This is a genomic window from Streptomyces sp. NBC_00289, assembly GCF_041435115.1.
Lineage (GTDB): Bacteria > Actinomycetota > Actinomycetes > Streptomycetales > Streptomycetaceae > Streptomyces.
In genome coordinates this window covers 6,092,036-6,149,706 of record NZ_CP108046.1, presented here as the reverse complement: position 1 = coordinate 6,149,706, position 57,671 = coordinate 6,092,036, and the positions used below count along the sequence as shown (strand labels likewise).

Sequence of the window (57,671 nt, the reverse complement as noted above, 5' to 3'; positions counted from 1 at the left end):
CCGGAACCCCCGCGGATACGTCAGTGCCGCGAGCCTCCCCACCGACGGCAGGAAGAGCACCGGATCGCCGGGGCGGACCCGGCGGGCGGCGAGGTCGGCGACGGCGGCGAGGTTGTCGGGACGGTGGTCCGGTGAACGGTCGTCCAGGTGCAGGGCAAAGCTCTGGAGGAAGGCGAACGCGACGGCCAGGACGCCGGCGAGAACGACGACCGGTCGGCGGTACGGCAGACGGCGGCAGGGCGGACGACGGCGTGGCGGACGGCGAGCGCCCGGCCGGAGCTCGCGCAGGCGCCCCACGCCCGCGACCACCCGCTCGGCACCGGCGGCCACCAGCAGCGGCGCCCCCGCCAGCGCGTACAGCACATACCGGTCGTGGTAGAGGGGCCGGACCTGGGACACGCCCATCAGGATCACCGGCGGCAGCACCAGGAGCGGACACGCCACCACCGCCACGCGCCGCGCCCCGAGTCCCCCCACCAGCAGCAGGACGGACACCCAGAAGACCGCTCCCGTCGGACCGGCGAAGAGACTTCGCACCAGCCTCTCGACCCGGTCCCAACCCGGCGCCACCAGCCACCCCACCTGCCCCGACTGTCCCTGCGACACCCACACCAGCGGCAGCAGGACCACCCCGGCCACGCCCACGGCACGCGCCCAGCCGGACCACACGGCCCGCGGCACCCGGGCCAGCGCCAGGGTCGCCGCGTGCGCGCAGACCGCCAGCACCGCCAGTTCGTGCAGCAGACAGGTCACGGCGAGGACGCACCCGTACGGCCACCACACCGCGCCGGGCCGCCCCGGCCCGCCGTCCATCGCCCGCACCAGCAGCAGCGTCGCCCCCGCCACTCCGGCCGCGACGAGCGCGTACGACCGCCCCTCCTGCGCGTAATGGCCGGTCAGCGGCGTCACCGCGTAGAGCAGGCCGGCCCACAGACCGACCCGTGGCCGGGCCAGCCGCACCCCGAGGGCCGCGACCAGGGCGGCCGTCGCGGCGGCCGCGCACACCGACGGGAGCCGGAGGACGACCTCGCCGGGGTGGACGGGCAGGACGGCGTGCATGAACAGGTAGTACAGACCGTGCACCGCGTCCACCTCGTGCACCAGCCGCCAGATCTGCGGCACCGTGCGCCAGGCGACCAGGAAGGTGACGCTCTCGTCCCCCCACATGCCGCCGCGGTCCAGACCCCACAGCCCGGCCGCGAGCATCACGACCGCGGGAACCACCACGGCCACCACGCCGGCCGTCGTACGACTGGGCTGCCCGCTCGTCACGAGCCCGATTGTGTGTCGCCGACCGACCTTTGGTGATGATTGGCGGCGTATGAACACTTTTACGTCATACGCCCGGATTACGATCTCCCGGATGAACCTCGCGCCGCACACCCTCATGACCACCGCGGTGAACGCCGTGAGACGCCCGCGCCACCTCTTCCTCGCCGCCGCCTGGCTCGCCGGCCGCGCCCTGATGCTGTGGCTGCTCGCCCACAACTCACTCGACGTACTGGGCGGGGGCCGCGTCGCCGGCGAGGTGTGGCGGCTCTACCACCGCTGGTACGGCGGGCTCGCGCACGGCGCCCTCCCCGCCCACGATCCGCTGTGGCAGTACCCGCCGGGCGCCGGCCCGGTGCTGCTGTCACCCGCCCTGCTGCCGGGCCTGACGTACTTTCAGGCGTTCGTCGTCCTCACCCTCGCCACCGACGCGGCCGTCACGGCGGCACTGGTGCGCGCGGGCGGACGACCCGGCCGCAGTCTGCTCGGCGCGGCGGTGTGGGTGGGCGGGCTCCCCCTGCTGCTGCACCTGCCGCTCGCGCGCTACGACGTGCAGGTCACCGCGCTCGCCGTCCTCGCCCTGTTGACGTTGTCGCGGTCCCCGCGCGCGTGCGGGGCGCTGGCGGCCGCGGGGGCACTGGTCAAGGTGTGGCCGGTGCTGGTGCTGGTGGGGCTGGCGAAGGGGCGCACCGCACGTTCGGCATGGGCGTGGGCGGGGATGACGGCGGCCGTGGCGCTCGCGCTGTTCACGGTCGTGTTCAGCGATCCCTTCGCCTTCCTCCTCCAGCAGAGCGGCCGGGGTGTGCAGATCGAGTCGTTCGGCGGCACGGTGCTCGGCCTCGCCACCCACGCCGGCTGGCCGGGCACGGTTCGGTACCGGTACGGCGCGATGGAGTTCACCGGCCCGTACGTCTCGTCCGTGGCCGACGCCTCGCTGGCACTCACGGCCGTCGCCTTCGGGCTGCTGCTGCTGTGGCGGATCCGGGCCCGGCACCGGGCACCGGCGACGCCGTACGACGCCGCGCTCAGCGCCGTACTGCTGTTCACCGTCACCAGCCGGGTCATCAGCCCGCAGTACATGGTCTGGCTGCTGGGCCTGGCCGCCGTCTGCCTGACCTCACGGCACACCGCACAACGCCCGGTGGCCGCGCTGATCGTGGCGGCGACCGCCGTCAGCTCGGTCGTGTACCCCGTCCTCTACCACGAGGTCGTCACCAGCACCTGGACGGGCTGCGCGCTGATGCTCGTACGCAACGGCCTGCTGGCCGCGGCCGCCGCGCTCTCCTTCACCCGCCTGTGGCGCTCCACGGGCCCGTCCCCGTCCTCGCACGCGGCGGGACCGCTCGAGTCCCTCCTCCCGGTGCCGTCCCGGCACCTTGCCACCCGCGACACGTCACCGTCCTCGTGACGGGGGACCCCGTCTGTGCGGTCGTCGTTCAGCCGGCTCACGGCAGGCGCCGCCGCCTGCTTCACTGAAAAGCGACGGCACACGAGGCGCCACCACGGGCCGACTGACGAGGGGAGGCCGCACATGACCTGGCTGATCACCGGCGGCGCCGGCTACATCGGGGCGCACGTCGTGGAGGCGATGACCGAGGCGGGCGAGCCGACGGTCGTCTACGACGACCTGTCCACGGGTATCGCCGAGCGCGTGCCCGACGGAGTACCGCTGGTGACGGGCTCGACGCTGGACGCCGGTCTGCTGCGGCGCACCCTCGCCGGACACAAGATCACCGGCGTCGTCCATCTGGCGGCGAAGAAACAGGTGGGCGAGTCGGTGGAGCTGCCCCTGCACTACTACCGGGAGAACGTCGAGGGTCTGCGCGTCCTGCTGGAGGCCGTGACAGCCGCCGGTGTGCCCACCTTCGTGTTCTCGTCCTCGGCCGCGGTGTACGGCATGCCGGACGTCGACCTGGTGACGGAGGAGACGCCGTGCGAGCCGATGAGCCCCTACGGCGAGACGAAGTTGGCCGGCGAGTGGCTGGTCAGAGCCACCGGCCGGGCCACCGGTCTGTCCACGGCCTGTCTGCGCTACTTCAACGTGGCGGGCGCGGCCCGTCCGGAGCTCGCGGACGTGGGCGTCTTCAACCTGATCCCGATGGTGTTCGAGAGGCTGACCGACAACGCGCCCCCGCGGATCTTCGGCGACGACTACGCGACCCCGGACGGCACCTGCGTCCGGGACTACATCCACGTGGTGGACCTGGCCGAGGCCCATGTGGCGGCCGCCCGCGCACTGCGCGCCGACCCCGGCCGCGACCTCACCCTCAACATCGGCCGCGGGGAGGGCGTCTCCGTCCGCGAGATGATCGACAGCGTCAACGCCCTCACCGGCTACGACCGTCACCCGACGGTCACCCCGCGCCGCCCGGGCGACCCGGCCCGCGTCGTGGCGTCGGCCGACCGCGCCGCCACCGAACTGGGCTGGAAGGCGAAGCACGACGTCCAGGACATGATCACGTCGGCCTGGGAGGGCTGGGTACGACGGCACCCCGGGGCGGCGCGCCACTAGCCTCACTTCGAGGCACCTTCGAGGCACCTTCGAGCGCCTCAGCGGGCCTCCCGGCGCCTCACCGGCCTCCCGGCACATCACAGTGCCTTGAGCGCCTCCGCCGTCGCCCGGGCCAGCGCGCCCAGGTAGCCCTTCGGCAGCTTCGGGCTGCGGATCACCACCGAACGCCAGTACAGAGGCCCCGAGATCAGGTCGAGGGCCAGATCCTCGTCTGCGTCGGGGCTGATCTCGCCGCGTCGCGCGGCCGCCACCACGATCCTGCTGGCGACGCCCTCCTGCCCCTCGCGGAGGGCCTTCTGCATGGCCTCGGCGATGTCGGGATTGCGGGCCGCCTCGGCCTGGAGGTCCGGGATGATCTGCGAGGCCACGGGGTGGCGCAGCGCACGGGAGGTCACCTCGTACAGCAGCCGCAGATCGCCCTCCAGCGAGCCGGTGTCCGGCGCCGGCAGGCCCTGCACCGCGATCGCCGAGACCAGGTCGAGGACCAAGTGCTGCTTGGAGCGCCAGCGGCGGTACACCGCGGTCTTGCCGACGCCCGCGCGGCGCGCGATCCCCTCGATCGACATCCGCGCGTAGCCGACGGACGCGAGCTCCTCGAAGACGGCCGCCCGGATGGCTTCCGTCACATCCTTCCGGAGCACGGCGGCTCCCGCGGGGGTCCGGCGGCGCGGACGCGCCTGGGGCTCCTCTGGGTTCGTCGTCATACGTCCAGCATAGAGCGTTGCGACGAAACGGTTGCGTCCCGACGCCGGAGACGTCGCGACGAACCGATGCCGTCGCCGCGACGGTACCGGTTCCGCGTCACGACCGCGTCACGACGAAACGGTTGCGTTCCGACGCCCACTCGGCCTACGCTCACGTCACGACGATACGGTCCCGTCCCGACGTAAGAAAACGTGAAGAGAAGCGTAAGGAAACTCCGGGTGACCAGCCCGGCGGCAGCCGAACGCGCGCCACCCCTCCCCCCGAGTGAAAGCAGCGGATGTGAGCCAGGTCCTCCACACACCGCCCCCGACGCCGGCCCCGGCCGACGACGATCTCGCGGCCCTCGCCGCCCGCCACGGCCTCTCGGTCAGCGGCGCCCGCCCCTCCCTGCCGGAGTACGTCCGCCAGTTGTGGGACCGGCGCCACTTCATCGCGGCCTTCTCCACCGCCAAGCTCACCTCGCAGTACAGCCAGGCGAAGCTGGGCCAGGTCTGGCAGGTGATGACCCCCCTGCTGAACGCGGCGGTCTACTACTTCATCTTCGGCGTGCTGCTGCAGACCAAGAAGGGCGTGCCGGACTACATCCCGTTCCTGGTCACGGGCGTGTTCATCTGGACGTTCACGCAGAGCTCGATCATGTCGGGCACCCGGGCCATCGCGGGCAACCTCGGTCTCGTCCGGGCACTGCACTTCCCGCGGGCCGCGCTGCCCATCTCGTTCGTCCTCCAGCAGCTCCAGCAGCTGCTGTTCTCGATGGCCGCCCTGGTCGTCATCCTGCTCTGCTTCGGCGTGCCGGTCGCCGCCTCCTGGGTGCTGGCGATCCCGGCCCTGGTCCTCCAGTTCACCTTCAACGCGGGCGTCTCGATGATCGTGGCCCGGCTGGGGGCCAAGACGCCGGACATCGCGCAGCTGATGCCGTTCGTGCTGCGCACCTGGATGTACATCTCCGGCGTGATGTGGAGCATCGACCACCTGCTCCAGCGGCACACCGGCCTGCCGTCCTGGGTGGCGCCCACGCTGCAGGCCAACCCGCCCGCCGTCTACATCGACCTCATGCGGTACGCGCTGATCGACAGCTTCCACTCGAGCCAGCTGCCGGCCCACGTGTGGCTGCTCGCCGCGGGCTGGGCGCTGCTCGCCGGAGTCGGCGGCTTCATCTACTTCTGGAAGGCTGAGGAGACGTACGGCCGTGGCTGAGCACACCGAGTACCCCTGCGAGAGCGACGGCGAGCGCGTCCCCACCGTCGTCGTCGACAAGGTCGACATCGTCTACCGGGTCAACGGCACCGGAGCCGGCCGCGGTTCCGCCACCGCCGCCCTCAACCGCATGCTGCGCCGCGAGAAGGCGGAGCGGGCCGCGGGCGTGCGCACGGTGCACGCCGTCAGGAACGTGTCCTTCGCCGCGTACCGGGGCGAGGCGATCGGTCTGATCGGCAGCAACGGCTCGGGCAAGTCGACGCTGCTCAAGGCGGTCGCGGGCCTGCTGCCGGTGGAGAACGGCCGTATCCACACCGACGGGCAGCCCTCCCTGCTCGGCGTCAACGCGGCCCTGATGAACGACCTCACCGGCGAGCGCAACGTCTACCTCGGCGGCCTGGCCATGGGGATGTCCCGCGAGCAGGTCAAGGAGCGCTACCAGGAGATCGTCGACTTCTCCGGCATCAACGAGAAGGGCGACTTCATCACCCTGCCGATGCGCACCTACTCCTCCGGCATGGCGGCCCGGCTGCGCTTCTCCATCGCCGCCGCCAAGGACCACGACGTCCTGCTCGTCGACGAGGCGCTGGCCACCGGTGACGCCTCCTTCCGGAAGCGGTCCGAGGCCCGTATCCGCGAACTGCGCGAACACGCCGGCACCGTCTTCCTGGTCAGCCACAACAACAAGTCGATCCGCGACACCTGCGACCGCGTGCTGTGGCTGGAGCGCGGCGAACTGCGCATGGACGGACCCACCGAGGAGGTCCTGGAGGCGTACGAGGCGTTCTCCGGCGGCCCGGAGAAGCCCAGGCCGAAGCCCCGGCCGAAGAAAGCTCCCCCGAAGGCCCCCGAGCAGGTCCGGGACACGATCGAGGACACGAAGGTGCCGCTCTCGTCGTGAGGCGTGAGGCGTGAAGCGTGAAGTGCGCCGTCGTGGGGCGTGACGCACGCGTGTCGGGTACGGCCCCGGGTGAGTCCGGGGCCGTACCCGACACGGCTTCGAGCCGGATCAGCGCAGGTCAGTTGGTGAAGGCCATGTACTTCCAGGGCCCGTACGTCGTGGAGTTGACCGTGTCGCCGGAGGAGCCGTTGATGTACGACGAGCGCATCCGGGCGCGGATGCCGGACTCGCCCGGGGCCTCCAGGCGTACGGCCGACTTGCCGCTGGTGCCGAGGGCGAAGTACTCCGACCCGGAGTCGTACCAGCGGCCCTGGTAGTAGACCTCGAGCTCGAACCGCTGCTTGCGGCCCGCGTAGTAGTTCATGGTGGTGGTGAACACCGGGTCGGTGTTCTTGCGGAAGTAGTAGTACTTCGTGGAGCCGATCCTGCCCGTCCTGTAGTGCTTGGAGACGGAGGTGGAGATCCTCGCCCGGGCGTAGGCGGTCGACTTCGTGGTCTTGCCGGCGTAGCGGGCGTCCCCGGCGAAGACGGCGGTGACGGTGGTGTCACGCGTCATGTCGACGGTCGCCGACAGGTTGCCGTGCGAGTTGACCCTGGCCTTCTTCAGCAGCTTCTTCGGCTTGTCGGTACCGAAGGGGTCCGCGTAGATCTCGACCGTGCGGTTCTTGTACGTGGTGCCGAGGTGCGCCGTGAAGGAGACGTCCTTGCCGTACGAGTACAGCTTGCCGTTGTTGGTCAGGCTCAGCGCGGTCGCCTTGCGGGAGACCTGCACGCTGTCGGAGCCCACGGCGGTGGCGTGCGTGGCGTCGCCCGCGTAGGACACCTTGTAGGTGACCTTGCCGCCGGCGGGCGGGGTGTCCGTGAAGGAGAAGCTGCCGTCGGCCTTCGTCGTGGCGGCGGGCAGGGTCTTGCCGTTCGGCGACTCGATGTCCGTACGGGTCACCGTCAGACCGGTGCCCGCGGCGAGCGGCACCTTCGAGGTGAGCTTGCCGGTGACGGTGAGCTTCTTGGCCCGGGCCGACGTCGCGGGCGCCGACACCTTGAGGGTCGGCAGCTCCTTGGTGGGGTCGGTCATGGCACGCAGGGTGTACGTGCCGGCGGTGTTCACGGAGACGGCGAGCACCCGGCCGGCGTCCGGCGCCCAGGCCAGCGCGCCGTCCACGAGGGTGTCGGCGCCGCTGCTGTCGCCGGTGTTGGGGAAGTCGTACTCCCGTACCGACGTCAGGTCACCGGGACGGTGGATGTGGACGTCGGGCTCGTACCAGGAGAAGCTGCCGCCCGCGACACTGCCGTCGGGCGCGACGGCCACGGCGTTCGGGTAGGCGTCGATCGGGTAACTCGCCACCTCCGTCAGGTCGGTGGTCGAGTAGGCGGGGAGGCCGTACCCGTTGCCGGTGCCGTCCCAGGAGGTGATGACCTGGCCGCCGTCGGGCGTCAGGTCCAGCTGCTTCACGGAGGTGTCCATGCTGCCCTTGACCCGCAGCACGGCACCGTCGGCCGAGACGTCGTACACCGCGAGCGTGCCGCCGCTGCCGGCCACCAGGACGCCCGGCGCGGCCGGATCGGAGCCCAGCAGCATCGGGCCGGTGAAGAAGCCGGCGTCCGCCTTCTGGTCCAGGTGCACGACCGGTTCGGCGGTGGAGAGGTCGAGCGAGCCGAGGTTCGAGCCGTAGCCGAACCAGACGCGGCCGTCGACGACCTCCAGGTCGGACGGAGCGTCGGCGCCCAGTTCGTAGCTCGCGGTCTGGGTGTACGTCTGCGTCTCCACCGAGACGATCCGGTCGCTGCCCTTGACGGCCGCGTACACCTGGCCGGAGTCGGCTGACAGCGCCAGGCCCGTCACACCGGGCAGTCCGGTGAGGGTCGCCTTGACCGCGCCCGCGTAGTCGGTGACCACGATCTTGCCGCCGGTCGGATCGGACAGGTACACGCGCCGGTGGACCCCGTCCACGACGATGTCGCCCACGGACTTCACCGGAAGAACCCTGGCGGAGTCGGCCGCCGCCACCCCCGCCGTACCCGCGGCGAGCGCCGCGGAGCTGAAGAGAACCGCGAGTGCCGTCGCGGTAGAAGTGCTGCGCCTGCGCACAGTGATGTGAACCCCCACAGAGAATGCCCGGTGGTCCCCGAGCAGATGAGTAGGCCACGCGTCCCCCCTCACGCCGGTACCGACGTGCGGACGCTGCCGAGTACGCAGCGTATGACATGCCAGTGACAGTTGAGGACTGGATTACAGCGCGAACGGGAGCACACGAGCGTCGACGTGAGCGGCATGCGCTCCGGGCGGCTCGATGCACCGACGCCTCGGACGGTCCGACGGACCGAGCGGCCGGCGGCCCGATCTGACGATCCGGGCGGCCGGCGGCCCGGCGGCCCGGCGGCCCGGCGGCTCGGCGGCCCGGCGGCTCGGTCTTCCGGGCGGCCGGCGGCTCGATGCACCGACGACTCAGACGGACCGAGCGGCCGGCGGCTCGATCTGACGATCCCGGCGGCCCGGCGGCTCGATGCACCGACGCCTCGGACGGTCTGACGATCCCGGCGCCCGGCGCTTCGGACGGTCCGCGGCTCGGGCAGCTCGCGCGCTCGGGCGCTCGGGCAGCTCGGGGCCGCCTCGGGCCCGGACGCTCCCCGCGGCCCCGACGGCCCAGGCGCTCCAGCCCTCCGCCGCAGTCCCCGAACCAAAGGCGCCCCCGGCCTTCACGGCCAGGGGCGCCCTCGTGCGCGTATCGGCTAGGAATGCGTGCGCAGCAGTGTCCGCATCGTCCGCATCGCCACCGACAGGTTCGCCAGGTCGAAGGCATCCGAGCCCTGGATCTCCTCAAGGGTCGTGCGCGCCCGGCCCAGAATCGGCGCGTTCCTCTCCTCCCACGCCTTGAAGCGCTGCTCGGGGGTCGAGGTGCCGTTGCCCACGGCGAGCACGTCGGCGGTCAGGGACGCGTGGGCCGCGTACAGGTCCTCGCGGATCGAGGCGCGGGCCATGGACTGCCAGCGGTCGGCGCGGGGCAGCTCGATGATGCGGTCCATGAGCTGGGTGATGTGGAGCCGGTCGGCGAGGTCGTAGTAGACGTCGGCGACGTCCAGCGGCTCCTTGCCCATGCGGTCGGCCACCGAGACGATGTCGAGCGTCGGGAAGGCGGACGAGAACCCGGCCACCCGCGTGGCCAGTTCGTCCGGGACACCCACGCCCGTCAGCTCGTCGTAGATCTGCTGGTACCACTCCAGGTCCGCGCCGCGCAGCAGCTTCGGCAGCTGCGCCCAGACCAGCTCGACGCGCTCGGAGAAGAACTCCACCGTCTCGGCGAGCTGCAGCGGCTGCGGCCGGTTGTTGAGCAGCCAGCGTGTGCCGCGCTCCACCAGGCGGCGCGAGTGCAGCCGGATACGGGTCTGGACGGCGGCCTCGACCGTGTTGTCCAGCGCCTCCACCCCGTCCCACACCGCGCCCGAACGGAAGATCGTGCGGGCCACGGTCTGGGCGCGGACGATCTCCTCAAGCGAGGCGCCGGTCTCCTCGCGCAGGCGGTGCAGATAGGTCGTACCGCCCGTGTTGACCGTGTCGTTGACCAGGACGGTCGTGGTGATCTCACGGTTCAGCGGGTGGCCGTCGATCCGGTCGGCGAACTTCTCGCGCAGCGCGGCCGGGAAGTAGGTGTGCAGCAGACCGCGCAGATACGGGTCGTCCGGCAGTGAGGTGTGCAGCAGCTCCTCGGCGACCGTGATCTTCGTGTACGCCAGCAGCACGGCCGTCTCGGGGCTGGTCAGGCCCTGCCCGGCGCCGAGGCGTTCGCGGATCTGGCGGTCGGTGGGCAGGAACTCCAGCGCCCGGTCCAGCAGTCCCTCCCGCACCAGGTGGCGCATGTACCGCTGCTGCGCGTGGAGCATGTCCTTGGACTGGGCGAGGGCGTTGGCGATCGCCGTGTTCTGCGCGTAGTTGTTGCGCAGGACCAGTCCGCCGACCTCGTCGGTCATCTCGGCGAGCTGCTTGTTGCGCTGCTTGACCGTCATGTCGCCGTCCGCGACCAGACCGTTGAGCAGGATCTTGATGTTCACCTCGTGGTCGGACGTGTCCACGCCCGCGCTGTTGTCGATGGCATCGGTGTTGATCTTGCCGCCGTGCAGCGCGAACTCGATCCGGCCGAGCTGGGTCAGACCGAGGTTGCCGCCCTCTCCGACGACCTTGACCCGCAGGTCGGCGCCGTCGACCCGGATCGGGTCGTTGGCCTTGTCGCCGACGTCCGCGTGGGACTCCGTCGACGCCTTGACGTACGTACCGATGCCGCCGTTCCACAGCAGGTCGACCGGCGCCCTGAGGATCGCCTTCATCAGGTCGGCCGGGGTCATCTTGGACACCTTGTCCTCGATGCCCAGCGCCTGGCGGATGTGCGCGTTGACCGGGATGGCCTTGGCGCTGCGGGGGAAGACGCCGCCGCCCGCGGAGATCAGCTCGCTGTTGTAGTCGGCCCAGCTGGAGCGCGGCAGCTCGAAGACGCGGCGGCGCTCGGCGTAGGAGGCGGCCGCGTCCGGGGTCGGGTCGAGGAAGATGTGCCGGTGGTCGAAGGCGGCGACCAGGCGGATGTGCTCGGACAGCAGCATGCCGTTGCCGAACACGTCACCCGACATGTCCCCGATGCCGACGACGGTGAAGTCCTCGGTCTGGGTGTCCACGCCCAGCTCCCGGAAGTGCCGCTTGACGGACTCCCAGGCACCGCGGGCGGTGATGCCCATGCCCTTGTGGTCGTAGCCGGCGGAGCCGCCGGAGGCGAAGGCGTCGCCGAGCCAGAAGTTGTACTGCTCCGCGACGCCGTTGGCGATGTCGGAGAAGGTCGCGGTGCCCTTGTCGGCGGCGACCACGAGGTAGGTGTCGTCCTCGTCGTGCCGGACGACGTCCGCCGGGGGCACGACCTCGCCGGCCACCATGTTGTCGGTGATGTCGAGCAGCGCTGAGATGAACGTCTTGTAGCTGGCGATGCCCTCGGCCAGCCAGGCGTCCCGGTCCACGCTCGGGTCGGGCAGCTGCTTGGCGACGAAGCCGCCCTTGGCGCCCACCGGCACGATGACGGTGTTCTTCACCATCTGCGCCTTCACCAGGCCGAGGATCTCCGTCCGGAAATCCTCCTTGCGGTCGGACCAGCGCAGTCCGCCTCGGGCGACCTTCCCGAACCTCAGGTGCACGCCCTCCACCTGCGGCGAGTACACCCAGATCTCGAAGGCCGGGCGCGGCGCGGGCAGATCGGGGATCGCCTGCGGGTCGAACTTCATGGAGACGTACGCGTGCGGCTTGCCGCCCGCCGCCTCCTGGAAGAAGTTCGTCCGCAGGGTCGCCTTGATGACGGTGAGGAAGGACCGCAGGATCCGGTCCTCGTCGAGACTCGCCACCTGGTCGAGCGCCGCCTCGAGCTCTTCCAGCAGGGCGTCGACGAGTTCGTGTCCGGCGCGCTGCCGGTCCGGCGACATCCGTGCCTCGAACAGCGACACCAGCAGCCGGGTGGTGTGCACGTTGTTGCGGAGGGTGTCCTCCATGTAGTCCTGGCTGAAGGTGGAACCCGCCTGGCGCAGGTACTTCGCGTACGCCCGCAGCACCATCGCCTGCCGCCAGCCCAGCCCGGCGCTGAGCACCAGGGCGTTGAAGCCGTCGTTCTCGGCCTTGCCGGTCCAGGTGGCGGCGAACGCCTCCTGGAAACGCTCGCGGGCGTCGTCGCCGAGGTAGTCACCGCCGCCGTTCTGCGTCTGGGGCATGCGCAGGCCGAAGTCGTAGACCCAGGCGACACTGCGGTCCGAGCAGCGCAGTTCGTACGGCCGCTCGTCCGTCACCTCGACGCCGAGCCGGCTGAGGACCGGCAGCACCGCGGACAGGGAGACCGCGTCGCCCTTGCGGTAGATCTTGAACCGGCGCTCCTCGGGCGCGGCGCCCACCGGCTCGTAGAGGCTCAGCGCGAAGTCCTTGCCGCTGTGCTCCTGGGCTTCGGTGAGCCGCTCGATGTGCACCAGGTCGGCGACCGCGGCACGCGGGTTGTGGTCGGCCTTGTAGCCCTCCGGGAAGGCGTTGCCGTAGCGGCGCAGCAGCTCGGCCGCGCGCTCCTCGCCCAGCTCGGCGTTGAGCGCCTCGGCGAAACCGTCGGCCCACGAGCGGGCGGCCTCCACCAGCCGGGCCTCGATGCGCTCCTTGTCGGCGTCGGACAGCTGCGCCAGCTCGGTGCCCTGCGGGACCCGGACCACGAAGTGCAGCCGGGACAGGATCGACTCGGTGTTCCACGCCGTGAAGTCGACGCTGGTGCCGCCGAGTTCCTCCTTCAGGAGGTCGATGATCCGCAGCCGCACACCGGTGGTGTAGCGGTCGCGGGGAAGGTAGACGAGGGCGGAGTAGTAGCGCCCGTACTCGTCCTGGCGGAGGTAGAGGCGCAGCCGCCTGCGCTCCTGGAGGTACAGCACCGAGGTGACGATGGACTGCAGTTCGTCGGCCGGGGTCTGGAAGAGCTCGTCGCGCGGGTAGGTCTCCAGGATCTGCAGCAGATCGCGCCCGTCATGGCTGTTGGGCGAGAACCCGGCGCGCTCCAGCACCTCCTCGACCTTGCGCCGGATGACCGGCACCCGGCGCACGGACTCGGTGTAGGCGGCGGAGGAGAACAGTCCGAGGAAGCGCCGCTCGCCGACGACGTTGCCCTGCTCGTCGAACTTCTTGACGCCGATGTAGTCGAGGTACGACGGCCGGTGCACGGTGGCACGGCTGTTGGCCTTGGTCAGCACGAGGAGCTTGTGCTCGCGGGCCTTGGCGCGGGCGTCGGCGGGCAGCCGCTCGAAGGAGGGGCTGACGGGGTGGCTCTCGTCGCTCGCGTGGTGCGGGTCCGAGCGCAGTATGCCGAGACCGGTGCCGGGCACCGCGGCGAGCGAGTCGTCGTCGCGCAGCTGGTACTCGCGGTAGCCGAGGAAGGTGAAGTGGTCGGCGGCCAGCCAGCGCAGCAGCTCGCGGGCCTCCTCGATGTCCTGGCCGCGCAGGTCGGACGCGACGGGCTCCTTGGGCAGCTCGTCGGCCATGCGCATCGCCGCGTCCCGCATCTTGTCCCAGTCCTCGACGGTCTCGCGAACGTCGGACAGGACACGCAACAGTTCGGCGGTGATCTGCTTCAGGTCGGCACGGTCGGTCTCGCGGTCGATCTCGACGTGGATCCAGGACTCGGTGTGCGCGTCGTGCGGAAGACCGTCGGTGACGGGCGCGGTGAGCACCTCGATGAGCTTGCCGGTGACATCGCGGCGCACGAACATCTGCGGGTGGATGACGACGTGGATGCCGCGGCCCTGACGGGTCAGCTCGTTCGTCACGGAGTCCACGAGGAAGGGCATGTCGTCGGTGACGACCTCGACGACGGAGTGGCTGCAGGTCCAGCCGTTCTCCTCGACGGTCGGGGTGTGGACCCGCACGCTGGCCGTGCCCTGCGGGCGGTTCTCGGCCAGTCGGTAGTGCGAGAAAGCGGCTCCGAAGACGTCGACCGGGTCGCGGTCGGTGAGGTCCTCCGGGGCGGTGTGCAGGTAGTAGCGCTGGAGGAACGCGAGCACGGTGTCCGGGTCCGGAGTGCCCTCGTCCGCCGTCCCGGTCGGTAGGTGCCCACCGACCGGGCTGTTCTCAGCAACCCGGGCGGCCCTTTCGAGCAGCTCGGCCTTGGCTTCGTCCAGCTTGGTCTGCATTGTCCTCTGGCTCCTGTCGCGCGCCATTGCGTGACGTAGAAGGAAGTACGGTCTCTTCCCCTCCGACGCAACGTCCAGACGCGGGGTGTCCGGTCTGCTCCGACGCTATGCCGCAAGGTGAGATGAGCGGGGGGTTATCAGCCATTCTCGACGCGCCCGCACGGTGTGACGCTGATCTCTGCGCCGCCTGCGTCGGGTGTGTGTACGGCGTCCTGGGAGCCCTTGCGGCCCCGTCCCGCCCGCGAAGACCAGCGACCGCCGCCCGGTCACGGAGATGGTCCGTGCTCGCCGGGCGCAGGGCAGGGGCGGCAGTGCCCCCGCGAACTATCGCGCTGATCACGCCACCAGGCTATCGCTCTCGGGAGGGGGGCCGTCATGAGCCGTATGTGTACAAAACCAGGGGGGGAACTTTGACATTCTGCACAGGGGCGGGGACGGCCGATCCGGCGTATCGCGCCTGCCGCGCCGCGCACCGACGGGTGAGTTCGGAACCGGCTCGCCGGGCGGTCCGGTAGGCCGACGGGGACTCCGTCGCCGCGCGCCCCCTTGGCAAGGCCGCTTCCGGGAGGCACGTTGCCGACATGACAGCAAAAATCCTCATCGTCACCGGAGACGCGGCGGAGTCGCTGGAGGTCCTGTACCCCTACCAGCGCCTCCGCGAGGAGGGCTACGAGGTCCACATCGCGGCCCCCACCCGCAAGAAGCTCCAGTTCGTCGTCCACGACTTCGAACCCGGCTTCGACACCTACACCGAGAAGCCCGGCTACACCTGGCCCGCCGACCTCGCCTTCGCCGAGGTGGATCCCGGCCAGTACGTAGCCGTGGTCATCCCCGGCGGCCGCGCGCCGGAGTACCTGCGCAACGACCCCGAACTCCGCAAGATCCTGAAGTCCTTCTTCGACGCGGACAAGCCCGTGGCCCAGATCTGCCACGGCCCCCTGCTCACCGCCGCGATCGACGGTCTGCGCGGTCGCCGGGTCACGGCCTACCCGGCGCTGGAACCGGACATGCAGGCCGCGGGAGCCACCTTCCAGGACGCCGAGGCGGTCGTCGACGGCACCCTGGTCTCCTCCCGCGCCTGGCCGGACCACTCCGCCTGGATGCGGGAGTTCCTGACGGTGCTGCGCGCCAAGGCACCGGTGACCTGACCGCACCTCCCACCGGCAGGCGTCCGCCGCCCGACACGGCCGGGCGCCTGCCGAACCCACCCGTGTCCGGGCGGCGGGCACGCGCCTCAGGCCGCCAGTCTCGCCGCCTCCTCGACCGCCTCCGCCAGGGTGTCCACGACCGGGACGCCCACTTCCTCCAGGCTGGCCCGGCCGTGCGAACCGCCGGTGTACAGCACGGCGCGCGCCCCGACGTGCAGCGCGGCCACCGCGTCGTCGGCGGCGTCCCCGATCACCACCGTACGAGCGGGGTCCACGCCGGCCGCCCCGGTCAGCGCCGCGAGATGCCGCACCATGTGCTCGGCCTTGCTGCCGCCGGAGGGACCGGTCCGCCCGTCCACCCGCAGGAAGTGCGGCTCGATCCCGAACCCGCGCACCAGCGGCACGAGTTCGTCGTGCCCGTACATGCTCAGGAGGGACTGGCTGCGTCCCGCCGACTGCCATCCCGTGAGCAGCTCCACCGCGCCGTCGGTGAGCCCGCAGCTGATCCGGTGCTGCGTGTAGTACCGGTGGAAGACCTCGTCCATGACCTCCCACTCGGCGTCGGTCGGCAACCGCCCCAGCAACCGCTCGTAGAACTTCGGCACCGGCACGCAGTACAGCGTCCGGTACCGCTCCAGGGTGATCGCCTCGAGCCCCAGCTCGGCGAACGCCGCGTTCGTCGCCCCGATGATCGCGTCGTTGTCGTGGAACAGCGTCCCGTTCCAGTCCCAGACAATGTGCGCGCCTGTCTGCTTCCCCATGCCGGAAACGTACCCGCCGCCACTGACAATCAAGAGACCGGCAGGTGACGAGTCCCGCGCGGCAGGCCGCGCCTACTCACCCAGTCCCACCAGGTTCGGGATCTCCTGCCGCGCGAACCACAGCAGCTCGTGGTCCTCGGCGCCGTCCACCACGAACTGGGCGTCGTCGTCCCCCGCGTCCGCCGCCGGCAGTGCCTCCGCCGCGGCCGTCACATCCGCCTCCGCGTCATCCGAGTCGACGTGCACCGAGGCCGCCTTGGCCAGCGGCACGGCAGCGGCGATCCGCACCTCGCCGAGCGCCGCCGGGTCGAGTGCCCGGTCCGGGTCGGCGACCGCCGCGCCGTCGGCCACGTCGACGGCGACCACGACCCGCCGCCGCACCGCCCCCGAGTCCGCCGCCAGCAGCCGGAGCGAGGCCAGCGCGGCCCGGTTCAGCGCCGCGTACTCCAGTTCCTCGATGTCGTCGGAGAGGTACCACTCGCGCAACGCCGGCGTGACGGCGTACGCGACGAGCGGCCCGGCCCCCAGCTCTCCCGCCTTGTACGCCTCGGCGAGACCGGAGAGGGTCAGGGGGACGTAGACGCGCATGACAGTCCGCTTTCCTGGTCGGTGTGGTTCGCGGTGCTCGGGCGTGGTGCCTGGGCGTGGATCGTGGTCGGTTACGTGGGCGGGAGAGACCCTCCCCGGCGCACCCGGACGGCTCTCAGGATACGTGCGGGAGTCCCCTTTCGAGTTCCTGCCCACCCCCCGGCAGGCGTCCACTCCCCGCCCCGGCGTTCACCCGGTCCGTCCCTGTCAGCACGGGCTTTCCGGACCTCCCGGTCACTCGGATAAGTGAACCTCCCGGGCCCCGGCCCGAGGGCCTCGGCCGCCTTGCCGCCGCGGCCCACATCCCCGTACAAGATCCCCAACCACAAAGTTACCGCCCGGTACTTTCCGGGCCCGTCGAGCGGGGACACCATGCACAAGGTCATGAACAGGGCGAAGCAGCAGCCCGGCAGCCGCCCGCCCGGCCGCCGCGACGCCCGCCACCCCGGCGGTGCCCCGCCCCGCACACCGGGCGGCGGTACGGCCCGCACGACGGCGCCGGGCGGCCGGCCCCCGGGCTCACCAGGGGGCAACGGGACCCGCACCCGTACGAGGCCCACCGACGGCCGCCCACCGGCAGCCCCCGGCTCCCCCACCAGCGCCACAGGCACAAACGCCGGTGCCACCGGCACAGCCGCACACACCGGCACCGCCTCCCACGGCACGACCGGCACGCTCACGGCACCCGCACGGCCATCGGCGCCCGCTCCCGCCGCCCCAGGCACCACGCAGGCCTCCGACGCCCCCACCCAGACCCCGCGCAGGCCGCTCTGCCCACCGCCCGCCACCACCGACGTCTTCGCGGATCGTCTGCTCGCCGTCCTGAGCGGTCAGCGCCCCGTCCACTGGATGCTCCGCCACACCGCCGGCCGCGCCTACGACGAACTGGCCCACCTCGCCGAACGCGGCCCGCTGCGCACCCGCGGCACCCGCCCCGTGGTCCGCGACATCGGCTACTACGTGCCCCGCCCCGGCGCCATCGAGGTCTTCGCGCGCATCGGCGCCGGCGACCAGCTGCGTGCCATGGCCTTCCGCCTGGAACAGGGACCGGACCTGCGCTGGCGCTGCACAGCGGTGGAGCTGGGCGGCCCGCGCACGGCAGGTCCGGACCACGACTGACCCCGCCGGACACGCCGAAGGGCCGGCCCACCCTGGAGTGACCCGGCCCTTCGAACCTCTACGGCGCCACAGGCACCGTCACTTCCCGCCCGGCACCGTCACTTCTTGCGACGGCGCCCACCACGCGACTGCTTGCGCCGCTCCGCGCGCGTGAGACCGTCCGCCTCCGAGCGCACGGGCTCCTCGTCGTCGGCGAACTCGCCCTCGACGACACCACCCTCACCGTCGACGGTCGGCGCCGAGAAGTGCAGGTCCCGCCGCTGCGGGGCGTCGAGCCCCTTGGCGCGGATCTCGGGACGGGAGCCGGCCTGGGCCGGAACCGCGTCGCGCTTCTCGAGCGACGGCTCGGTGTCCTCCACCGGGACCTCCTCGACCTGCTGCTCGACCTGGACCTCCAGGTTGAACAGGTAGCCGACGGACTCCTCCTTGATGCCCTCCATCATGGCGGTGAACATGTCGAAGCCCTCGCGCTGGTACTCGACCAGGGGGTCCTTCTGCGCCATGGCGCGCAGGCCGATGCCCTCCTGGAGGTAGTCCATCTCGTAGAGGTGCTCGCGCCACTTGCGGTCCAGGACCGACAGCACGACACGGCGCTCCAGCTCACGCATGATCTCGGAGCCGAGCTGCGTCTCACGCGACTCGTACTGCTCGGTGATGTCGTCCTTGATCGACTCGGCGATGAACTCGGCGGTCAGTCCGGCGCGGTCACCGGCCGCCTCCTCCAGCTCCTCGACGGTGATCTTCACCGGGTAGAGCTGCTTGAAGGCACCCCACAGACGGTCGAGGTCCCAGTCCTCCGGGAAGCCCTCGGCGGTCTCCGCACCGACGTACGCGTCGATGGTGTCGTTCATGAAGTGCTGGATCTGCTCCTGCAGGTCCTCACCCTCCAGGACGCGGCGCCGCTCGCCGTAGATGACCTCGCGCTGACGGTTGAGGACCTCGTCGTACTTGAGGACGTTCTTGCGGGTCTCGAAGTTCTGCTGCTCGACCTGCGACTGGGCGGACGCGATCGCGCGCGTGACCATCTTGTTCTCGATCGGCACGTCGTCGGGGACGTTCGCCATCGACATGACGCGCTCGACCATCTGGGCCTTGAACAGGCGCATCAGGTCGTCGCCCAGCGAGAGGTAGAAGCGGGACTCGCCCGGGTCGCCCTGACGGCCGCTACGGCCGCGCAGCTGGTTGTCGATGCGACGCGACTCGTGCCGCTCGGTGCCGAGGACGTAGAGCCCACCGAGGTCCTTGACCTCCTCGAACTCCGCCTCGACCGCTTTCTCGGCCTTCTTCAGGGCCGCGGGCAGGGCGTGCGCCCACTCCTCGATGTGCTCCTCGGGGTCGAGGCCGCGCTGGCGCAGCTCCGCCTCGGCGAGGTCGTCGGGGTTGCCGCCGAGCTTGATGTCCGTACCACGGCCGGCCATGTTGGTGGCCACGGTCACGGCGCCCTTGCGGCCGGCCTGGGCGATGATCGGCGCCTCACGGTCGTGCTGCTTGGCGTTGAGCACCTCGTGCTGGATGCCGCGCTTGCTCAGCTGCTGCGAGAGGTACTCGGACTTCTCGACCGACGTCGTGCCGACGAGGATCGGCTGGCCCTTCTCGTGCTTCTCGGCGATGTCGTCGACGACCGCCTCGAACTTCGCGACCTCCGTGCGGTAGATCAGGTCCGACTGGTCCTTGCGGACCATCGGCCTGTTCGTCGGGATCGGGACCACGCCGAGCTTGTAGATCTGGTGGAACTCGGCGGCCTCGGTCATCGCCGTACCGGTCATGCCGGAGAGCTTGTTGTAGAGGCGGAAGAAGTTCTGCAGGGTGATCGTGGCGAGCGTCTGGTTCTCGTCCTTGATGTCCACCCCTTCCTTCGCCTCGATCGCCTGGTGCATGCCCTCGTTGTAGCGGCGGCCGGCGAGGATACGGCCGGTGTGCTCGTCGACGATCATGACCTCGCCGTCGATGACGACGTAGTCCTTGTCCTTCTTGAAGAGCTCCTTGGCCTTGATGGCGTTGTTCAGGTAGCCCACCAGAGGCGTGTTCACCGACTCGTAGAGGTTGTCGATGCCCAGCCAGTCCTCGACCTTGCTGACGCCGGACTCGTGGATGGCGACGGTGCGCTTCTTCTCGTCGACGTCGTAGTCGCCGGTCTCCTCCATGCCCTTGAGCGGGTTGCCGGCCTCGCCCTTCTTCAGGCGCGTGACCAGCTTGGCGAAGTCGCCGTACCACTTGGTGGCCTGGTCGGCCGGGCCGGAGATGATCAGCGGCGTACGGGCCTCGTCGACGAGGATGGAGTCGACCTCGTCGACGATGGCGAAGTTGTGGCCGCGCTGGACGAGTTCGTCCTGGGACCACGCCATGTTGTCGCGCAGGTAGTCGAAGCCGAACTCGTTGTTCGTGCCGTAGGTGATGTCGCACGCGTACTGCTCGCGGCGCTGGGCCGGCGTCATGTTGGCGAGGATGCAGCCGACGCTCAGGCCCAGGAACTTATGGACGCGACCCATCATCTCGGAGTCGCGCTCGGCCAGGTAGTCGTTGACCGTGATGAGGTGGACGCCTTCTCCGGAGAGGGCGTTGAGATAAGCGGGGAGCGTGCCGACGAGGGTCTTGCCCTCACCGGTCTTCATCTCGGCGACGTAGCCGAGGTGGAGGGCGGCGCCGCCCATCATCTGCACGTCGTAGTGACGCTGGCCGAGCACGCGCTTGGCAGCCTCACGCACGGTGGCGAAAGCTTCGGGGAGCAGGTCGTCCAGAGTCTCACCGTCGGCGTACCGCTGCTTGTACTCATCGGTGAGGGCCCGCAGCTCGGCGTCGGAGAGGTCGACGAAGTCCTCTTCGATGGACTTGACCTGGTCCGCGATGCGGTGCAGCTTGCGCAGGATCTTGCCTTCGCCTGCACGCATGATCTTCGAGAGGACGGACACGGGGCTTGGTCTCCTTGCCGGTCGGGCCGGGACGGTCGGTTCCATGTGACTTACTGAGCAACGGCCATCGTATGCGAGGACCCCGCCACGCCGGGAGGCCTGCCGGGTCGACGACGGTCCGCCATTTCAAATCTGTTTCAAAGGGGACAACGGCCGGGGGTCGCGGATGGTGCCGCGTCCCGCCGAGGATTTGCGCGAATTGTGATCGCGCGCTCACACACGGCTAAAAAAGTGGCGGCCCCGTCGGACCGCCGAGCAGAATCGGCCGATGGATCCCGTCACGCTCTCCACCGCCCGCCTCCACCTGCGCCCGGTCGGCCCGGACGACACCGACTCCGTGTACGCCGCCGCCCAGGACCCGGACATCCAGCGCTGGACCTCCATCCCCTCGCCCTACCTCCACGAGCACGCGCGGGGCTTCACGGAACAACTGGTCCCGCTCGGCTGGGCGAAGGATTCGATGTTCACCTTCGGCGTCTTCCTCCCCGGGCCGGGAGACCTCGTGGGCATGCTCTCCCTCACCACGCGCTCCCCGGGCACGTCCGAGATCGGCTTCTGGGCCACCAAGGAGCACCGCGGCAACGGCTACACCACCGAGGCCGTCGCCGCCGCCTCCCGCTGGGCCTTCACCGACCTGCGGGCGGACCGCGTGGAGTGGCGCGCGGAGGTCGGCAACGAGCCGTCCCGCGCGGTGGCGGAGCGCGCCGGCTTCGCTTTCGAGGGCACGCTGCGCTCCGCGATCGTCCACGCAGGCGTACGCCGGGACTGCTGGGTGGGTTCGCTGCTGCCCTCCGACCTGGGCCTGCCGCCGTCGGCGCCCTACCTGCCGGCCGACGCGTAGCCGCCCCACCGCCGGCTCCCCCGGGGCCGGTCGTCCGGGCCGCGGACCGCTCCCGGCGGGAACGGCGCAGGTCAGCCCCCACTGTCAGCGCCACCCCCTATCGTGCGGGGCATGACGACCCCGCACCCCACCACCCTCTCGGCAGCCGAAGCCCGCCGCATCGCCCTGCGGGCACAGGGCTTCCTCGGCGCCCCCGACCGCCGTGCGGGCGTCCGCGGCGCCCTCCGCCATCTGGGCGCGGTCCAGCTCGACACCATCTCGGTCCTCGCCCGCTCCCACGAACTCGTTCCGTACGCCCGCCTGGGCGCCGTGGGCCGCGGCACGGTCGAGGCCGCCTACTGGGGCACCGCGTCCGCCGATGCCGCGCGGGCACAGCCCCACGCCTTCGAGTACTGGTCGCACGCCGCCTGCATCCTCCCCATCGAGGAATGGCCCCACTTCGCCTTCCGGCGCCGCGCCTACCGCTCCCGTCCGCACTGGAGTCACGCCCTCCCGGACGGCGCCTACGATCAGGTGATCAAGCAGCTGCGCGCCGAAGGGCCGCTCACGGCGACCGAGTTGGGCGGCGCGAAGCGCACCAGCGAGTGGTGGGACTGGTCCGGCGCGAAGGTCGCCGTGGAGCGCGCCCTGATGTACGGGGAGGTGGTGTGCGTCGAGCGCCGCGGCTGGAAGCGCGTGTACGACCTCGCCGAGCGCGCCGTACCCGAAGCACTGCTGCACGACGACCTGGACGACGCCGAGTGCCTGCGCCGCCTGGTCCGACTGGCGGCCCAGTCCCTGGGGGTCGGCACGCGCGCGGACATCGCGGACTACCACCGCCTCAAGGGAGAACAGTTCGACGCGGTGATCGCCGACACCGGGCTGGTCCCGGTCACCGTGGAGGGCTGGGACAAGCCGGCCTGGGCCGACCCCGTGGCCCTGGAGACCTCACCGCGCGGCCGCCACCGGACCACGCTCCTGTCCCCCTTCGACTCCCTGGTCTGGGAGCGGGCGCGCACGGAACGGATCTTCGGCTTCACCCACCGCCTGGAGGCCTACGTCCCCAAGCCGAAGCGGGTGCACGGCTACTTCGCGATGCCGGTGCTGGCCGGCGGTCACCTGGTCGGCCGCGTGGACCCCGCCCGTGAGGGCGGCACCCTGGTGGCCAGGCAGGTCACCCTGGACGGCCCGAAGGCGGTCCCGGCGGTGGCCCAGGCCCTGATGGAGGCCGCGAGCTGGGTGGACTGCACGAACGTACGCGTGGAACGGGTGGACAGCCCGGAACTCCGCGCTCCCCTTGCCGCGGAACTCGCCCGCGCTCTCGCCTGACGCCCCCGGCGCCCTTACCTGATCTCGAGGATTTTCTCCCGCATCGCGTACACCACGGCCTCCATCCTGGAGTGCAGCTGCAGTTTCTCCAGGATGTTGCGCACGTGGTTCTTCACGGTGTTCTCGGAGATGAACAACTCCTTGGCGATGTCCCGGTTGTTCATTCCGGTGGCCACGAGTTTGAGTACTTCCAGCTCACGGTCGGTGAGCCGGGGCGCGGGCACCAGCCGGCGCTCGTCCGTGCGCTGGATCATCGACTTGAACTCGGTGAGCAGTTTCGACGCCATGGACGGGCTGATCTGCGACTGCCCGTCGGCCACCGCGCGAATGGCGGTGGCGACCTCGTCGGTGGAGATCTCCTTGAGGAGATATCCGGTCGCGCCCGCTTTGATCGCGTCGTAGAGGTCGGCCTCCTCGTCGCTGATCGTCAGCATGATGATCTTGGCGCTGGGGGCGACTTCCTTGATGGACGTGCACGCCTCGATACCGCCCCGCTTGGGCATCCGCACATCCATCAGAATGATGTCCGGCAGCAGGTCGGCGGCCTTGTCGACGGCCTCCGCGCCGTCGCCCGCCTCACCGACGACCTGGATGTCCTCCTCGGCCGCGAGCACGATCTCCAGGCCTCGGCGGAAGAGCGCGTGATCGTCCACGACCAGGACACGGATCGGTTCCTTGCGTGGGGAGCCCGCGTCGGGGCCCGTGCCCGCGTCGCCGTCGGTGACCTGGTCGTGCATCGGTCCGAAGCTGTCCGCCATCGTTCCTCCCCCTGAAGGCTGTGGCCTGTGGTCCTGTGCCATCGCCAACCCAAGGCAACGACCCGCCGGTTGGGCCGGTGCGGCCATGATTCCATGCCTGGACGACAGTGAGGTGACAGAGCGGGGCGTGAAGTGGTCGCACACCGGTGCCCCTGGGGGGCGCGCACGCGCTCCAGGGGCACCGGCTCAGCTGCCGGCCACGGGGGCGTCAGCCGCCCAGGGTGCCACCCGCCGCGGGAGCGTTCACCTGCGTGACCATCGGGTCCGTGTTGAGGTGGATGACTCCGTAGTCGTAGGCGTGGCGCCGGTAGACGACGCTCGGCTCCTTCGTCTCGGAGTCGACGAACAGGTAGAAGTCGTGGCCGACCAGCTCCATCTCGTAGAGAGCCTGGTCGAGGGTCATGGGTGAGGCTACGTGCGTCTTCTCGCGAACGACGAGGGGGCCTTCGCCCTTCACCTCGAGCGAGCCGATCTTCTTCGTGGGCACGGCGTCCGGCTCTTCGTCGTGGACGACGTGGCCGTTGCCGTTGAGTGTCGCCGCGTCCGGGACGTGGTCGGCGACCTCGGCCGCCGTGAGCCGGCGGGCGCCTCGGCGCGAGTACCGCTTGTCGTGCTGCTTGCGAAGCCGGGCTTCCAGCTTCTCCGCCGCCAAATCGAGTGCCGCGTACGGGTCGTTGGCCGCCGCCTCCGCCCGGATCACGGGACCGCGGGAGCGGAGCGTGATCTCCACTCGGTCACAACGGTCGGCCTGTCGGGGGTTGGGCTCCTTGGACACCTCGACGTCGAGGCTGATCACCTTGCCGTCGAGCTTCTGGATCTTCTCCAGCTTCAGCTTCTCGGCCACGTGCTTGCGGAACCGCTCGGGCACCTCGGTTTTGCGGCCCTTGACGACGATGTCCACGCAGAACTCCGTTCCCGGATCGCTCCGCTTCCGTGGCGGAGCGTCTCCCTTTTGCACCAGGTTCCGGTGAGCCCCGGAACCTCGGACTCGGTGACTTCCACCTCCTCCTCCCCCATGGGCAAGATCTCCACCCCATCGTCGCGGGTGATTGTGCAAAACCCGCAGCGGCGGCATTCGTATAGGAGAGGGACGGCCTGGGCCTTTCTCTCACAACCGAACATATCTCGCCCGGACGGATGTCGTCACCCTCTACTGCGGCGTACCTCCGTTCAAGTGAATTGGCCCTCTCATTAGCTGCAACGATGCAAGTTCACAGTCAGTTCCGGTTTGTTCCGAAGGAACCCGGCGTGGCGGCGACCACGGCGGCGCAGACCAGGTGGTCGCGGCCGGTCCGGCGCGCATCACCGTCGTCCGTCTTTCCCGCCTCACCGCGCCCCCGTCCTCGCTCTCCCTCGGCTGCCTCTTCGATACGTCCGACCAGGCCCGACCGTCTCATCCGTTGCGCCGATCGGGTCCGTCCCTCTCTGCCTTCCCGGGTTCCCGCCGCGTACACGATCGTTTCCAGGTCGTCGTCCGCGTACCTGAGCCCCGTCAGCGCCAGACGCACGGCGCGTGCCGCCTCCGTCAGGGACGCACCCGTCGTCATCAGGTCGTCGACGAGCACCACCGGACCGCCCGACAGCAACCGGGCAGCATCGGGAGCGACCGCCAGCGCGCCCGCCAGGTTGGCCAGCCGCTGGCGGGAGTTGAGGCCCGACTGGTCGGCCACGGCCCGCCCCTGCCGCAGCACGGCGACCACCCGCGCCGGGGTCCCGGTCCGCCGCAGTTCCCCGGCCGCCGCGAGAGCGATCCGCCGCGCAGGATCATGCCCGCGCGCCCGCACCACTCCGCGGGACGACGGCACGGGAACGAGCCGCACCGCCCGGTCGGCCGACAGCCCGGCTTCCCGTGACCTCGCAACTCCCGGTCGGCGCGTGTCCGACCGCGGGCCCGTAGCCGCCGCTGAGCCCGCCCCTACGCCTCTGTCGGCCCTCATCCCGGCCTCCAGCACCCCCGTCCGCACAGCGCCCGCCAGCGCCGCGCCCAGCGGCGCCGCGAGCGCCAGCGCACCCCGCTCCTTGTGGGCCAGCAGCACCGCGCGCACCGCGTCCCCGTACCGCGCCGCCGCGTGCACCACCGGCAGCCCGGCCGGCTCCGGCACCGGTGTCACCCGGCGCGGCGCGGCACCGGTCAGAGCCGCACGGCACTCCGGGCAGAGCACTGCGCGAGACCTACCGCAACCCGCGCAGTCGGCAGGCAGCACCAGGTCGGTGAGGTCCTGCCACCACCCCCGCATGTCCACCACTGTGCCAAGGCCTGCCCGGACCGGCCACCCCTGTGGACAACCGCCTGTGGACAACTCCCGCGGCAGCGGGCGGCCGCGCCGGCTCACCCCGGGTAGACCGGGCCCGTGCCCTTCGCGACGACCTTCTGCCACTGCGCCCCGGACGGCAACCGCACAATCCCGTCCGCCGAGTACGCCACCAGCGGCATCTCGTCGTCCTCGGTCGCGGCGATCTCGTTGACTCCGGTCAGGGCCGCGGGCGCGGGCGCCTCCGGTGTGGAGCCGTCCACCTGGACGTACCGCATCTGCTGCACGCCCCCCTGTTCCTGCCCGACCACCACGAGTTTGCTGTCACCGGCCCATGACATCGCCGCGACCTCTTCCGACGCCGGTGTCACGGAACGCAGTTCCTGGACCGACACGGCGGGTCGCTCCCCGGCCTTCTCGTCCCGCTCGATCCGCCCGACGAACAGGGACCCCTTCCCGTCCTTCTCGACGACGAGCGCGATCCGCACCCCGTCGGCGGCCACCCGGACGGCCTTGACGCGTCCGTCGAGGTTCGGAGTCCGCACCTCCAGCGGTTCGCCCTTGGCCTGTTCCAGCAGCAGCAGTCGCGGGTCGCCGGGGTTTCGGTCGGCCACCCACAGGTCGCCCCGTGTGTCCCAACTGGGCGCGGTGAGCCGGTCGTTCTCCGTCTTGCCCTTGCTGAGCAGCACGGGATCGCCGAGCGAACTCCCTGCCACCATCGCCCCGACGTACAGCGCCTTGCCGTCGATGCCGACGCCGGCCGCGGTCTGCTCGTCACGCGACACCGCCACCGACCGCAACGCCTTGTCGCCCTCGCCCAGCGGCCCGGGCACCGGCTCGGGCTGCGTGCCCGGGGTCTGGGCCGAGATCCGTACCAGCCGGTGCTCGTTGTCCAGGAAGTACAGGTAGGTGGGCTGCTTCACCGAGCCGCGCACGGCGGCGGCGTCGGCTCCGGCCCCGTCCACCGAGCACAGCTGCGCGCCGCCCGCCCGCAGATCGACCTCCGCCAGCGCGGGCGTGAGGTTCTGCAGGGTGAACAGGATCTGGGCCGCCATCTCGCCGCACTTGGCCGAGCCGACCTTGGCGGCCTTCGCGTTCAGCGGCACCGTGAGCTTGTTCTGGTCGTCGGGCGTCAGCGAGCTGACGCCCTTCTCCAGTGCTGTTCCGGAGGGGAAGCTGGACCTGACGACCGGCCCGAGCAGGCTCGTGGGCCCGTTGAGCAGGGAACGCACCATCTGCGTCATGGGATCCACCATCCGGCGGATGTACACCGGATCGGCGACCGCCGACTCCACATCGGGCCCGGCGGTCGCGTTGGACGCGAAGTAGTACTTGTTGACGGACGTGTAGGTGCGCTGGAAGTCCGACTGCCCCATGACGACTCCGGGCGGCAGGCCGTCGATGCGCCACTGCTCGGTCTTCCGGTCCCGGGTGAGGTGCACCGGCTGGCTGTAGGCCCCGGCGGCGGGCGAGTACGACTGCTGCGCGTCCACCGTCGCGACGCTGGTGCCCGTCAACGCGAACGACACGTCGTTCCTCTCCTCCCGGCCACCCGACCGCGCGGGCTCGGCACCCGGCCCGTCCTCGAGCACCGTGGTGGACCACTCCGGGCGCCACTTCGCGGCCGCGCCGGGGGTCAGGTACTTACGGGCTGTCTCGTAGTGCGGATCGTCGCTGGTCAGGGCCTCCAGGAAGCCCTGCACGATCTCCGCGGCCGGGGCGTCCTCCCGGGGCGGCATCGCGAAGACCCGCACCTGCGTGTCCTGGCGCGGCGTGGACTCGACGCCCCTCAGATCCCCGCTGTCGGGCATCGAGGCACAACCAGCCAGCACTACGACCCCACAGGCGGCGTACGCCACCGCGCGCGCCGGTCTCCGCCGAGCGCCCCCCTCGCGGTCAGCGCCCACGGAATGCCTCCCCTTGCCTCTTCGAGTCCTCCGGCCCGGCATCCGCACGGCCCGCCCCGCCCCCGACGGGCGTGTCGTCCTGTCGTAGCGCGCCCGAGGCGGGCCGGGGCACGACCCGCGCGCCGTTGCCGGGCAGCGCGGTGGGATCAGCCGTGGGGACCACGGTCGACCGCGGTGTTATCGGGTCCCGCGGCGACTGCGACGGCCCCGGCTCGCCCGTCGGCTGCAACGGCACGGTGGCGGCCTTGTCCCCGCCCCCGCGCGGCAGCCCGGCGTCGTCGAGTCCGCGGTGACGGCGCGAGTCCCTGGGCTCCAGCGGTATCGGCGAGCCCCGCAACGGTTCGTCCGCGGTGCGCGGCAGGGTGAGCCGGAACTGCGAGCCGCCGCCCGGCTCGCCCCAGGCCTGCAGCCAGCCGCCGTGCAACCGCGCGTCCTCCAGGGCGATGGACAGCCCCAGACCCGTACCACCGGTCGTACGCGCGCGTGCCGGGTCGGCCCGCCAGAAGCGGCTGAAGACGCGCGTCGCCTCGCCGGGCTTGAGCCCGACCCCGTAGTCACGTACCGCGACCGCGACCGCCCCGCCGGCCGAGGCGAGCTTGACCACGACGTCCTTGCCCTCGCCGTGCTCCACGGCGTTGACGACGAGGTTGCGCAGCACCCGCTCCACGCGCCGGGCGTCCGCCTCGGCCACGACGGGCTGCTGGTCGCCTACCACCCGTATGTGCGTGCCCTTGCGCTCGGCGAGTGGCGCCGCCCCGCTGACCACCCGCCGTACGACCTCCCTGAAGTCGATGGGCTCGGCCTCCAGTGCCGCCGCGCCCGCGTCGAAGCGGCTGATCTCCAGCAGATCCGCGAGCAGCGACTCGAACCGGTCCAGCTGGTCGGCGAGCAGCTCCGCCGACCGCGCGGTCACCGGGTCGAAGTCCTCCCGCGCGTCGTGGATGACGTCCGCGGCCATCCGTACGGTCGTCAGCGGCGTACGCAGCTCGTGCGACACGTCCGACACGAACCGGCGCTGCATCCGCGACAGGTCCTCCAGCTGCTGGATCTTCAGCTGCAGGCTCTGCGCCATCTTGTTGAAGGCCTCGCCGAGCCGCGCGATGTCGTCCTCGCCGGTGACCTTCATGCGTTCCTGCAGCCGCCCCGCGGACAGCCGCTCGGCGATCCCGGCCGCCATCCGCACCGGGGTGACGACCTGCCGCACCACGAGCCAGGCGATGGCCCCGAGGAGTACGACGACGAACAGTCCGGCCGTCGCGAGCGTCCCCTTGACCAGGCTGAGCGACTTCTCCTCCTGGGTGAGCGGGAAGAGGTAGTAGAGCTGGTACGGGTCGCGGTTCGGGTCGTTGACCTGCTTGCCGATGACCAGGGCCGGCTGGGAGTCCTGGTGGGCGTCGGCGTTGTAGACGATGCGGGTGTAGCTCTGGGCCGCCGCCATCTTGCCGTCCACCCGCGCGCGCAGGTCCTGGGGCACGCTGGCGGTGGGGTTGACCCGGCCGGAGGCACGCGGCCCGCGTCCGGCGCTGCTCTCGTCGCCCACGGGCAGGCTCACGACGTCGAAGGCGCCCTGGCCGCCGCTGGAGAGGGACGCCACGAGACTGCTCATCCACTCGATGACGTTCGGCGCGGGACGGCCGTCCACCGTGGAACCCGCGTCACCGGTCCCGCTCGCCGCCTCTTCCGCCTTCTGCTTGGCCACCGCGAATCCGCCGGTGGCCTGGCTCTGCGAGGCCTTGACCTTGGCGTCCAGCAGGCCGTTGCGCACCTGTCCGATAACGACGAAGCCCAGCAGCAGGACGACGCCGAGCGACATCAGCAGGGTCGTGACGACGACCTTGAGCTGGATGTTGCGACGCCACAGCCGCATGACGGGCAGCGCGGGCCGGCGCGCCCACCGCAGCAGCAGACGGAGGACCGGGCTGCCCTGCACTCCGCCCTGCAGCAGCCCGCCCTCGAACAGACGTCCCCAGCGGGAGCCTGCCGTCTTCCGGCCGACAGGCCGCCCCGCGCGGGCCCCGGACCGGCCGGGCGCCGAAGCGGCACTGTCCTTCGTCATGTCAGCTCGGCCCGGCCTTGTAACCGACGCCACGGACGGTCACCACGATCTCCGGCCGCTCGGGGTCCTTCTCGACCTTGGAGCGCAGCCGCTGTACGTGCACGTTGACCAGGCGGGTGTCCGCCGCGTGCCGGTAACCCCACACCTGCTCCAGCAGGACCTCCCGCGTGAACACCTGCCAGGGCTTCCGCGCCAGCGCGACCAGCAGGTCGAACTCCAGCGGCGTCAGCGCTATCGACTGCCCCTCCCGCTTCACCGAGTGACCGGCCACGTCGATGACCAGGTCACCGATGGCGAGCTGCTCGGGCGTGGGCTCCTCCGACCTCCTGAGCCTGGCCCGGATCCTGGCGACCAGCTCCTTCGGCTTGAACGGCTTCACGATGTAGTCGTCGGCACCCGACTCCAGGCCCACCACGACATCGACGGTGTCGCTCTTGGCCGTGAGCATCACGATCGGTACCCCGGACTCCGCCCTGATCAGGCGGCACACCTCGATACCGTCCCGGCCCGGCAGCATCAGATCGAGCAGCACGAGATCGGGCTTGGACTCACGGAAAGCGGCCAGCGCCTTGTCGCCGTCGGCTACAAAAGACGGCTCAAAACCTTCACCACGCAGCACAATGCCGAGCATCTCGGCCAGTGCGGTGTCGTCGTCGACGACAAGGACTCGTCCCTTCATAAACGACATCATCCCATTAGCTAATCGTTACCTGGCGTGACCTGGCACACAGCTCGGCCAGAGCCTCAGCCGTCACGGGCGAAACAACGCCCTCCTCGGTGACGATCGCCGTCACCAACTCGGGCGGCGTCACGTCGAACGCCGGGTTGTACGCCTGGGTCCCCAGGGGTGCCACCGGAATCCCGCCACCTGCTTCTGCTCCGACCACCGGCACCTGCGGTGCTGTGAGCTCGGTCACCTCATGACCGGGGCGCTGCTCGACCTCGATGGCCGCCCCGTCCGGCGTGTCCGGATCCACTGTCGTCAGCGGTGCCACCACGATGAACGGCACGTGGTGGTACCGCGCGAGCACGGCGAGCGGATAGCTCCCTACCTTGTTCGCCACCGAACCGTCGGCCGCGATGCGGTCCGCCCCGATCAGCACCGCATCCACCTCCCCCGCCGCGAACAGCGAACCCGCCGCGTTGTCGGTGAGCAAGGTGTAGGCCATCCCCTTGCGCGCCGCCTCATATGCCGTCAGGCGAGCACCTTGCAGCAACGGACGCGTTTCGTCCACCCACAGGCGCCTGAGCCGCCCGCTCCGGTGCGCCGCGAGAGCCACCGCGAACGCCGTTCCCTCACCGCCCGACACCAGCGCCCCGGTGTTGCAGTGCGTGAGAATCCGGTGCCCGCCGCCGGGCAGCAGTTCGTCCAGCAGCGCCAGCCCACGCTCGGCCATACGGGCGCTGGCCTCGGCGTCCTGCCGGTGCAGCTCCCGCGCCGCACCCAACGCCGCCTGCGCGGCCCGCGCCACATCGCCGTGCCTGGCGAGCTCGGCCCGGTACGCGGACCGGGCCCTGTCCACGCCGACCGCGAGGTTCACCGCGGTGGGGCGGGCACCGGCCAGCGCGTTCGCCGCCTCGTCCACGTCGAAGTTGCGCACGGCGGCGAGCGCGACACCGTACGCCCCCGCGATACCCAGCAACGGTGCCCCACGCACGGCGAGCGAACGGATCGCCTCCACCAGCGTGGACGCGTCCGTACAGACCAGCTCGACCTCCTCGACCGGCAGCCTCGTCTGGTCCAGAAGGACCACCACCGGCCCTTCGGGTGGCTCGTCCCAACGGATCGCCGGTGTCTCGGCCGGCCGGTTGTCCTCGCCGCTTTGCGCGTACTGATCAGCCATGCGATCAGTCTGCCCCGGATCCGGCGGACAATTGAAGGTGCGCAGCCCACACCGCGGCCGGCCCCCCCGTGACCACCCCATGGCACGATGGCTGCCAACCTGCCGCCGCGACCGCGGACAAGCACCGTGAAGGAGCGACGATGAAAGACACTCCGGGCTGGGCCTCGCCCGGATCCGCCCCGTCCGACGGGCAGGAACCCGGCGCGTCCGGCCCTGCCGAGCCCACCGACCGGCCCGGCACCGCACAGCCCGCGGACCAGGCCGCCCCGGATCAGCAGAACCCCGGCGCGCCGAACCCCGGCGCGCAGAGCCCCACCCCGCAGTGGTCCAAGCAGCAGCCGCCACCCGCCCAGTGGTCCGCGCCGACCGGCCCCGGAGGCCCCGGCCAAGCGGCTCCGCCACCTCCGCCCCCCGGCCCCGGCTGGGGCACCCAGCCCCCCGCAGGCCCCGGCGGTTACGGCCCGCCCGGTTACGGCGCTCCCGGCCCGGGCGGCCCCCCGGTCTACGGCAGGCCCGGATACCCCGCATGGGGAGGCGGCGGCTGGGGCGGCCCCCCGCCCGCCGCCAAGCCCGGCGTCATCCCGCTGCGCCCGCTCGGCGTCGGCGAGATCCTCGACGGCGCGGTCTCCACCATGCGCACGTACTGGCGCACGGTCCTGGGCATCTCGCTGACCGTCGCGGTCATCACGGAGATCGTCGTCGTCCTGCTCCAGGGTTTCGCCCTGAAGGACGGCACCAGCACCGACGCCCTGAACGACCCGAGCGCCACACTCAGCGAGCTGACCCGCGCCATGGGCGACGCGATGCTCAACTCCGGTGTCGTGTTCCTGATCTCCCTGATCGGCACGATCACCGCCACCGCCCTGCTCACCACCGTCACCAGCCGGGCGGTCCTCGGCAAACCGGTGACCACCGGCGAGGCCTGGCGCGACGCCCGCTCCCAGTTGCTGAAGCTGTTCGGACTGATCTTCCTTCTGCTGCTGATCACCTTCGGCGTGGTCCTCGTGGGCGCCCTGCCCGGCATCCTCGTAGCCGTCGCCGGCAACTCCGAGGCGGGCACCGCGCTCGCCGTCCTGGGCATCCTCGGCACCGGCGTCCTCGCCCTGTGGCTAATGGTCCGCTTCTCCCTCGCCTCGCCCGCGCTGATGCTGGAGAAGCAGAGCATCGTGAAGTCGATGAGCCGTTCCGCGAAGCTCGTACGCGGCTCCTGGTGGCGGGTCTTCGGCATCCAGTTGCTCGCCATGATCATCGCGAACATCATCGCGGTGATCATCGTCATCCCCTTCTCCCTCTTCGGCGCGGCACTGAACGGCGGCGTCACCGTCTTCCTCAACGGCGGCGGCGACCTCGGCTGGTCGTACCTGATCGTCAGCGGGATCGGATCGGTGATCGGCTCCATGATCACGTTCCCGATCACGGCAGGCGTCACCGTGCTCCTCTACATCGACCAGCGCATCCGCCGCGAGGCCCTCGACCTCGACCTGGCCCGCGCAGCCGGCGTCCAGGGCTACGGCCCCGACACCCCGGGGAGCTGATGCGGTGAGTCCCGCGGGGGGAGTTCTCACAACGGCACCGACGGCACTGCCACGCGTCATCGGCGCGGCGGTACGCGCCCTGTCGCGCGCCGGCGACACATCGGTACGGTCACTGGCGCGCGCCGACGGCGAACCGCCGGTGACCATCCCGCGTGATCCCGCGCGGGAGGCGGCCCGGCGCGAGCTGTCCAAGCGCATATACCACGAGAACGACCCCAGCCTGTTCCAGCGCGCCCTGGACGCCTTCTGGGACTGGGTCGGCGAACTGTTCGACGGCGCCTCGGCGGCCACCCCGGGAGGAGCGGTCGGCCTGGTCGTCGTCATCCTGGTCGTCCTGGCGGTCCTGGCCGCCCTCTGGTGGCGCCTGGGCACCCCGCACCGCCAACCCACCTCCTCGGCAGGCCTGTTCGACGACCGTCCCCGTAGCGCCGCCGAACACCGCGCCGCCGCCGAGGCACACGCCGCCCAGGGCCACTGGAACCAGGCCGTCCAGGAACGCATGCGCGCCATCGTCCGATCCCTGGAGGAACGCGCCCTCCTCGACATCCGCCCCGGTCGCACCGCGGACGAGGCCGCCGCCGACGCCGGCCGCGCACTGCCCGCGCACACGGACCGACTCCGCGCCGCCGCCCGGGACTTCGACGACGTGACATACGGTGGCCGGACGGCCGACGAACAGTCGTACCACCGGATCGCGGAACTCGACCGTGACCTCGAACGCACCAAGCCGGTGCTCGCGAGCAACAGCAGCAGCCACAACGCGGCCCCCAACGCCCGCCAGGGAGCCGCCGAATGACCACCGAGGCCACGCTCGCGCCCACCTCGGCCTCGCCCACCGCCCGCCATGTGTGGACCCGCACGCGGGGCGTCGTACTCGCTGTCGTGCTGCTCCTCGCCGGGGCCGTGGCCATCGCCACGATCCGCTCCGACACCCGCCACGGAAGCCTCGACCCGCGCTCCGCCGACACCTACGGCAGCCGTGCCGTCGCCGAACTCCTCGCCGACCGCGGTGTCTCCACCCGTGTGGTCACCACCCTGGCCGAGGCACGCGCCGCGGCCGGACCGGACACCACACTCCTGATCGCCGTCCCCGACCTCCTGACGCGGCGTCAACAGACGGAGCTGCACTCCGCGACCGCGGACTCCGGCGGCCGCACCGTCCTCGTCGCCCCCGGCAGTTCGTCCGTCGAACGGCTCGTCCCCGGCGTCGTCGCGGACCCCGCCACCAGCCTCGACTCGGCACTTCCCCCCGACTGCACCCTGCCCGCCGCCCTGCGCGCCGGCCAGGCCGACACGGGCGGCATCCGCTACACCGCCATCAACGTCGGCGCCGACGAGTGCTACCCGAGCGACCGCCTCGCCACCCTGGTCCGCGTCCCGGACGAATCCGGCACCGGCGACACCATCGTGCTCGGCGCGCCAGACATCCTCCTCAACGACCGCCTCGACGATCAGGGCAACGCCTCGCTCGCCCTGCAGCTCCTCGGCTCGCGCCCCCATCTGGTCTGGTACCTCCCCTCACTCGCCGACACCTCCGCAACCAACCCGGACGACGAAAAAAGCCTCTTCGACCTGCTCCCCTCCGGCTGGCTCTGGGGCACCCTGCAACTCTTCGTCGCGGCAGCACTGGCCGCCCTCTGGCGGGCACGCCGACTGGGCCCCCTCGTGCCGGAAAAACTCCCCGTGGCGATCCGCGCCTCCGAAACCGTCGAAGGCCGAGCCCGCCTCTACCGCAAGGCCGACGCCCGCGACCGCGCCGCCGGCGCTCTTCGCTCCACCACCCGCACCCGCCTCGCCCCCCTCGTCGGCGTCCCCGTCACCCAGGCGCACGCGCCCGAAGCACTCCTCCCCGCACTCTCCGCCCACCTGCAACGCGACGGACAGTCCCTGCACGCCCTCCTCTTCGGCCCGCCGCCCGGCGACGACGCGGCCCTCATCGCCCTCACCGACCAACTCGACGCCCTCGAAAGAGAGGTACGCCGTCCATGATGGACCCGACCACTGACAACGCCGGGCGGACCGGGGACCCGGGCAGCGCCCGGGCCTCCCTGGAAGCCCTGCGCGCCGAGATCGCCAAAGCCGTGGTCGGCCAGGACCCCGCCGTGACCGGCCTCGTCGTCGCCCTCCTCTGCCGCGGACACGTTCTCCTCGAAGGAGTCCCCGGAGTCGCCAAGACGTTGCTCGTCCGCACCCTCGCGTCCGCGCTGGAACTCGACACCAAGCGCGTCCAGTTCACCCCGGACCTGATGCCCAGCGACGTGACCGGCTCCCTCGTCTACGACACCCGCAGCGCCGAGTTCTCCTTCCAGCCCGGCCCGGTCTTCACCAACCTGCTCCTCGCCGACGAGATCAACCGCACCCCTCCGAAGACGCAGTCGTCCCTCCTGGAGGCGATGGAGGAGCGCCAGGTCACGGTCGACGGCACCCCGCGCCCGCTCCCCGACCCGTTCCTGGTCGCCGCGACCCAGAACCCGGTCGAGTACGAGGGCACGTACCCCCTCCCCGAGGCGCAGCTGGACCGTTTCCTCCTCAAGCTCACGATCCCGCTCCCCTCCCGCCAGGACGAGATCGACGTCCTCACCCGCCATGCCGAGGGCTTCAACCCGCGCGACCTGCGCGCCGCGGGCGTCCGCCCCGTCGCGGGCCCGGCCGACCTGGAAGCCGCACGTTCCGCGGTCGCCAAGACGACGGTCTCCCCCGAGATCACCGCCTACGTCGTCGACATCTGCCGGGCCACCCGCGAGTCCCCGTCACTCACCCTCGGCGTGTCCCCCCGCGGCGCCACCGCCCTCCTGTCCACCGCCCGCGCCTGGGCCTGGCTGACGGGCCGCGACTACGTCATCCCTGACGACGTCAAGGCGCTCGCCCTTCCCACCCTCCGGCACCGCGTACAGCTCCGTCCGGAAGCCGAGATGGAGGGCGTGACGGCCGACTCCGTCATCAACGCGATCCTCGCCCACGTCCCCGTCCCCCGCTGATGGCACTCACCGGACGCGCCGCGCTCCTCGCGGCCCTGGGCTCCGTCCCCATCGGCATCTGGGAACCGAGCTGGACGGGCATCCTGGCGGTCAACGCTCCCCTGGCTCTGGCCTGCGCCTGTGACTTCGCACTGGCGGCACCCGTACGACGCCTGCGCCTGGCCCGCACGGGCGACACCTCCGTACGCCTCGGCGACACCGCCGACGTCACCCTGACGGTCACCAACCCGTCCCGTCGCCCGCTCAGGGCCCAGCTCCGCGACGCCTGGCCGCCCAGCAGCTGGCAGCCCGGCACCGAAGTACGGGCCTCCCGCCACCGCCTCGCGATCCCCGCCGAGGAACGCCGACGCGTCACGACACGGCTGCGCCCCACCCGCCGCGGCGACCGCCGGGCCGACCGCGTCACGATGCGTTCCTACGGCCCTCTCGGCCTCTTCTCCCGCCAGGGCACCCACAACGTCCCCTGGACGGTACGCGTGCTGCCCCCCTTCACCAGCCGCAAGCACCTCCCGTCGAAACTCGCCCGCCTGCGCGAACTCGACGGCCGCACCAGCGTGCTCACCCGCGGCGAAGGCACAGAATTCGACAGCCTTCGGGAGTACGTCCCCGGCGACGACACCCGCTCCATCGACTGGCGCGCCACGGCCCGCCAGTCCACGGTCGCCGTACGTACCTGGCGACCCGAACGGGACCGTCACATCCTCCTGGTCCTCGACACCGGCCGCACCTCGGCGGGCCGCGTGGGCGACGTCCCACGCCTCGACGCCTCTCTGGACGCCGCGTTGCTCCTGGCCGCGCTGGCCTCCCGCGCCGGCGACCGCGTGGACCTGCTCGCCTACGACCGCCGAGTGCGCGCGCTCGTCCAGGGCCGCGCCGCGGGCGACGTCCTTCCGTCCCTCGTCAACGCGATGGCGACGCTGGAGCCCGAGCTCATCGAAACGGATGCCCGAGGCCTCACGGCCACGGCACTCCGGAGTGCGCCACGACGCTCCCTGATCGTCCTGCTCACCAGCCTCGACGCGGCTCCGGTGGAGCTGGGGCTGCTGCCCGTTCTCCCCCAGCTCACCCAGCGGCACACCGTGCTGCTGGCGTCGGTGGCGGACCCGCACATCGCTCGCATGGCAACCTCCCGCGGCAGCGCCGATGCGGTGTACGAGGCGGCAGCCGCCGCTCAGGCGCAGAGCGAACGCCACCACACAGCGGAGCAACTCCGCCGTCACGGCGTTACGGTCGTCGACGCGACACCGGATGAGTTGGCGCCGGCCCTGGCTGACGCATATCTGGCTCTGAAAACAGCCGGCCGTCTCTGACAGTACGGGCCTGAAAGGCCCCACTCTTTTTATCCCTGAACGCAGAAAACCCCCGCACCTGAGGTGCGGGGGTTTTCTCAAGATTTGTTCGGCGGTGTCCTACTCTCCCACAGGGTCCCCCCTGCAGTACCATCGGCGCTGTGAGGCTTAGCTTCCGGGTTCGGAATGTAACCGGGCGTTTCCCTCACGCTATGACCACCGAAACACTATGAAACAGACAACCGCACCGTTGTGTGGCACAACGGGGTTGTTCGTGGTTTCAGAACCAACACAGTGGACGCGAGCAACTGAGGACAAGCCCTCGGCCTATTAGTACCGGTCACCTCCACACCTTACGGTGCTTCCAGATCCGGCCTATCAACCCAGTCGTCTACTGGGAGCCTTAACCCCTCAAAGGGGGTGGGAATACTCATCTCGAAGCAGGCTTCCCGCTTAGATGCTTTCAGCGGTTATCCCTCCCGAACGTAGCCAACCAGCCATGCCCTTGGCAGGACAACTGGCACACCAGAGGTTCGTCCGTCCCGGTCCTCTCGTACTAGGGACAGCCCTTCTCAATATTCCTGCGCGCGCAGCGGATAGGGACCGAACTGTCTCACGACGTTCTAAACCCAGCTCGCGTACCGCTTTAATGGGCGAACAGCCCAACCCTTGGGACCGACTCCAGCCCCAGGATGCGACGAGCCGACATCGAGGTGCCAAACCATCCCGTCGATATGGACTCTTGGGGAAGATCAGCCTGTTATCCCCGGGGTACCTTTTATCCGTTGAGCGACGGCGCTTCCACAAGCCACCGCCGGATCACTAGTCCCGACTTTCGTCCCTGCTCGACCCGTCGGTCTCACAGTCAAGCTCCCTTGTGCACTTACACTCAACACCTGATTGCCAACCAGGCTGAGGGAACCTTTGGGCGCCTCCGTTACTCTTTAGGAGGCAACCGCCCCAGTTAAACTACCCATCAGACACTGTCCCTGATCCGGATCACGGACCCAGGTTAGACATCCAGCACGACCAGACTGGTATTTCAACGACGACTCCACCTGAACTGGCGTCCAAGCTTCACAGTCTCCCAGCTATCCTACACAAGCCGAACCGAACACCAATATCAAACTGTAGTAAAGGTCCCGGGGTCTTTCCGTCCTGCTGCGCGAAACGAGCATCTTTACTCGTAGTGCAATTTCACCGGGCCTATGGTTGAGACAGTCGAGAAGTCGTTACGCCATTCGTGCAGGTCGGAACTTACCCGACAAGGAATTTCGCTACCTTAGGATGGTTATAGTTACCACCGCCGTTTACTGGCGCTTAAGTTCTCAGCTTCGCACGCCCGAAAGCGCACTAACCGGTCCCCTTAACGTTCCAGCACCGGGCAGGCGTCAGTCCGTATACATCGCCTTACGGCTTCGCACGGACCTGTGTTTTTAGTAAACAGTCGCTTCTCGCTGGTCTCTGCGGCCACCCCCAGCTCACCGAGTAAATCGGATCACCAGTGATGGCCCCCTTCTCCCGAAGTTACGGGGGCATTTTGCCGAGTTCCTTAACCATAGTTCACCCGAACGCCTCGGTATTCTCTACCTGACCACCTGAGTCGGTTTAGGGTACGGGCCGCCATGAAACTCGCTAGAGGCTTTTCTCGACAGCATAGGATCATCCACTTCACCACAATCGGCTCGGCATCAGGTCTCAGCCTTGATGTGCGACGGATTTACCTATCGCACGGCCTACACCCTTACCCCGGGACAACCACCGCCCGGGATGGACTACCTTCCTGCGTCACCCCATCACTCACCTACTGCAGGTCTGGTCCGTCGGCTCCACCACTTTCCTTTCCCCGAAGGGTCCGGAACGGCTTCACGGACTTAGCATCGCCTGGTTCAATGTTTGACGCTTCACAGCGGGTACCGGAATATCAACCGGTTATCCATCGACTACGCCTGTCGGCCTCGCCTTAGGTCCCGACTTACCCTGGGCAGATCAGCTTGACCCAGGAACCCTTAGTCAATCGGCGCACACGTTTCTCACGTGTGTATCGCTACTCATGCCTGCATTCTCACTCGTGAACCGTCCACCACTGCCTTCCGGCGCGGCTTCACCCGGCACACGACGCTCCCCTACCCATCCATACTCCCGTTGGGGATATGTGTATGAATGACACGACTTCGGCGGTACGCTTGAGCCCCGCTACATTGTCGGCGCGGAATCACTAGACCAGTGAGCTATTACGCACTCTTTCAAGGGTGGCTGCTTCTAAGCCAACCTCCTGGTTGTCTGTGCGACTCCACATCCTTTCCCACTTAGCGTACGCTTAGGGGCCTTAGTCGATGCTCTGGGCTGTTTCCCTCTCGACCATGGAGCTTATCCCCCACAGTCTCACTGCCGTGCTCTCACTTACCGGCATTCGGAGTTTGGCTAAGGTCAGTAACCCGGTAGGGCCCATCGCCTATCCAGTGCTCTACCTCCGGCAAGAAACACACGACGCTGCACCTAAATGCATTTCGGGGAGAACCAGCTATCACGGAGTTTGATTGGCCTTTCACCCCTAACCACAGGTCATCCCCCAGGTTTTCAACCCTGGTGGGTTCGGTCCTCCACGAAGTCTTACCTCCGCTTCAACCTGCCCATGGCTAGATCACTCCGCTTCGGGTCTTGAGCGCGCTACTGAATCGCCCTGTTCGGACTCGCTTTCGCTACGGCTTCCCCACACGGGTTAACCTCGCAACACACCGCAAACTCGCAGGCTCATTCTTCAAAAGGCACGCAGTCACGACGCATTGAGTAAACTCAATGCGCGACGCTCCCACGGCTTGTAGGCACACGGTTTCAGGTACTATTTCACTCCGCTCCCGCGGTACTTTTCACCATTCCCTCACGGTACTATCCGCTATCGGTCACCAGGGAATATTTAGGCTTAGCGGGTGGTCCCGCCAGATTCACACGGGATTTCTCGGGCCCCGTGCTACTTGGGTGTCTCTCAAACGAGCCGTTGACGTTTCGACTACGGGGGTCTTACCCTCTACGCCGGACCTTTCGCATGTCCTTCGCCTACATCAACGGTTTCTGACTCGCCTCACAGCCGGCAGACTGTGAAAGAGAGATCCCACAACCCCGCATACGCAACCCCTGCCGGGTCTCACACGTATACGGTTTGGCCTCATCCGGTTTCGCTCGCCACTACTCCCGGAATCACGGTTGTTTTCTCTTCCTGCGGGTACTGAGATGTTTCACTTCCCCGCGTTCCCTCCACATACCCTATGTGTTCAGGTATGGGTGACAGCCCATGACGACTGCCGGGTTTCCCCATTCGGAAACCCCCGGATCAAAGCCTGGTTGACGACTCCCCGGGGACTATCGTGGCCTCCCACGTCCTTCATCGGTTCCTGGTGCCAAGGCATCCACCGTGCGCCCTTAAAAACTTGGCCACAGATGCTCGCGTCCACTGTGCAGTTCTCAAACAACGACCAACCACCCGTCACAACCCGCCGAAGCAGATTTTCACCGGGGCCGGCACTGAAGGCAGCCAACAATCGGCCGTACCCTCAGATACCCAACAGCGTGCCCGGCCGCATCCCGTCCGAAGATCATGCTTTCCACACTCTTACGAGCAGTACTTGCAGCCTCCGACCCGGAAAACCGGCCGAATAATCAACGTTCCACCCATGAGCAACCACCGTCGAACGTATGCCGACGTAATGGCCCTGGACCACCAGACAATGCCTGGCGGCCTAGATGCTCCTTAGAAAGGAGGTGATCCAGCCGCACCTTCCGGTACGGCTACCTTGTTACGACTTCGTCCCAATCGCCAGTCCCACCTTCGACAGCTCCCTCCCACAAGGGGTTGGGCCACCGGCTTCGGGTGTTACCGACTTTCGTGACGTGACGGGCGGTGTGTACAAGGCCCGGGAACGTATTCACCGCAGCAATGCTGATCTGCGATTACTAGCAACTCCGACTTCATGGGGTCGAGTTGCAGACCCCAATCCGAACTGAGACAGGCTTTTTGAGATTCGCTCCACCTCACGGTATCGCAGCTCATTGTACCTGCCATTGTAGCACGTGTGCAGCCCAAGACATAAGGGGCATGATGACTTGACGTCGTCCCCACCTTCCTCCGAGTTGACCCCGGCAGTCTCCTGTGAGTCCCCATCACCCCGAAGGGCATGCTGGCAACACAGAACAAGGGTTGCGCTCGTTGCGGGACTTAACCCAACATCTCACGACACGAGCTGACGACAGCCATGCACCACCTGTCACCCGACCACAAGGGGGGCACCATCTCTGATGCTTTCCGGGCGATGTCAAGCCTTGGTAAGGTTCTTCGCGTTGCGTCGAATTAAGCCACATGCTCCGCTGCTTGTGCGGGCCCCCGTCAATTCCTTTGAGTTTTAGCCTTGCGGCCGTACTCCCCAGGCGGGGAACTTAATGCGTTAGCTGCGGCACCGACGACGTGGAATGTCGCCAACACCTAGTTCCCACCGTTTACGGCGTGGACTACCAGGGTATCTAATCCTGTTCGCTCCCCACGCTTTCGCTCCTCAGCGTCAGTAATGGCCCAGAGATCCGCCTTCGCCACCGGTGTTCCTCCTGATATCTGCGCATTTCACCGCTACACCAGGAATTCCGATCTCCCCTACCACACTCTAGCCTGCCCGTATCGACTGCAGACCCGGGGTTAAGCCCCGGGCTTTCACAACCGACGCGACAAGCCGCCTACGAGCTCTTTACGCCCAATAATTCCGGACAACGCTTGCGCCCTACGTATTACCGCGGCTGCTGGCACGTAGTTAGCCGGCGCTTCTTCTGCAGGTACCGTCACTTTCGCTTCTTCCCTGCTGAAAGAGGTTTACAACCCGAAGGCCGTCATCCCTCACGCGGCGTCGCTGCATCAGGCTTTCGCCCATTGTGCAATATTCCCCACTGCTGCCTCCCGTAGGAGTCTGGGCCGTGTCTCAGTCCCAGTGTGGCCGGTCGCCCTCTCAGGCCGGCTACCCGTCGTCGCCTTGGTGAGCCATTACCTCACCAACAAGCTGATAGGCCGCGGGCTCATCCTTCACCGCCGGAGCTTTTAACCCCCACAGATGCCTGCAGGAGTATTATCCGGTATTAGACCCCGTTTCCAGGGCTTGTCCCAGAGTGAAGGGCAGATTGCCCACGTGTTACTCACCCGTTCGCCACTAATCCCCACCGAAGTGGTTCATCGTTCGACTTGCATGTGTTAAGCACGCCGCCAGCGTTCGTCCTGAGCCAGGATCAAACTCTCCGTGAATGTTGTCCCGTAATCGGGATGACACCACGAGAGCGGAACAGCCAGGCGGAATAAGCCCGGCCGTTCACAGCGTCCTCGCTGTGTTTACTTCAAAGGAACCACGCCCCGACCAGACGGCCGGAGACGGGGTATCAACATATCTGGCGTTGATTTTTGGCACGCTGTTGAGTTCTCAAGGAACGGACGCTTCCTTTGTACTCACCCGAGACACTGTCTCGCGGCTTTCCTCCGGGCGCTTCCCTTCGGTCTTGCGTTTCCGACTCTATCAGACCGTTTCCGGTTCCGATTTCCTCGGTGCTTTCCAGGTTTCCGCTTTCGCGTTTCCCTTTCCGGCGGTTCCGACTTTATCAGAAGTTCTGAGCCGGACTGACCGGCCATCCGTTTCCGATTTATCGGGAAGAGGCTTCTTTGAAATCAAGTTTCTAGAAGCAGACAGATACTCTTCGTCACCGAGCCGAATCCTAACCCAGCTCCAGGCAACTGTTCGAATCTACCTCCCCAGTCCCTCCGTGTCAACGGCTCTCTTGGGGCGAAGGAGACAGTAGCAGCTCAGCGGCGTCGTACGCACATCAGGCGGCGGTGGGGACAGCGGCGCTGCGTTCGGCCGCCTCCACGTCTCCCGTGTCGCCGGCGCGGGCCGCACGTCCGCCCAGTACGAAGACGTAGGCAAGAAAAGCCAGTTCAGCGGCGATTCCGATGCCGATCCGGGCCCAGGTGGGCAGCCCCGACGGGGTCACGAAGCCTTCGATGGCGCCGGAGACGAAGAGAACCAGGGCAAGGCCTATCGCCATACCCACGGCTGCCCGGCCCTCCTCGGCGAGGGCCGAGCGCCGGGAGCGGGGGCCCGGGTCGATCACGGTCCACCCCAGACGAAGTCCTGTGCCGGCGGCGACGAAGACCGCCGTCAGCTCCAGCAGACCGTGCGGAAGGATGAGTCCGAGGAAGGTGTCCAGGCGGCCGGCCGACGACATCAGGCCGAAGCCGACGCCGAGGTTGAGCATGTTCTGGAAGAGGATCCACAGGACGGGAAGTCCGAGGAAGACGCCCAGGACCAGGCACATGGCGGCGGCCTGGGCGTTGTTCGTCCAGACCTGGGCGGCGAAGGAGGCCGCGGGATGGCTCGAGTAGTACGTCTCGTACTGGCCGCCCGGGCGGGTGAGCTCGCGCAGTTCGGTGGGGGCGACGATGGTGGCCTGTACTTCGGGGTGTGTGCCGATCCACCAGCCCAAAAGCGCGGCGACGACTGTGGACAGAAGTGCGGTGGGCACCCACCAGTGGCGGGACCTGTAGACCGCGGCGGGGAAGCTGTGGGCCAGGAAGCGGGTGACATCGCGCCAGGAGGCCCGCCGCGTGCCTGTCACGGCACTACGCGCGCGTGCCACGAGTTGACTGAGGCGACCGGTCAACTGTGGATCGGGAGCGCTGGACTGGATCAGGGACAGGTGGGTGGCGGTGCGCTGGTAGAGGGCGACGAGTTCGTCGGTCTCGGTGCCGTTCAGTCGACGCTGGCGGTGGAGCAGTGCCTCGAGGCGGTCCCACTCGGCTCGGTGGGCGGTGACGAAGACGTCGAGGTCCATCGGTGTGCCTGCTCCTCGGCTGCTCGTCGGCGGCTCGTCGTGGATGTCAGCTTGTCGTACTGCGGCGCGATGCGCCCTCAGCTTGGCAGACTGGCCGTTCGCAGGGCAGGTGAGGGGAAGGACGGCGGGCGTGAGTGAGCTGGTGACGGGTGAGGCGGTGGCGCTGGAGTTGCGCCCCGCGAGGTTGCCCAGCAGGGCACTGGCCGTGCTTCTCGACCTGGCCACGGCCGTGGTCTGCTACATCGTCGTGATCGTCGCTCTCGCGGCCTCCACGGCCTCACTGGACGAGGCCGCGCAGATCGCGTTGTCCATCGCGGCGTTTCTGCTCGTACTGGTGGGCGGCCCGATCGCGGTCGAGACGCTCAGTCACGGACGTTCGCTCGGCAAGATGGCGTGCGGTCTGCGGGTGGTGCGGGACGACGGCGGACCGATCCGGTTCCGGCATGCGCTGGTGCGGGGTGCGATCGGCGCGGTGGAGATCCTGATGACGTTCGGGGTCGTCGCTGTCATCGCCTCGCTGGTGTCGGCGCGTGGGCGACGGCTGGGTGACGTGTTCGCCGGGACTCTGGTCGTACGGGAGCGTGTGCCGGTGGCGCGGTCGGGTTTCGTTCCGCCGCCTCCGCCCTGGCTGGCGGGCCGTTTCTCGGAGCTGGACCTGTCAGCGGTGCCCGACAGCCTGTGGCTCTCGGTCCGTCAGTACCTGACGCGTATGCAGCAGCTGGACCCGCAGGTCGGCTGGGCCATGGCGCAGCGGCTCGCCACCGATGTCGCGGCCAGAACCGGCGCTCCGGCGCCGCAGGGCATTCCACCGGCCGCCTACCTGGCGGCGGTGTTGCAGGAACGGCAGGCCCGGGAGGCCCGGCGGGCCTTCGGAAACGGTGCGGCCGGCGCCGTCACGAGCCGACAGGGTGCTTACGGCCAGGGCGGTCAGGCTCCCGGGTCGCCCGGAGCGTACGGACCCGTCGCTGCCTCACCGGGGGCGTACGGACACATGGCTCAGGCTCCCGGAGCGTACGGAACCTACGGACCTACGGGAGTGCCGTCAGCGGCAGCGGTGGGTCGACCGTCCGAGGTCCAGGCTCAGGTTGATCGGACCCAGGCGTCGCCGGAGGCCGCGCCCTCGGTCGCCGAGACCGCTTCGGACGGCCGCCCCGCCACCGGGTTCGCGCCCCCGGCATAGCGCACCGTCTCCGGGCGGCGCGGCAGCCGGCGGTGGGTTCGCCGCCGGGGACCCTGCCGGCGGTGTTCAGGAGAAGACGGACGGTGGCGATTCGAGGTCTTCCAGCTCGATGCCGGGCGCAGCGAGCACCACGTCGCCGGCGAGGTGGACCGTGTGCTGTTCGCCCGTGTCCAGGGCTGTGACCTGGTACTCGTCCACGGTCAGGGGCCCGTTGTCAGTGCCGTGTGTTTCTCTTTTCACCAAGGCCCAGGACTGGTCCACGGTGCGGGGGGCGAGGACCGGGTCGGTGAGGGCAACGAGGCGTACACGGGTCGCTGAGGCGGAGGGGGTGAGGCGCAGGAGACGGGTGATGGCGATGAGGAACGCGGGGGATGTGCCGGTGAAGGCGTGGGCGCGCACGTTGCCTTCCGTGGCATGAGCCCCGGTCGGGTCGGTTCGGACCCAGGTGACGCCGTCGAGGGCGGCGCCGCGTACCTGCCAGCTCGCGGCGTGCAGTTCGAGGCGGATGGGGCGGCCGAGTTCGTCGAGGGCGAGGTCGACGGAGCCGATGTGGTCGCCCGAGGGGGTGGTCCGCTGGGAGACGTATCGCCAGCCGGAGGGGCCGGGGGCGCAGTGGAAGTGCTCTTCTGCGAGGGGGGTGTGATCGTGCGGGTCGTGGAGCGAATATCGGCCGCGGGGCATGGGGGTCCTGGGTCTTGACGGGCTGGTCCGGCCAAAGGGGCAGGCCCCCGACACGGGGGTGCGGGGGCCTGCCTCGGAGGACCTGTCGCTGAGGAGCGCGTCAGTGCGCGGGCGCGCTCACAGCGAGCGGGGCTGCGGACTCAGTAGCGGTACTGATCCGACTTGTACGGGCCGTCGACCTCGACGCCGATGTACGACGCCTGCTCGGGGCGCAACCGCGTCAGCTTCACACCAAGCGCGTCCAGGTGGAGACGGGCGACCTTCTCGTCCAGGTGCTTGGGCAGCACATACACGTCGGTGGGGTACTCGTCCGGCTTGGTGAACAGCTCGATCTGCGCCAGCGTCTGGTCCGCGAACGAGTTGGACATCACGAACGACGGGTGACCCGTCGCGTTGCCCAGGTTCAGCAGACGCCCCTCCGACAACACGATCAGCACCTTGCCGTCAGGGAACCTCCACGTGTGGACCTGCGGCTTCACCTCGTCCTTGACGATCCCCGGAATCTTCGCCAGACCGGCCATGTCGATCTCGTTGTCGAAGTGACCGATGTTCCCGATGATCGCCTGATGCTTCATCCTGGCCATGTCACCGGCCATGATGATGTCCTTGTTCCCCGTCGTCGTGATGAAGATGTCCGCCGTGCCGACGACCTCCTCCAGCGTCGTCACCTGATACCCGTCCATCGCCGCCTGCAACGCACAGATCGGGTCGATCTCCGTGACGATCACCCGCGCACCCTGCCCACGCAGCGACTCCGCACACCCCTTGCCCACATCGCCATAACCACACACAACAGCGGTCTTGCCACCGATCAACACATCCGTCGCACGGTTGATCCCGTCGATCAACGAATGCCGGCACCCGTACTTGTTGTCGAACTTCGACTTCGTCACCGCGTCATTCACATTGATCGCCGGGAACAACAACGACCCGTCACGATGCATCTCGTACAGACGGTGCACACCCGTCGTCGTCTCCTCGGTGACGCCGCGGATCTCGGACGCCAGCTGGGTCCACTTCTGCGAGCCGTCCGTGATGGTGCGGTGCAGGAGTTCGAGGACGACGCGGTGCTCGTCGGACTCGGCGGTGTCGACGTCCGGGACCTTGCCGTCCTTTTCGTACTCGACGCCCTTGTGGACCAGGAGGGTGGCGTCGCCGCCGTCGTCCAGGATCATGTTCGGGCCGCCGGTGGGGGTGTTCGGCCAGGTCAGCGCCTGCTCCGTGCACCACCAGTACTCGTCCAGGGTCTCGCCCTTCCAGGCGAAGACGGGGACGCCCTGCGGGTTGTCGGGCGTGCCGTTCGGGCCCACGGCGATGGCGGCGGCCGCGTGGTCCTGGGTGGAGAAGATGTTGCAGGAGGCCCAGCGGACCTCGGCGCCCAGGGCGACCAGGGTCTCGATGAGCACGGCGGTCTGCACGGTCATGTGCAGCGAACCGGTGACACGGGCGCCCGCCAGCGGCTGCGCCTCGGCGTACTCCCGGCGGATCGACATCAGGCCGGGCATCTCGTGCTCGGCGAGGGTGATCTCCTTGCGGCCGAACTCGGCCAGGGAGAGGTCGGCGACCTTGAAGTCCTGTCGGTTGTCGACAGTCGTCATTGCGAGCTGCTCCTAGGGATCGGGGCGAGGTGGGTACGGCTGGTCTGCGCGGCGGCGGACACAGGGGTGTCCGGAAGAGGACACAGGCATGCCCGCGTGCGCGCAGCGCAGTCCGTCGGAGGCCCTCTCTCCCTCGGCCGGTCCGCAGTGGGACCGCCCGACCGCCATCAGCAGCGACGTCTGGCTCGGTTCCAAGCTACACCGCTGGGCGCGGTGGCCCCCAGTCCGCCTTGGAACACTTCACGCCGATTCAGTGACCGGCGGGGTGCGCGGTCGGGCCGCCGGGGGTCGCCTCGCGGTCGGGGCCCTTGGCGGCCTCGGCCTCGTTGTAGATGTCCGGCTCGAGGTAGATCACGCGGGCGATCGGGACCGCCTCGCGGATACGGGACTCGGCGGCGTTGATGGCGGTGGCGACCTCGGCGGCCGTGTCGTCGTGCTCGACGGCGATCTTGGCGGCGACCAGGAGTTCCTCGGGGCCGAGGTGGAGGGTGCGCATGTGGATGATGCCGGTGACCGTCCGGCCGTCGACGATGGCGGCCTCGATCTTCTTGACCTCTTCGACGCCCGCGGCCTCACCGAGCAGCAGGGACTTGGTCTCGGCGGCCAGCACGAGGGCGATCAGGACGAGCAGGACACCGATGCAGACCGTGCCGATGCCGTCCCAGATGCCGTCACCGGTGAGCAGGGCCAGGCCGACGCCGCCGAGGGCGAGGACCAGACCGATCAGCGCGCCGAAGTCCTCCAGGAGGACGACGGGCAGCTCGGGGGCTTTCGCGCGCCGGACGAACTGCACCCAGGACAGCGACCCGCGGAGCTCGTTGGACTCCCTGATGGCGGTCCGGAAGGAGAAACCCTCGGCGATGATCGCGAAGACGAGGACGCCCACCGGCCAGTACCAGTGCTCGATCTCGTGCGGGTGGCGGACCTTCTCGTAGCCCTCGTAGATGGCGAACATGCCGCCGACGGAGAAGAGGACGATGGAGACGAGGAAGGCGTAGATGTAACGCTCACGGCCGTAGCCGAAGGGGTGCTGCGGGGTGGCCTCGCGCTGGGCCTTCTTGCCGCCGACGAGCAGCAGGGCCTGGTTGCCGGAGTCGGCGAGCGAGTGCACGCCCTCGGCGAGCATCGACGAGGAACCACTGAACGCGAACGCCACGAACTTCGATGCAGCGATCGCGAGATTGGCGCCGAGTGCCGCCACGATCGCCTTGGTACCGCCTGACGCGCTCATGTGTTCGCGATGTCCCTTCCGTACGTACGCCGTCCAGACCTTTGCCTGTCCTTTGCCGGTGGGCCATTGTTGCAGCCCGTTCCGGCAACGGCCCGTCAGGTCACCACTACCCCGTCCGTCACGCGACCACCGTGGCCCGGAAGAGCGTGCCACCTCCGGATACTTCGGCCTTTTCGCCCGCGGGGACGAACACCGACCGGCCGGGAGTCAGCTCGTGCTCGCCGGCCCGGACCGAGCCCGCCGTGCAGAGCAGGATCTGTGGGGTCGCGCGGCTGAGATCGTGCGCGGCGGCACCCTCCGACAGGACGTGACGGGACAGCCGGAACTCGTCGGTCGGGGTCTCGTACACCTCCTCGCCGTCGGGGGCGGCCTCCGGGCGCAGTACTCCGGGGTCGGCGGCCTCGAAGCGGACGACGCGCAGGAGTTCGGGGACGTCGACGTGCTTGGGGGTCAGGCCGCAGCGCAGGACGTTGTCGGAGTTGGCCATGATCTCGACGCCGAGCCCGCCGAGGTAGGCGTGCGGGATGCCTGCGCCGAGGAACAGGGCCTCGCCGGGCTGGAGTCGGACGTGGTTGAGGAGCATCGCGGCGAGGACACCCGGGTCGCCGGGGTAGTGGTGGGCGATGTCGGCGTACGGGGCGTAGTCGCCGCCCAGGCGGGCGCAGGCGGCCGCGGCCTGCGCGACCGTGTGGGCCATTTCCTCGCGGTCGGCGCTCAGCATGGCGGTGAGGACCTCGCGCAGGGCCGCCTCCTCCGGGTGGGCGTGCAGGAGGTCGACGTACGGCTTGAGGGAGTCGACGCCCAGGCCGTCCAGCAGGTCGGCGGTCCCCGCGGGGGGACGGAAGCCGCACAGGCCGTCGAACTCGGTGAGTGCGCAGATGAGTTCGGGCTTGTGGTTGGCGTCCTTGTAGTTGCGGTGCGGGGCGTCCACGGGGATGCCGCGGCGCTCCTCGTCCTCGTAACCCTCCTTCGCCTGCGCCAGGTTGGGGTGCACCTGGAGGGAGAGCGGGGCGCCGGCGGCGAGGATTTTGAGGAGGAAGGGCAGCCGCGGGCCGAACCTGGCGACGGACTGCGGGCCGAGTTCCCGGCCGGGGTCCGCGTCGATCACCTCGACGAGCGTGCCGCGGTCGGTACGCGAAGGTGCGCCCGGGTGGGCCCCCATCCACATCTCCGCCTGCGGTTCGCCGGTCGGCTCCACCCCGAGCAGTTTCGAGATGGCGGTGGTCGAACCCCAGGCGTAGGGGCGGACGGTGTTGTCGAGGCGGTCCATGCTGTGTCTCTGTCTCCGTACGTACGCTGCTCAGCGGGCGCGCTGGTCAGAAGGCGTGGGTCCAGATCAGGCGCCTGAGGCGAGCGCCAGGTAAACGGCGGCGAAATCCGTGACGGCGATCAGTTCCGCGAGGCTCTCCAGTTCGCCGCCGGCCTCCGGCTCCAGCTCGCTGATCGGTGTGTCGTGGCTGAGGACCAGGTCACGGGCGGTCGGGGCGGCGGTGAGGCCGCCGATCGGGCGGTCGCGGAGCAGCACTACGCGCGCGTGGAGGGCGGGTTGCTCCTCGACACGGTCGCGGAAGAAGTCGTCCGGGTCGGCGCTGGCGGCCAGTGGGCCGGCGAGCAGGGCGCTGTGCGCGGCGAGCGCCTCGGGCAGTTCGGCGACGAGGGCGGGGCGGCCGGCGAGTTCGGCGAGGCCGGCCGCGAACCGGCGGCCCGCGGGGCCGGCGGAGATGCCCTCGGTCCAGATCACCGGGAGCGCGTCGGCGAGTTCGGAGGCCAGCGTCTTGGCGGGGTTGCTGTAGGTGGCGATGGCGGGACCGCAGCGTTCGGCGATCTGGTCGAGGCGGTCGGCGACCTTCTCCAGGGCCTCCGGCGGTGCGGTGAGCAGGCCGGTGCGGTCGAGGAGGGCGAGCAGCGGGGTGAGCAGGGCCCACAGCACTCCGGGGGCCGAGGCGGCGAGGGGCTCGTCCTGGTCGTACGGCGCTGTCGCCATGGCGATGAACATGCCGTGGGCGCCTTCCACCGCCTCGGCCAGCGGGGTGCCGGCGGGGGCCACGGCGACGACCGTGCAGCCGCGCCGGTAGGCCGCTTCGGCGAGCAGGGACAGGCCCGGCTCGGTGCCGTCGGGGGTGGTGATCAGGAGCAGGTCCACGGAGCCGGCCCAGCCGGGCAGCTCCCAGCGCAGGGCGCCCGCGGCGGGGGCGACACCGCTCGGGGCGAGGCGGGTCACGGGGCTGCCGGCTCCGGCGAGTGTGCCCAGCAGGTCGGCGGCGTGGGTGGCGGCCGCGCCGGGGCCCGCGATGAGGACCGCGCGGGGCCGGCCGTCGGGCTTGAGGTCACCCACGCCGGCCTCGACGGCATGCCGGGCGGCGGTACGGACGCGGGCGCCGGCCTCGGCGGCGCCGCGGAGCAGACCGCGACGGTCGGCCTCCGCGAGCGCCTCGGGGGTGTCCAGCAGCGATTCGTCGAGCATGGGCGGCAGTCTCCGATCGCCGGTCGTCGGTTAGGCGGGTCGCCGGAGGCGGGTCACGCGGGGCGGCGGGCCTCGTCGACGAGCAGAACGGGGATGCCGTCGCGGACGGGGTATGCCAGGCCGCAGTCCTGACCGGTGCAGACCAGCTCGGTGTCCTGCTCCTTGATGGGGGCGTGGCAGGCCGGGCAGGCGAGGATCTCCAGGAGGCCGGCTTCGAGCGGCATGGGGTTTCCCTTCGGGCGGGCGCGCGGGTACGTGTGCGGCCGCGTTCGCGTGTGTGGATGTGCCTGGTCAGGGTACCGCCGTGGGGCGCCCGGCCGCGGGGGTTGGCCGTACCCGGGGCCGTGCAGGGGCGGGCGGAGCGGTGCGGGTGCGGGGCCGTGGTGGCCGGGGGCGCGAACCGAGCCCTCGGAACACGGGGAACCCGGGGACGCCAGGTGCGCCCACAGAGCCCTCGGACCACAGGGAACCCGGGAATTCCCGACGCCCACACGGCCCGGAACCCCTCAGCCCCTGATGATCGCCAGCACCTCGTCCCGCACCTTCGCCATCGTCGGCTCGTCGCGGGCCTCCGCGTTGAGACGGAGGAGAGGTTCGGTGTTGGAGGGGCGGACGTTGAACCACCAGTCGGCGGCGGCGACCGTCAGCCCGTCCAGCCCGTCCAGTTCGATGCCCTCGATGCCCTCGTACGCCGTCCGGATCGCGGCGAGGCGGCCGGCCTGGTCGCCGACGGTGGAGTTGATCTCGCCGGAGCCGGTGTAGCGGTCGTACTGGGCGACGAGGCCCGACAGCGGGCCGTCCTGGCCGCCCAGGGCGGCGAGGACGTGCAGGGCGGCCAGCATGCCCGTGTCGGCGTTCCAGAAGTCCTTGAAGTAGTAGTGGGCGGAGTGTTCGCCGCCGAAGATCGCGCCGGTGCGGGCCATCTCGGCCTTGATGAAGGAGTGGCCCACGCGCGTGCGCGCGGGTGTGCCGCCGTTCTCCCTGACCACCTCCGGCACGGACCACGACGTGATCAGGTTGTGGATGATGATGCCCTTGCCGCCGTTCCGGGCGAGCTCGCGCGAGGCCACCAGGGCCGTGATGGCGGACGGCGAGACCGGGCCGCCCCGCTCGTCGACCACGAAGCAGCGGTCGGCGTCGCCGTCGAAGGCGAGACCGAGGTCGGCGCCCTCCTCGCGGACCCGCTTCTGGAGGTCCACGATGTTCGCCGGGTCGAGGGGGTTGGCCTCGTGGTTCGGAAAGGTGCCGTCCAGTTCGAAGTACATGGGCACGAGGGTCAGCGGCAGGCCGGCGAAGACCGTGGGGACGGTGTGGCCGCCCATGCCGTTGCCCGCGTCGACGACGACCTTGAGGGGGCGGATCGCGGTCAGGTCGACGAGGGAGCGAAGGTAGGCCGCGTACTCCTCCAACGTGTCGTGCCGCGTGATCGTGCCCGTCTTCTCCGCCGGTTCCGGTGCGCCCGAGTCGGCCCAGGTCTCGACGAGTTGGCGGATCTCCGCGAGGCCGGTGTCCTGGCCGACCGGAGCCGCACCCGCGCGGCACATCTTGATGCCGTTGTACTGGGCCGGGTTGTGCGAGGCCGTGAACATGGCGCCGGGCAGGTCGAAGACGCCCGAGGCGTAGTAGAGCTGGTCGGTGGAGCAGAGGCCGATCTCGGTCACGTCGACACCCTGGGCCGCCGCCCCGCGCGCGAAGGCCTGCGACAGGCCGGGGGACGAGGGCCTCATGTCGTGGCCGGTCACGATCGCGTGCGCGCCGGTCACGCGGGCGAAGGCCGCCCCGAAGAGCTCGGCCAGCGACTCGTCCCAGTGGTCCGGGACCACCCCGCGAACGTCGTACGCCTTCACGATCTGCGACAGATCAGCAGCCACGGCCAACCTTCCCTAAGTCCTGTCAGTCGCCCCAAACTACCCGTAGGGACCGGCAGTCCGCTGTGCGTGTGCCGAGTGGACCCACAGACGTAACCTGAGGTCAGAACGGTGTTGGCGCGGAGCCTGTGCGACAGGTTCGCCTCGCGGACCGCAACAGCGGTGAGAACGGGCTCAGTTGTCCGGCGAGCGCAGCACCCGGAGATGGCCGCGGCGAGCGACCTCCATCGGGTCCACCGTCCGGGCCCCGCCGCGACCGGCGTCGGCCGCCCGCTGCTGGGGACGTGCCGCCTCGCGCACGGCGTTGGCGAGCGCTTCCAGGTCGTCGCCGCTGGGGCGGGCCGGAGCGGAACTGTCGAGCAGCCGGACGACCTCCCAGCCGCGCGGCGCGGTGAGGCGCTCGGAGTGCTCGGCGCACAGGTCGTAGCAGTGGGGTTCGGCGTAGGTGGCGAGCGGGCCGAGGACCGCGGTCGAGTCGGCGTAGACGTACGTCAGCGTCGCGACGGCGGGGCGGCCGCAAGCGGTTCGCGAACAGCGACGTACAGGGCTCACGACGTTGGACGGTACCGCACTCTTGAGCGGGCCGCGACGACTCCCCTCCAGGTCACCCCACCGTGTCGGGCTGTGAAACACCCCACACACCTGTCCAGGCGCATCCCGCTGACCTGCGCGGACACCGCGTTCCGAGGGGTCGAACGATCTTGGGAGCGGTCACTGTTGCATATAAAGCACGTCAATTGCCGCCATATCGACGGTCGCGGAGAGATACGGAATCGAGCCCAACCTTGGCTGGAATGGTCAATCGGCGTCACGGAGTGCGAGGTGGCCGGAGCTCGCCCTCGCTGCCGCGTGGGGGTCGGGCACCCGGGTCCGGCGAGGATTACGCTTCACCAGTGATGGACAACCCCGTACCTCCCCCTGCCGCCGGCCTCGGGCCCCGCCGCCGTGACCGCCATGGGCGGGGCATGCGCGGCCCGATCGCCCCGCCCCAGGTACCACTCGCCGCGAGCCGCGCCGAGGGTTTCGCGGACCTGGTGCAGGACTCCGTGGAGCGTCTGGAACGGCGGTGGCCGCAGCTGGCGGACATCGACTTCCTCGTCCTGGAGGTCCCGCGGCTGGACGGGCCGGGCCAGACCTGGAGCGACGAGGGGGTTCCGCTGGGCGGCACGATGCCCGCGCGCGAGGGGCATTCCGCGCGGGTCGTCGTGTACCGGCGTCCGGTCGAGATCCGCACGAAGGGGCGGGACGAGCGGGCGGCCCTGGTCCACGAGGTCGTCGTCGAGCAGGTGGCCGAGCTGCTGGGACTGACCCCGGAGACGGTGGACCCCCGGTACGGCGAGGACTGAGCGGGCCGGTCGCGGGACGTCCTGGCGTCGTGGCGTCACCGGACATCCGGGCAACGAAGCCTCGCCAGAAGCCCGGGGCGGCGAAGCCCCGGACGCCCTGCCGCCCGGACGCCCGGCCGCTCCGGACGCCCTGCCCGCGGGGGCGTCCCGTACGGCGAACGCCGAGCCGCCCCGGCCGTCGGGCGGTCCGCGCCCTACTTCTGCAGCACCGACAGATCCTGGTCCGCCTCCGGTACCGCCACCGTCCCCCGGTCGTCCGCCAGCGTCTGGACGGTGAAGCCGGGGACGCCCTCCTGGGTGGCCGCCAGAGTGCGGGCCGCGTAGACCGGGCCCCCCGACAACGGCTCGACGGTCAGCGCGTACGTGCCCTTCAGGCCGCTCGGCACCGGGGCCTGAAGGTCCTGGGTCGTACCGGCCTTGACCGTGTACGTCTTGGAGACCGCCGTACCGCCCTCGCTGCCCGCCGAGGCCGTGACCTTGACCTGCGCCGTACCGCTGGGCGCGGTGAGGGACAGGGTGGTGCCCTTGGCGCTGTTGTCGGCGGAGCTCGCGCGCGAGCCGACCGGGCTCGTGGCGGGGATGAAGGCCGTCTCCTGCTTGTCGCCCTTGCCGCGCAGGACCCGCAGGGCGGCGACCACCGGCACGCGCTGGTCCGTCGGTGTCAGGACCAGTGAGCCCGCTTCGCCGCGCGTGACGTCGCCCAGGTCGACGGCGGAGGTCATGCCCGCCTTGACGTGCACCGTCTCGTGGCCGGCGGGAGTGATCAGGCCGGACGGCGAGGCGAGCTGGACCTTCAGGTCGGCGTCGGCGCCGCCGGGGGTGAAGACGACCAGGCGCACGGCGGTGGCGTCCTTGGGGATACCCGGCAGGACGAGATCAGCCGCCGGTTCCGCGGCCGCGGCCAGCCAGTCGCCGCCCAGCTTGTCGTCGAGGGCCTGTACGGCGGCTCCGACGCGTCCGCTGCGGACGTTCACGTGCACGGTGAGGTCGGTCTGTTTCTCACCGGTGAGCGTGGACAGCAGGATCGGCTCGCTGGAGTGCGGCTTGACCGTGATGCCCTCCCCCACCGTGGACTTGAGGGCGCCGTCCTTCCCGTAGAGCTCGAGGTCGACGACGGCCGCGGAGTCGTCCGGGTTGGTCAGGTACACGTAGTCGGTGCGGCCCGCCGTCGTGCTGACCCCCGGGAACCAGAAGTCCGTGTCGGGGGCGGTGCAGTTGACGCCCTGCAGCCCACGGCCGGCACCCGCGGCGACCTCGGTGGTCTCCTGGACGGTCCAGCCGGGCGCCAACTTCCCCTCGGCGACGCCCACGAGCGCGGGCGCGTCCCCGCCGGAGGTGTCCTCGGTGACCGGCTTGCCGGGCTCCTTGGGTTGCAGCACGGGCTTCGCGGTCTTCTTCGAGGCCTTCTTGTCACCCGTGCCGTCGGCCGACTGCGCCGACGCGGCCAGGAGTTCGGCCTTGCCGCTGCTACCGGTGCCCTTCGTGACGGGCGTGAAGGACGTGTACGAGGTCTCGGCGAGGTCGGAGGTGCTGGGCGTCGGGCACAGCAGACTGGTGCGCTCCACGGGCAGTTCGGCGGCCGCCTTGGCGGTGTCCGTGCCGGCGGCGTCCGGGGTGCTGAGCGCGGCGAAGCCGGTGACGGCGGCGAGTGCGGTCGTGCCGGCGATGAGGGACAGGGTGGTGCGGTTCACTGCTGACTCCCGTCGGGGCGCTCGCTGCCGGGGCCGTGGGGGTGCTGCGGCGGTTGTTGCTGCGGCTGCTGCTGGTCGTACGGAGCGTCGTAGCCCTCGTACCCCTCGTATCCCTCATAGTCCTGCTGGTACGGCTGCTGGTCGTACGCGGGCTGCGACGGGCCGCCGTACGCGTACGGGTCGTACTGGCCGGCCTGGTAGGGGTCCGCCTGGTACGGCTGCTGGTCATAGCCGGCCGCCGGGTACTGCTGGGTGCCCTGGTACTGCTGGCCGCCGTAGGTCTCGTAGTCGGTGCCGGCGTAGCTCGGGGTGTCCCACTCGCCGTAGGACTGCTGCTGCGGGACCACCACCGGGGTCTCCTCCTGCGGAGGGGAGGGGAACTCCTCGTCCGGGACGGCTTCCTCGGCCTCGCTCTGGGCGCGCAGCCGGCGGGCCCGGCGGCCCTCGCCGGCCACGGGCTCGGCGGGCACGGCCGGCTCCTCGGGGAGGTCGTCGTCGACGTCGCGCCGCCTGCCGGGCAGGGCGAGCACGACGAGTACGACGGCCAGGGCGCCCTGGGTCCACAGCCAGGCGGTGTGGCCGATCGGGTCGTCGTAGGTGAGGTCCAGTCGCCCGCCGGACGTGGGGAGTTGGAAGCCCTGGGCCCAGCCGTCGACGGTGGTGCGGGTGAGCGGCCTGCCGTCCAGGGTGGCGGTCCAGCCCGCGTCGGCGGTGTCGGCGAGACGCAGGATGCGGCCCGCGCCCCCCGCCGGGATCGTGGTGTGCACGTCGACGGGGCCGGCGGCGACGGGCTGCGGGGCGGCGGAGCCGGACGCGGTGACGATGGCCGCGCGGGACACCTCCTGGTTGACGCGCCACAGTCCGCTGCCGTCCTGCTGGCTGAGCCGGGTCAGGCCGGGCGTGGCGTCCAGGACGCGGGTGACCTCGCGTGGCGCGCCCTTGTGGACGAGGACGTAGCGCACGGCGAAGCCGCCGAGCTGGTCGGCCTGGTCGGCGCCGGAGCCGGCGACGAGGTTGGCGACGACCTTGTCGAGCCTGTCGTTCTCGCCGTCGGCGGCGGCGAGTTCGGCGTCACCGAGGCGGGCGCCGGAGCCGCGCACCAGCATGTAGCCGACGTGGGCCGCGGAGTCGCTGTCGAGGACGAGGGTGCGCGCCTGGTCGCGGGTGCCGCTCTCCTCGGCGACGAACGCGGGCACCTGCACG

The 57,671-nt window shown here is 69.9% G+C and carries 40 protein-coding genes and 3 rRNA genes (2 of these 43 running past the window's edge); 15 read left to right on the top strand and 28 right to left on the bottom strand.

Translation table 11 applies throughout. The annotated features are described in order from the left end of the window. On the bottom strand, positions 1 to 1,272 hold the 5' portion of the coding sequence (locus OG985_RS27835; protein ID WP_371671073.1) for a hypothetical protein. The gene continues 378 nt to the left of window position 1, outside the view; the window shows 1,272 of its 1,650 coding nt (coding positions 1-1,272); it begins with the start codon at positions 1,270 to 1,272; its stop codon lies beyond the left edge, outside the window. A 91-nt stretch (positions 1,273 to 1,363) separates the two neighbouring features. Here OG985_RS27835 and OG985_RS27830 point away from each other — a divergent pair, with 91 nt between their 5' ends. Further along, on the top strand, positions 1,364 to 2,677 hold the full coding sequence (locus OG985_RS27830) for a glycosyltransferase 87 family protein (RefSeq protein WP_371671072.1): 1,314 nt from the start codon (positions 1,364 to 1,366) through the stop codon (positions 2,675 to 2,677). 123 nt (positions 2,678 to 2,800) lie between these two features. Continuing rightward, positions 2,801 to 3,781, top strand: a complete 981-nt coding sequence (gene galE, locus OG985_RS27825) for a UDP-glucose 4-epimerase GalE (RefSeq protein WP_371671071.1) — start codon at positions 2,801 to 2,803, stop codon at positions 3,779 to 3,781. Positions 3,782 to 3,858: 77 nt separating this feature from the next. Here galE and OG985_RS27820 read toward each other — a convergent pair whose 3' ends face one another. Further along, positions 3,859 to 4,485, bottom strand: a complete 627-nt coding sequence (locus tag OG985_RS27820) for a TetR/AcrR family transcriptional regulator (protein WP_371671070.1) — start codon at positions 4,483 to 4,485, stop codon at positions 3,859 to 3,861. Positions 4,486 to 4,765: 280 nt separating this feature from the next. Here OG985_RS27820 and OG985_RS27815 point away from each other — a divergent pair, with 280 nt between their 5' ends. Both OG985_RS27815 and OG985_RS27810 read left to right on the top strand, forming a co-directional pair. Further along, on the top strand, positions 4,766 to 5,683 hold the full coding sequence (locus OG985_RS27815) for an ABC transporter permease (RefSeq protein ID WP_371671069.1): 918 nt from the start codon (positions 4,766 to 4,768) through the stop codon (positions 5,681 to 5,683). Continuing rightward, positions 5,676 to 6,584: an ABC transporter ATP-binding protein gene (locus OG985_RS27810; RefSeq protein ID WP_371671068.1), complete on the top strand. Its 909-nt coding sequence runs from the start codon at positions 5,676 to 5,678 to the stop codon at positions 6,582 to 6,584. Before OG985_RS27815 ends, OG985_RS27810 begins: the two co-directional genes overlap by 8 nt. 118 nt (positions 6,585 to 6,702) lie before the next feature. Here OG985_RS27810 and OG985_RS27805 read toward each other — a convergent pair whose 3' ends face one another. Further along, entirely contained in the window at positions 6,703 to 8,673 is a 1,971-nt protein-coding gene (locus tag OG985_RS27805; RefSeq protein ID WP_371671067.1) for a YncE family protein, read from the bottom strand. A gap of 641 nt (positions 8,674 to 9,314) precedes the next feature. Continuing rightward, positions 9,315 to 14,261, bottom strand: coding sequence for an NAD-glutamate dehydrogenase (locus OG985_RS27800; RefSeq protein WP_371671066.1), 4,947 nt, complete (start codon positions 14,259 to 14,261; stop codon positions 9,315 to 9,317). A gap of 581 nt (positions 14,262 to 14,842) precedes the next feature. Here OG985_RS27800 and OG985_RS27795 point away from each other — a divergent pair. Further along, positions 14,843 to 15,409: a DJ-1/PfpI family protein gene (locus tag OG985_RS27795; protein ID WP_371671065.1), complete on the top strand. Its 567-nt coding sequence runs from the start codon at positions 14,843 to 14,845 to the stop codon at positions 15,407 to 15,409. Positions 15,410 to 15,495: 86 nt separating this feature from the next. Here the strand turns inward: OG985_RS27795 and OG985_RS27790 are convergent, their stop codons facing one another. Together OG985_RS27790 and OG985_RS27785 are read right to left on the bottom strand one after the other, a co-directional pair. Then, positions 15,496 to 16,170: an HAD family hydrolase gene (locus OG985_RS27790; protein WP_371671064.1), complete on the bottom strand. Its 675-nt coding sequence runs from the start codon at positions 16,168 to 16,170 to the stop codon at positions 15,496 to 15,498. Between the two features lie 72 nt (positions 16,171 to 16,242). Next, positions 16,243 to 16,758 carry a hypothetical protein gene (locus OG985_RS27785; protein WP_371671063.1) on the bottom strand — a complete coding sequence of 172 codons (516 nt, stop codon included), beginning with the start codon at positions 16,756 to 16,758 and terminating at the stop codon, positions 16,243 to 16,245. Positions 16,759 to 17,130: 372 nt separating this feature from the next. Here OG985_RS27785 and OG985_RS27780 point away from each other — a divergent pair, with 372 nt between their 5' ends. Next, positions 17,131 to 17,877, top strand: a complete 747-nt coding sequence (locus OG985_RS27780) for an Rv3235 family protein (RefSeq protein ID WP_371671062.1) — start codon at positions 17,131 to 17,133, stop codon at positions 17,875 to 17,877. 98 nt (positions 17,878 to 17,975) lie between these two features. Here the strand turns inward: OG985_RS27780 and secA are convergent, their stop codons facing one another. Further along, the gene (secA, locus tag OG985_RS27775) at positions 17,976 to 20,786 is read right to left on the bottom strand and encodes a preprotein translocase subunit SecA (RefSeq protein WP_371671061.1); all 2,811 of its coding nucleotides are present in this window, start codon (positions 20,784 to 20,786) and stop codon (positions 17,976 to 17,978) included. A 268-nt stretch (positions 20,787 to 21,054) separates the two neighbouring features. On the opposite strand from secA, the gene OG985_RS27770 reads away from it, so the two are divergent. Together OG985_RS27770 and OG985_RS27765 are read left to right on the top strand one after the other, a co-directional pair. Next, complete coding sequence (locus OG985_RS27770) at positions 21,055 to 21,627, top strand: GNAT family N-acetyltransferase (protein WP_371671060.1); 573 nt, start codon at positions 21,055 to 21,057, stop codon at positions 21,625 to 21,627. A 111-nt stretch (positions 21,628 to 21,738) separates the two neighbouring features. Continuing rightward, positions 21,739 to 22,935 carry a winged helix-turn-helix domain-containing protein gene (locus tag OG985_RS27765; RefSeq protein WP_371671059.1) on the top strand — a complete coding sequence of 399 codons (1,197 nt, stop codon included), beginning with the start codon at positions 21,739 to 21,741 and terminating at the stop codon, positions 22,933 to 22,935. 14 nt (positions 22,936 to 22,949) lie between these two features. On the opposite strand, the gene OG985_RS27760 is transcribed toward OG985_RS27765, so the two are convergent. The 7 genes from OG985_RS27760 to mtnA all read right to left on the bottom strand — a co-directional run bounded on the left by OG985_RS27760 (position 22,950) and on the right by mtnA (position 31,752). Further along, positions 22,950 to 23,693, bottom strand: a complete 744-nt coding sequence (locus tag OG985_RS27760) for a response regulator (RefSeq protein ID WP_371671058.1) — start codon at positions 23,691 to 23,693, stop codon at positions 22,950 to 22,952. 208 nt (positions 23,694 to 23,901) lie between these two features. After that, positions 23,902 to 24,594 (bottom strand): ribosome hibernation-promoting factor, HPF/YfiA family, encoded by a 693-nt coding sequence (gene hpf, locus OG985_RS27755; RefSeq protein ID WP_371671057.1) that lies wholly within the window; start codon positions 24,592 to 24,594, stop codon positions 23,902 to 23,904. Positions 24,595 to 24,910: 316 nt separating this feature from the next. Beyond that, complete coding sequence (locus OG985_RS27750; protein WP_371671056.1) at positions 24,911 to 25,930, bottom strand: ComF family protein; 1,020 nt, start codon at positions 25,928 to 25,930, stop codon at positions 24,911 to 24,913. 92 nt (positions 25,931 to 26,022) lie between these two features. Continuing rightward, complete coding sequence (locus OG985_RS27745) at positions 26,023 to 27,852, bottom strand: LpqB family beta-propeller domain-containing protein (RefSeq protein WP_371671055.1); 1,830 nt, start codon at positions 27,850 to 27,852, stop codon at positions 26,023 to 26,025. Beyond that, on the bottom strand, positions 27,842 to 29,908 hold the full coding sequence (gene mtrB / locus OG985_RS27740) for an MtrAB system histidine kinase MtrB (protein ID WP_371671054.1): 2,067 nt from the start codon (positions 29,906 to 29,908) through the stop codon (positions 27,842 to 27,844). Before mtrB ends, OG985_RS27745 begins: the two co-directional genes overlap by 11 nt. A 1-nt stretch (position 29,909) precedes the next feature. After that, positions 29,910 to 30,599: a two-component system response regulator MtrA gene (gene mtrA / locus OG985_RS27735; RefSeq protein WP_371671053.1), complete on the bottom strand. Its 690-nt coding sequence runs from the start codon at positions 30,597 to 30,599 to the stop codon at positions 29,910 to 29,912. A 4-nt stretch (positions 30,600 to 30,603) separates the two neighbouring features. Continuing rightward, positions 30,604 to 31,752, bottom strand: a complete 1,149-nt coding sequence (gene mtnA, locus OG985_RS27730; RefSeq protein WP_371671052.1) for an S-methyl-5-thioribose-1-phosphate isomerase — start codon at positions 31,750 to 31,752, stop codon at positions 30,604 to 30,606. A gap of 140 nt (positions 31,753 to 31,892) precedes the next feature. Here mtnA and OG985_RS27725 point away from each other — a divergent pair, with 140 nt between their 5' ends. Genes OG985_RS27725 through OG985_RS27705 form a run of 5 tightly spaced genes read left to right on the top strand, consistent with a single transcriptional unit; the run spans position 31,893 to position 37,575 of the window. Continuing rightward, positions 31,893 to 33,287 carry a hypothetical protein gene (locus OG985_RS27725; RefSeq protein ID WP_371671051.1) on the top strand — a complete coding sequence of 465 codons (1,395 nt, stop codon included), beginning with the start codon at positions 31,893 to 31,895 and terminating at the stop codon, positions 33,285 to 33,287. Positions 33,288 to 33,291: 4 nt separating this feature from the next. Further along, entirely contained in the window at positions 33,292 to 34,083 is a 792-nt protein-coding gene (locus OG985_RS27720; protein ID WP_371671050.1) for a DUF4129 domain-containing protein, read from the top strand. After that, on the top strand, positions 34,080 to 35,276 hold the full coding sequence (locus OG985_RS27715; protein ID WP_371671049.1) for a DUF4350 domain-containing protein: 1,197 nt from the start codon (positions 34,080 to 34,082) through the stop codon (positions 35,274 to 35,276). The genes OG985_RS27720 and OG985_RS27715 overlap by 4 nt, the downstream gene beginning before the upstream one ends. After that, on the top strand, positions 35,276 to 36,265 hold the full coding sequence (locus OG985_RS27710) for an AAA family ATPase (protein ID WP_371674514.1): 990 nt from the start codon (positions 35,276 to 35,278) through the stop codon (positions 36,263 to 36,265). Before OG985_RS27715 ends, OG985_RS27710 begins: the two co-directional genes overlap by 1 nt. Further along, on the top strand, positions 36,265 to 37,575 hold the full coding sequence (locus OG985_RS27705) for a DUF58 domain-containing protein (protein WP_371671048.1): 1,311 nt from the start codon (positions 36,265 to 36,267) through the stop codon (positions 37,573 to 37,575). Before OG985_RS27710 ends, OG985_RS27705 begins: the two co-directional genes overlap by 1 nt. 86 nt (positions 37,576 to 37,661) lie before the next feature. On the opposite strand, the gene rrf is transcribed toward OG985_RS27705, so the two are convergent. The 4 genes from rrf to OG985_RS27685 all read right to left on the bottom strand — a co-directional run bounded on the left by rrf (position 37,662) and on the right by OG985_RS27685 (position 44,409). After that, positions 37,662 to 37,778, bottom strand: a 5S ribosomal RNA gene (rrf, locus tag OG985_RS27700). Positions 37,779 to 37,864: 86 nt separating this feature from the next. Beyond that, positions 37,865 to 40,988, bottom strand: a 23S ribosomal RNA gene (locus OG985_RS27695). 318 nt (positions 40,989 to 41,306) lie between these two features. After that, positions 41,307 to 42,832, bottom strand: a 16S ribosomal RNA gene (locus OG985_RS27690). The 16S, 23S and 5S rRNA genes sit together here, the layout of an rRNA operon. A 569-nt stretch (positions 42,833 to 43,401) precedes the next feature. After that, on the bottom strand, positions 43,402 to 44,409 hold the full coding sequence (locus OG985_RS27685) for a stage II sporulation protein M (RefSeq protein WP_371671047.1): 1,008 nt from the start codon (positions 44,407 to 44,409) through the stop codon (positions 43,402 to 43,404). Positions 44,410 to 44,539: 130 nt separating this feature from the next. On the opposite strand from OG985_RS27685, the gene OG985_RS27680 reads away from it, so the two are divergent. Then, positions 44,540 to 45,589: an RDD family protein gene (locus OG985_RS27680; protein WP_371671046.1), complete on the top strand. Its 1,050-nt coding sequence runs from the start codon at positions 44,540 to 44,542 to the stop codon at positions 45,587 to 45,589. 66 nt (positions 45,590 to 45,655) lie between these two features. Here the strand turns inward: OG985_RS27680 and OG985_RS27675 are convergent, their stop codons facing one another. The 8 genes from OG985_RS27675 to OG985_RS27640 all read right to left on the bottom strand — a co-directional run bounded on the left by OG985_RS27675 (position 45,656) and on the right by OG985_RS27640 (position 53,983). Then, positions 45,656 to 46,270 carry a hypothetical protein gene (locus tag OG985_RS27675; protein WP_371671045.1) on the bottom strand — a complete coding sequence of 205 codons (615 nt, stop codon included), beginning with the start codon at positions 46,268 to 46,270 and terminating at the stop codon, positions 45,656 to 45,658. Positions 46,271 to 46,410: 140 nt separating this feature from the next. Continuing rightward, positions 46,411 to 47,868, bottom strand: a complete 1,458-nt coding sequence (gene ahcY / locus OG985_RS27670) for an adenosylhomocysteinase (RefSeq protein WP_371671044.1) — start codon at positions 47,866 to 47,868, stop codon at positions 46,411 to 46,413. A gap of 250 nt (positions 47,869 to 48,118) precedes the next feature. Continuing rightward, the gene (locus OG985_RS27665; protein ID WP_371671043.1) at positions 48,119 to 49,099 is read right to left on the bottom strand and encodes a cation diffusion facilitator family transporter; all 981 of its coding nucleotides are present in this window, start codon (positions 49,097 to 49,099) and stop codon (positions 48,119 to 48,121) included. A 118-nt stretch (positions 49,100 to 49,217) separates the two neighbouring features. Further along, positions 49,218 to 50,369 carry a mannose-6-phosphate isomerase, class I gene (manA, locus tag OG985_RS27660; protein ID WP_371671042.1) on the bottom strand — a complete coding sequence of 384 codons (1,152 nt, stop codon included), beginning with the start codon at positions 50,367 to 50,369 and terminating at the stop codon, positions 49,218 to 49,220. A gap of 66 nt (positions 50,370 to 50,435) precedes the next feature. Continuing rightward, positions 50,436 to 51,563 carry an SIS domain-containing protein gene (locus tag OG985_RS27655; protein WP_371671041.1) on the bottom strand — a complete coding sequence of 376 codons (1,128 nt, stop codon included), beginning with the start codon at positions 51,561 to 51,563 and terminating at the stop codon, positions 50,436 to 50,438. A 53-nt stretch (positions 51,564 to 51,616) separates the two neighbouring features. Beyond that, complete coding sequence (locus OG985_RS27650) at positions 51,617 to 51,787, bottom strand: Trm112 family protein (RefSeq protein WP_371671040.1); 171 nt, start codon at positions 51,785 to 51,787, stop codon at positions 51,617 to 51,619. Between the two features lie 282 nt (positions 51,788 to 52,069). Continuing rightward, the gene (locus OG985_RS27645) at positions 52,070 to 53,434 is read right to left on the bottom strand and encodes a phosphomannomutase/phosphoglucomutase (protein ID WP_371671039.1); all 1,365 of its coding nucleotides are present in this window, start codon (positions 53,432 to 53,434) and stop codon (positions 52,070 to 52,072) included. A gap of 171 nt (positions 53,435 to 53,605) precedes the next feature. After that, positions 53,606 to 53,983, bottom strand: coding sequence for a DUF3499 domain-containing protein (locus OG985_RS27640; protein WP_371671038.1), 378 nt, complete (start codon positions 53,981 to 53,983; stop codon positions 53,606 to 53,608). A 344-nt stretch (positions 53,984 to 54,327) separates the two neighbouring features. Here OG985_RS27640 and OG985_RS27635 point away from each other — a divergent pair, with 344 nt between their 5' ends. Further along, positions 54,328 to 54,777 (top strand): metallopeptidase family protein, encoded by a 450-nt coding sequence (locus OG985_RS27635; protein ID WP_371671037.1) that lies wholly within the window; start codon positions 54,328 to 54,330, stop codon positions 54,775 to 54,777. Positions 54,778 to 54,971: 194 nt separating this feature from the next. On the opposite strand, the gene OG985_RS27630 is transcribed toward OG985_RS27635, so the two are convergent. After that, positions 54,972 to 56,468, bottom strand: coding sequence for a DUF5719 family protein (locus OG985_RS27630; protein WP_371671036.1), 1,497 nt, complete (start codon positions 56,466 to 56,468; stop codon positions 54,972 to 54,974). Continuing rightward, on the bottom strand, positions 56,465 to 57,671 hold the final stretch of the coding sequence (locus OG985_RS27625) for a glycosyltransferase (RefSeq protein WP_371671035.1). It continues 2,480 nt past the right edge of the window; only the last 1,207 of its 3,687 coding nucleotides appear in the window; its start codon lies off the right edge, out of view; its stop codon occupies positions 56,465 to 56,467. Before OG985_RS27625 ends, OG985_RS27630 begins: the two co-directional genes overlap by 4 nt.

Coding starts and splice junctions, on each gene's coding strand:
- OG985_RS27830 (WP_371671072.1), top strand. CDS start 1,364: ATGAACCTCGCGCCGCACACCCTCATGACCACCGCGGTGAACGCCGTG.
- galE (WP_371671071.1), top strand. CDS start 2,801: ATGACCTGGCTGATCACCGGCGGCGCCGGCTACATCGGGGCGCACGTC.
- OG985_RS27820 (WP_371671070.1), bottom strand. CDS start 4,485: ATGACGACGAACCCAGAGGAGCCCCAGGCGCGTCCGCGCCGCCGGACC.
- OG985_RS27800 (WP_371671066.1), bottom strand. CDS start 14,261: ATGCAGACCAAGCTGGACGAAGCCAAGGCCGAGCTGCTCGAAAGGGCC.
- OG985_RS27795 (WP_371671065.1), top strand. CDS start 14,843: ATGACAGCAAAAATCCTCATCGTCACCGGAGACGCGGCGGAGTCGCTG.
- OG985_RS27790 (WP_371671064.1), bottom strand. CDS start 16,170: ATGGGGAAGCAGACAGGCGCGCACATTGTCTGGGACTGGAACGGGACG.
- OG985_RS27785 (WP_371671063.1), bottom strand. CDS start 16,758: ATGCGCGTCTACGTCCCCCTGACCCTCTCCGGTCTCGCCGAGGCGTAC.
- OG985_RS27780 (WP_371671062.1), top strand. CDS start 17,131: ATGCACAAGGTCATGAACAGGGCGAAGCAGCAGCCCGGCAGCCGCCCG.
- OG985_RS27770 (WP_371671060.1), top strand. CDS start 21,055: ATGGATCCCGTCACGCTCTCCACCGCCCGCCTCCACCTGCGCCCGGTC.
- OG985_RS27765 (WP_371671059.1), top strand. CDS start 21,739: ATGACGACCCCGCACCCCACCACCCTCTCGGCAGCCGAAGCCCGCCGC.
- OG985_RS27760 (WP_371671058.1), bottom strand. CDS start 23,693: ATGGCGGACAGCTTCGGACCGATGCACGACCAGGTCACCGACGGCGAC.
- OG985_RS27750 (WP_371671056.1), bottom strand. CDS start 25,930: ATGCGGGGGTGGTGGCAGGACCTCACCGACCTGGTGCTGCCTGCCGAC.
- mtrB (WP_371671054.1), bottom strand. CDS start 29,908: ATGACGAAGGACAGTGCCGCTTCGGCGCCCGGCCGGTCCGGGGCCCGC.
- mtrA (WP_371671053.1), bottom strand. CDS start 30,599: ATGATGTCGTTTATGAAGGGACGAGTCCTTGTCGTCGACGACGACACC.
- mtnA (WP_371671052.1), bottom strand. CDS start 31,752: ATGGCTGATCAGTACGCGCAAAGCGGCGAGGACAACCGGCCGGCCGAG.
- OG985_RS27725 (WP_371671051.1), top strand. CDS start 31,893: ATGAAAGACACTCCGGGCTGGGCCTCGCCCGGATCCGCCCCGTCCGAC.
- OG985_RS27715 (WP_371671049.1), top strand. CDS start 34,080: ATGACCACCGAGGCCACGCTCGCGCCCACCTCGGCCTCGCCCACCGCC.
- OG985_RS27710 (WP_371674514.1), top strand. CDS start 35,276: ATGGACCCGACCACTGACAACGCCGGGCGGACCGGGGACCCGGGCAGC.
- OG985_RS27705 (WP_371671048.1), top strand. CDS start 36,265: ATGGCACTCACCGGACGCGCCGCGCTCCTCGCGGCCCTGGGCTCCGTC.
- OG985_RS27685 (WP_371671047.1), bottom strand. CDS start 44,409: ATGGACCTCGACGTCTTCGTCACCGCCCACCGAGCCGAGTGGGACCGC.
- OG985_RS27675 (WP_371671045.1), bottom strand. CDS start 46,270: ATGCCCCGCGGCCGATATTCGCTCCACGACCCGCACGATCACACCCCC.
- ahcY (WP_371671044.1), bottom strand. CDS start 47,868: ATGACGACTGTCGACAACCGACAGGACTTCAAGGTCGCCGACCTCTCC.
- OG985_RS27665 (WP_371671043.1), bottom strand. CDS start 49,099: ATGAGCGCGTCAGGCGGTACCAAGGCGATCGTGGCGGCACTCGGCGCC.
- manA (WP_371671042.1), bottom strand. CDS start 50,369: ATGGACCGCCTCGACAACACCGTCCGCCCCTACGCCTGGGGTTCGACC.
- OG985_RS27655 (WP_371671041.1), bottom strand. CDS start 51,563: ATGCTCGACGAATCGCTGCTGGACACCCCCGAGGCGCTCGCGGAGGCC.
- OG985_RS27650 (WP_371671040.1), bottom strand. CDS start 51,787: ATGCCGCTCGAAGCCGGCCTCCTGGAGATCCTCGCCTGCCCGGCCTGC.
- OG985_RS27635 (WP_371671037.1), top strand. CDS start 54,328: ATGGACAACCCCGTACCTCCCCCTGCCGCCGGCCTCGGGCCCCGCCGC.